The 55543-nt window shown below is 65.6% G+C and carries 58 protein-coding genes (1 of these 58 cut by a window edge); 30 read left to right on the forward strand and 28 right to left on the reverse strand.

What is annotated here, in order from left to right; translation table 11 throughout:
• Positions 1-189: 189 nt before the first annotated feature.
• Positions 190-741: an isochorismatase family protein gene (locus EN853_RS18625; RefSeq protein WP_127859648.1), complete on the reverse strand. Its 552-nt coding sequence runs from the start codon at positions 739-741 to the stop codon at positions 190-192.
• Between the two features lie 140 nt (positions 742-881).
• Between EN853_RS18625 and EN853_RS18630 the strand changes: the two genes are divergently transcribed.
• Positions 882-1292, forward strand: a complete 411-nt coding sequence (locus EN853_RS18630; RefSeq protein WP_127859649.1) for a hypothetical protein — start codon at positions 882-884, stop codon at positions 1290-1292.
• A 34-nt stretch (positions 1293-1326) separates the two neighbouring features.
• Here EN853_RS18630 and EN853_RS18635 read toward each other — a convergent pair whose 3' ends face one another.
• Entirely contained in the window at positions 1327-2235 is a 909-nt protein-coding gene (locus EN853_RS18635; RefSeq protein ID WP_127859650.1) for a LysR family transcriptional regulator, read from the reverse strand.
• 98 nt (positions 2236-2333) lie between these two features.
• On the opposite strand from EN853_RS18635, the gene EN853_RS18640 reads away from it, so the two are divergent.
• The gene (locus tag EN853_RS18640; RefSeq protein ID WP_127859651.1) at positions 2334-3539 is read left to right on the forward strand and encodes an MFS transporter; all 1206 of its coding nucleotides are present in this window, start codon (positions 2334-2336) and stop codon (positions 3537-3539) included.
• Between the two features lie 203 nt (positions 3540-3742).
• Here EN853_RS18640 and EN853_RS18645 read toward each other — a convergent pair whose 3' ends face one another.
• The 3 genes from EN853_RS18645 to EN853_RS18655 form a co-directional block, all read right to left on the reverse strand.
• Positions 3743-5761, reverse strand: a complete 2019-nt coding sequence (locus EN853_RS18645) for an amidase (RefSeq protein ID WP_127859652.1) — start codon at positions 5759-5761, stop codon at positions 3743-3745.
• A 134-nt stretch (positions 5762-5895) separates the two neighbouring features.
• Positions 5896-7386 carry an SEL1-like repeat protein gene (locus EN853_RS18650; protein WP_127859653.1) on the reverse strand — a complete coding sequence of 497 codons (1491 nt, stop codon included), beginning with the start codon at positions 7384-7386 and terminating at the stop codon, positions 5896-5898.
• Between the two features lie 82 nt (positions 7387-7468).
• Entirely contained in the window at positions 7469-9019 is a 1551-nt protein-coding gene (locus EN853_RS18655) for a WD40 repeat domain-containing protein (RefSeq protein ID WP_127859654.1), read from the reverse strand.
• Between the two features lie 296 nt (positions 9020-9315).
• Here EN853_RS18655 and EN853_RS35120 point away from each other — a divergent pair, with 296 nt between their 5' ends.
• The 4 genes from EN853_RS35120 (at position 9316) to EN853_RS18675 (ending at position 10048) form a co-directional block, all read left to right on the forward strand.
• Entirely contained in the window at positions 9316-9444 is a 129-nt protein-coding gene (locus tag EN853_RS35120; RefSeq protein ID WP_281061505.1) for a hypothetical protein, read from the forward strand.
• A gap of 74 nt (positions 9445-9518) precedes the next feature.
• Entirely contained in the window at positions 9519-9608 is a 90-nt protein-coding gene (locus EN853_RS18665) for a putative RiPP precursor (RefSeq protein ID WP_127859655.1), read from the forward strand.
• Positions 9609-9714: 106 nt separating this feature from the next.
• The gene (locus EN853_RS18670; RefSeq protein ID WP_127859656.1) at positions 9715-9822 is read left to right on the forward strand and encodes a putative RiPP precursor; all 108 of its coding nucleotides are present in this window, start codon (positions 9715-9717) and stop codon (positions 9820-9822) included.
• A gap of 133 nt (positions 9823-9955) precedes the next feature.
• Entirely contained in the window at positions 9956-10048 is a 93-nt protein-coding gene (locus tag EN853_RS18675) for a lasso RiPP family leader peptide-containing protein (RefSeq protein WP_127859657.1), read from the forward strand.
• Between the two features lie 79 nt (positions 10049-10127).
• On the opposite strand, the gene EN853_RS18680 is transcribed toward EN853_RS18675, so the two are convergent.
• From EN853_RS18680 to EN853_RS18700, 5 genes are all read right to left on the reverse strand, one after another.
• The gene (locus tag EN853_RS18680) at positions 10128-11309 is read right to left on the reverse strand and encodes a hypothetical protein (RefSeq protein WP_127859658.1); all 1182 of its coding nucleotides are present in this window, start codon (positions 11307-11309) and stop codon (positions 10128-10130) included.
• A gap of 209 nt (positions 11310-11518) precedes the next feature.
• Positions 11519-12292: an exodeoxyribonuclease III gene (locus EN853_RS18685; protein WP_127859786.1), complete on the reverse strand. Its 774-nt coding sequence runs from the start codon at positions 12290-12292 to the stop codon at positions 11519-11521.
• A 151-nt stretch (positions 12293-12443) separates the two neighbouring features.
• On the reverse strand, positions 12444-13646 hold the full coding sequence (zapE, locus tag EN853_RS18690; RefSeq protein WP_127859659.1) for a cell division protein ZapE: 1203 nt from the start codon (positions 13644-13646) through the stop codon (positions 12444-12446).
• Positions 13647-13747: 101 nt separating this feature from the next.
• A complete protein-coding gene (locus EN853_RS18695; protein ID WP_127859660.1) occupies positions 13748-14287 on the reverse strand; it encodes a protease inhibitor Inh/omp19 family protein in 540 nt (179 codons plus the stop codon).
• Between the two features lie 191 nt (positions 14288-14478).
• The gene (locus tag EN853_RS18700) at positions 14479-14892 is read right to left on the reverse strand and encodes a hypothetical protein (protein WP_127859661.1); all 414 of its coding nucleotides are present in this window, start codon (positions 14890-14892) and stop codon (positions 14479-14481) included.
• A gap of 163 nt (positions 14893-15055) precedes the next feature.
• Here EN853_RS18700 and EN853_RS18705 point away from each other — a divergent pair, with 163 nt between their 5' ends.
• The 8 genes from EN853_RS18705 to EN853_RS18740 all read left to right on the forward strand — a co-directional run bounded on the left by EN853_RS18705 (position 15056) and on the right by EN853_RS18740 (position 22354).
• Positions 15056-16081, forward strand: a complete 1026-nt coding sequence (locus EN853_RS18705) for an MBL fold metallo-hydrolase (RefSeq protein WP_127859662.1) — start codon at positions 15056-15058, stop codon at positions 16079-16081.
• A 59-nt stretch (positions 16082-16140) separates the two neighbouring features.
• The gene (locus EN853_RS18710; protein WP_082296467.1) at positions 16141-16302 is read left to right on the forward strand and encodes a DUF1328 domain-containing protein; all 162 of its coding nucleotides are present in this window, start codon (positions 16141-16143) and stop codon (positions 16300-16302) included.
• A 73-nt stretch (positions 16303-16375) separates the two neighbouring features.
• A complete protein-coding gene (dapF, locus tag EN853_RS18715) occupies positions 16376-17260 on the forward strand; it encodes a diaminopimelate epimerase (RefSeq protein ID WP_127859663.1) in 885 nt (294 codons plus the stop codon).
• Positions 17260-18573, forward strand: coding sequence for a tRNA (N(6)-L-threonylcarbamoyladenosine(37)-C(2))-methylthiotransferase MtaB (mtaB, locus tag EN853_RS18720; RefSeq protein ID WP_127859664.1), 1314 nt, complete (start codon positions 17260-17262; stop codon positions 18571-18573). The genes dapF and mtaB overlap by 1 nt, the downstream gene beginning before the upstream one ends.
• Positions 18574-18586: 13 nt before the next feature.
• The gene (ftsY, locus tag EN853_RS18725; protein WP_127859665.1) at positions 18587-20437 is read left to right on the forward strand and encodes a signal recognition particle-docking protein FtsY; all 1851 of its coding nucleotides are present in this window, start codon (positions 18587-18589) and stop codon (positions 20435-20437) included.
• 42 nt (positions 20438-20479) lie between these two features.
• On the forward strand, positions 20480-21145 hold the full coding sequence (locus tag EN853_RS18730) for a septation protein A (RefSeq protein ID WP_127859666.1): 666 nt from the start codon (positions 20480-20482) through the stop codon (positions 21143-21145).
• A gap of 15 nt (positions 21146-21160) precedes the next feature.
• Positions 21161-21781, forward strand: coding sequence for a pyridoxamine 5'-phosphate oxidase family protein (locus tag EN853_RS18735; RefSeq protein ID WP_127859667.1), 621 nt, complete (start codon positions 21161-21163; stop codon positions 21779-21781).
• Between the two features lie 33 nt (positions 21782-21814).
• Positions 21815-22354 carry an NADPH-dependent FMN reductase gene (locus tag EN853_RS18740; protein ID WP_127859668.1) on the forward strand — a complete coding sequence of 180 codons (540 nt, stop codon included), beginning with the start codon at positions 21815-21817 and terminating at the stop codon, positions 22352-22354.
• Between the two features lie 99 nt (positions 22355-22453).
• Here the strand turns inward: EN853_RS18740 and EN853_RS18745 are convergent, their stop codons facing one another.
• Positions 22454-23371: an SMP-30/gluconolactonase/LRE family protein gene (locus EN853_RS18745; RefSeq protein ID WP_127859669.1), complete on the reverse strand. Its 918-nt coding sequence runs from the start codon at positions 23369-23371 to the stop codon at positions 22454-22456.
• A 264-nt stretch (positions 23372-23635) separates the two neighbouring features.
• Between EN853_RS18745 and EN853_RS34000 the strand changes: the two genes are divergently transcribed.
• Positions 23636-23803, forward strand: a complete 168-nt coding sequence (locus EN853_RS34000; RefSeq protein ID WP_167524519.1) for a hypothetical protein — start codon at positions 23636-23638, stop codon at positions 23801-23803.
• Positions 23804-24030: 227 nt separating this feature from the next.
• Here EN853_RS34000 and EN853_RS18750 read toward each other — a convergent pair whose 3' ends face one another.
• From EN853_RS18750 to groL, 6 genes are all read right to left on the reverse strand, one after another.
• Positions 24031-24672, reverse strand: a complete 642-nt coding sequence (locus tag EN853_RS18750; protein WP_127859670.1) for an alpha/beta fold hydrolase — start codon at positions 24670-24672, stop codon at positions 24031-24033.
• A gap of 209 nt (positions 24673-24881) precedes the next feature.
• Complete coding sequence (locus EN853_RS18755) at positions 24882-26000, reverse strand: tetratricopeptide repeat protein (protein WP_245517102.1); 1119 nt, start codon at positions 25998-26000, stop codon at positions 24882-24884.
• Positions 25997-26908: a Ku protein gene (locus tag EN853_RS18760; protein ID WP_127859671.1), complete on the reverse strand. Its 912-nt coding sequence runs from the start codon at positions 26906-26908 to the stop codon at positions 25997-25999. The genes EN853_RS18755 and EN853_RS18760 overlap by 4 nt, the downstream gene beginning before the upstream one ends.
• 406 nt (positions 26909-27314) lie before the next feature.
• Positions 27315-29804, reverse strand: coding sequence for a DNA ligase D (gene ligD, locus EN853_RS18765; protein WP_127859672.1), 2490 nt, complete (start codon positions 29802-29804; stop codon positions 27315-27317).
• Between the two features lie 252 nt (positions 29805-30056).
• A complete protein-coding gene (locus EN853_RS18775; RefSeq protein ID WP_127859673.1) occupies positions 30057-30281 on the reverse strand; it encodes a hypothetical protein in 225 nt (74 codons plus the stop codon).
• A gap of 177 nt (positions 30282-30458) precedes the next feature.
• Entirely contained in the window at positions 30459-32087 is a 1629-nt protein-coding gene (gene groL / locus EN853_RS18780; RefSeq protein ID WP_127859674.1) for a chaperonin GroEL, read from the reverse strand.
• A 327-nt stretch (positions 32088-32414) separates the two neighbouring features.
• On the opposite strand from groL, the gene EN853_RS18785 reads away from it, so the two are divergent.
• The 3 genes from EN853_RS18785 (at position 32415) to EN853_RS18795 (ending at position 34478) form a co-directional block, all read left to right on the forward strand.
• Positions 32415-32912, forward strand: a complete 498-nt coding sequence (locus EN853_RS18785) for an N-acetyltransferase (RefSeq protein ID WP_127859675.1) — start codon at positions 32415-32417, stop codon at positions 32910-32912.
• A 107-nt stretch (positions 32913-33019) separates the two neighbouring features.
• The gene (locus EN853_RS34625) at positions 33020-33244 is read left to right on the forward strand and encodes a BA14K family protein (protein WP_348631586.1); all 225 of its coding nucleotides are present in this window, start codon (positions 33020-33022) and stop codon (positions 33242-33244) included.
• Positions 33245-33470: 226 nt separating this feature from the next.
• Positions 33471-34478, forward strand: a complete 1008-nt coding sequence (locus EN853_RS18795) for an aldo/keto reductase (protein WP_127859676.1) — start codon at positions 33471-33473, stop codon at positions 34476-34478.
• 107 nt (positions 34479-34585) lie between these two features.
• On the opposite strand, the gene EN853_RS18800 is transcribed toward EN853_RS18795, so the two are convergent.
• On the reverse strand, positions 34586-34810 hold the full coding sequence (locus EN853_RS18800) for a hypothetical protein (RefSeq protein ID WP_127859677.1): 225 nt from the start codon (positions 34808-34810) through the stop codon (positions 34586-34588).
• Positions 34811-34929: 119 nt separating this feature from the next.
• Positions 34930-35559 (reverse strand): glutathione S-transferase family protein, encoded by a 630-nt coding sequence (locus EN853_RS18805; protein ID WP_127859678.1) that lies wholly within the window; start codon positions 35557-35559, stop codon positions 34930-34932.
• A gap of 400 nt (positions 35560-35959) precedes the next feature.
• On the opposite strand from EN853_RS18805, the gene EN853_RS18810 reads away from it, so the two are divergent.
• Entirely contained in the window at positions 35960-36493 is a 534-nt protein-coding gene (locus EN853_RS18810; RefSeq protein ID WP_127859679.1) for an Hsp20/alpha crystallin family protein, read from the forward strand.
• Positions 36494-36535: 42 nt separating this feature from the next.
• Here the strand turns inward: EN853_RS18810 and EN853_RS18815 are convergent, their stop codons facing one another.
• Together EN853_RS18815 and EN853_RS18820 are read right to left on the reverse strand one after the other, a co-directional pair.
• Positions 36536-37636 (reverse strand): NAD(P)/FAD-dependent oxidoreductase, encoded by a 1101-nt coding sequence (locus EN853_RS18815; protein WP_127859680.1) that lies wholly within the window; start codon positions 37634-37636, stop codon positions 36536-36538.
• Positions 37637-37734: 98 nt separating this feature from the next.
• Complete coding sequence (locus EN853_RS18820) at positions 37735-37968, reverse strand: hypothetical protein (protein WP_127859681.1); 234 nt, start codon at positions 37966-37968, stop codon at positions 37735-37737.
• Between the two features lie 222 nt (positions 37969-38190).
• Between EN853_RS18820 and EN853_RS18825 the strand changes: the two genes are divergently transcribed.
• From EN853_RS18825 to EN853_RS18845, 5 genes are all read left to right on the forward strand, one after another.
• On the forward strand, positions 38191-38790 hold the full coding sequence (locus tag EN853_RS18825) for a DUF922 domain-containing protein (protein ID WP_127859682.1): 600 nt from the start codon (positions 38191-38193) through the stop codon (positions 38788-38790).
• Positions 38791-39248: 458 nt separating this feature from the next.
• Positions 39249-40325, forward strand: coding sequence for a sn-glycerol-3-phosphate ABC transporter ATP-binding protein UgpC (gene ugpC, locus EN853_RS18830; protein WP_127859683.1), 1077 nt, complete (start codon positions 39249-39251; stop codon positions 40323-40325).
• Positions 40326-40361: 36 nt separating this feature from the next.
• Positions 40362-41687 carry an ABC transporter substrate-binding protein gene (locus tag EN853_RS18835; RefSeq protein ID WP_127859684.1) on the forward strand — a complete coding sequence of 442 codons (1326 nt, stop codon included), beginning with the start codon at positions 40362-40364 and terminating at the stop codon, positions 41685-41687.
• Positions 41688-41789: 102 nt separating this feature from the next.
• Complete coding sequence (locus EN853_RS18840) at positions 41790-42728, forward strand: sugar ABC transporter permease (RefSeq protein WP_127859685.1); 939 nt, start codon at positions 41790-41792, stop codon at positions 42726-42728.
• A 1-nt stretch (position 42729) separates the two neighbouring features.
• Entirely contained in the window at positions 42730-43623 is an 894-nt protein-coding gene (locus EN853_RS18845; RefSeq protein WP_127859686.1) for a carbohydrate ABC transporter permease, read from the forward strand.
• A 48-nt stretch (positions 43624-43671) separates the two neighbouring features.
• Here EN853_RS18845 and EN853_RS18850 read toward each other — a convergent pair whose 3' ends face one another.
• The gene (locus EN853_RS18850; RefSeq protein ID WP_127859687.1) at positions 43672-45126 is read right to left on the reverse strand and encodes a LuxR C-terminal-related transcriptional regulator; all 1455 of its coding nucleotides are present in this window, start codon (positions 45124-45126) and stop codon (positions 43672-43674) included.
• Positions 45127-45286: 160 nt separating this feature from the next.
• On the opposite strand from EN853_RS18850, the gene EN853_RS18855 reads away from it, so the two are divergent.
• Together EN853_RS18855 and EN853_RS18860 are read left to right on the forward strand one after the other, a co-directional pair.
• Positions 45287-45541 carry a hypothetical protein gene (locus EN853_RS18855; protein ID WP_127859688.1) on the forward strand — a complete coding sequence of 85 codons (255 nt, stop codon included), beginning with the start codon at positions 45287-45289 and terminating at the stop codon, positions 45539-45541.
• Positions 45542-45955: 414 nt separating this feature from the next.
• Entirely contained in the window at positions 45956-47500 is a 1545-nt protein-coding gene (locus EN853_RS18860; protein ID WP_127859689.1) for a winged helix-turn-helix domain-containing protein, read from the forward strand.
• Here EN853_RS18860 and EN853_RS18865 read toward each other — a convergent pair.
• Positions 47497-47916, reverse strand: coding sequence for a VOC family protein (locus EN853_RS18865; RefSeq protein ID WP_127859690.1), 420 nt, complete (start codon positions 47914-47916; stop codon positions 47497-47499). The genes EN853_RS18860 and EN853_RS18865 overlap by 4 nt on opposite strands.
• A gap of 285 nt (positions 47917-48201) precedes the next feature.
• Between EN853_RS18865 and EN853_RS18870 the strand changes: the two genes are divergently transcribed.
• Complete coding sequence (locus EN853_RS18870) at positions 48202-49410, forward strand: MFS transporter (protein ID WP_127859691.1); 1209 nt, start codon at positions 48202-48204, stop codon at positions 49408-49410.
• A gap of 163 nt (positions 49411-49573) precedes the next feature.
• Positions 49574-50209 carry an ankyrin repeat domain-containing protein gene (locus EN853_RS18875; protein ID WP_127859692.1) on the forward strand — a complete coding sequence of 212 codons (636 nt, stop codon included), beginning with the start codon at positions 49574-49576 and terminating at the stop codon, positions 50207-50209.
• A 24-nt stretch (positions 50210-50233) separates the two neighbouring features.
• On the opposite strand, the gene EN853_RS18880 is transcribed toward EN853_RS18875, so the two are convergent.
• The 5 genes from EN853_RS18880 to EN853_RS18900 all read right to left on the reverse strand — a co-directional run bounded on the left by EN853_RS18880 (position 50234) and on the right by EN853_RS18900 (position 54822).
• On the reverse strand, positions 50234-50530 hold the full coding sequence (locus tag EN853_RS18880; protein ID WP_127859693.1) for a DUF1330 domain-containing protein: 297 nt from the start codon (positions 50528-50530) through the stop codon (positions 50234-50236).
• Between the two features lie 10 nt (positions 50531-50540).
• Positions 50541-51077 carry a GNAT family N-acetyltransferase gene (locus EN853_RS18885; RefSeq protein WP_127859694.1) on the reverse strand — a complete coding sequence of 179 codons (537 nt, stop codon included), beginning with the start codon at positions 51075-51077 and terminating at the stop codon, positions 50541-50543.
• Between the two features lie 101 nt (positions 51078-51178).
• On the reverse strand, positions 51179-51793 hold the full coding sequence (locus EN853_RS18890) for a LysE family translocator (protein ID WP_127859695.1): 615 nt from the start codon (positions 51791-51793) through the stop codon (positions 51179-51181).
• Between the two features lie 73 nt (positions 51794-51866).
• On the reverse strand, positions 51867-52433 hold the full coding sequence (locus EN853_RS18895; RefSeq protein ID WP_210235042.1) for a hypothetical protein: 567 nt from the start codon (positions 52431-52433) through the stop codon (positions 51867-51869).
• A 100-nt stretch (positions 52434-52533) separates the two neighbouring features.
• Positions 52534-54822: a cation:proton antiporter gene (locus EN853_RS18900; protein ID WP_245517103.1), complete on the reverse strand. Its 2289-nt coding sequence runs from the start codon at positions 54820-54822 to the stop codon at positions 52534-52536.
• 289 nt (positions 54823-55111) lie between these two features.
• On the opposite strand from EN853_RS18900, the gene EN853_RS18905 reads away from it, so the two are divergent.
• Positions 55112-55318 carry a hypothetical protein gene (locus EN853_RS18905; protein WP_127859698.1) on the forward strand — a complete coding sequence of 69 codons (207 nt, stop codon included), beginning with the start codon at positions 55112-55114 and terminating at the stop codon, positions 55316-55318.
• A gap of 108 nt (positions 55319-55426) precedes the next feature.
• Positions 55427-55543: the start of a DUF2270 domain-containing protein gene (locus tag EN853_RS18910; RefSeq protein ID WP_127859699.1), read on the forward strand. 615 nt of this gene lie beyond the right edge of the window; only the first 117 of its 732 coding nucleotides appear in the window; it begins with the start codon at positions 55427-55429; its stop codon lies off the right edge, out of view.

Raw genomic sequence — 55543 nt, forward strand, 5'->3', positions numbered from 1 at the left:
ACCGCATCGCCAAAAACATCCTTCAGGCCGCCGATGCTGACAAAGTCCCCATCAGCCACCGCATTAAGAAATGTGCCTGGAATGACGACTACCTCATCCAGGCGCTGACCCATATGCGATAGCCCTGCCCTCGTGGGGGAGATGTCCGGCAGGACAGAGGGGGGCGCGAAGGAATGCGGCGTTCGCGCCTCAGTCCTCAACCAACGCCGCCGTCGTCGTCATCCGTACGCCTTGCTCGGCGAAGGCCGCGTTGTAACGAGCGATGATGTCGGGTGCCTTTTCCTTGTCGCTATCCAGCGTCGAATGCGCGTCGGAAACCACGGTGACGCCGAGCCCTTCGGTAAAGGCGCCTTTGACCGTAGCGGCGACGCAGAAATCGGTCTGGGCGCCGATCAGCACGACGTCCTTGGCGCCCTGCCCCGCCACCCATTCGCCAAGGGCGGTGTTGGAAAAAGCGTTGCCGACGCTCTTGCCGAAGGTCGGCTCGCCGGCCGCCTGGCCGAGCTGCGGCCACACCGGCCAGCCGGAAGCACCCGGCGCCAGCGGATCGCCCGCCGGCCCGTCGTGGCGGATGAAGGCCACCTTGCGGCCGGTACGGCGCGCCCAGTCGATCAGTTTTCGAGCGCGCCCGGCGATTGTGTCGGCGTCATGGATCGGCGGATCGAAACGGCCGTCGAACATGCCGGTCTGCAGGTCGATGACGATGAGCGGAGCGGTGGCGGAGGGAGCGGTGTCTGGCATGGCGGCGAAGATAGCGGAGGCGGGGGACGGGTCAAGAACAAGACGCCGCCGGAAGCGCCATCCTCGAGTCAATAAACAATCCAGGGTTGAAATCTGGTGGCGTCGCAACTAATATCAACTGAGAGGTTGGGGCAACGACGATGAATGAACAATACACCGTATTCCTGATCGGAGGAGGCACGGGCGGAGATGAGCAAGCGACGTTTGAGCTTCGCGACGTAGGCGCAAGATGCGGGCTCACCTGCAAATACCGAGGAAAGGTCATCGAGGCTGAAGAGGACGACTACTTCGAAGCGCTGTTCCGGATTCGCCAGCAACTTGAAATCGATGGGTTGCTGCCCTTCTGCTACGGCGCTAGCGGCTATGTCTTTCCAGAGGGGACAGTGATCGAGATGAGTCGCGGACTGATTGCCTGCAAGGTGAAGATGGGGCAGCCACCGCAAAAGACCGATTTGGTCAATATTTTCGCCGACGGTCACGATGTGGCGCCCACCTTCCCTCGAATGCAGCAGAAATGTTGGGACGCGTGGCTCGCTTCGTTGCCGTCATGAGAGCAGTATCGTCAGGCGTCCCCCTGCCCCCGCCCTACGACATCAGCGGCATCGGTCCTTTCAGCGCCTCCGCCAACGCGTCGCGGAACACCGCGATCGGCCGCGCCAGCCTTCCGGCCGGCGGGCGGTGGAGCAGCCAGCAGCGCACCTGTGGCTTGAAGCCGGGGCAATCGACCACCTCGACCGCTTCGCGCCACGGGCTGCCTGACAGCGCGCCGGGGGTGACGACGCCGATGCCGTGGCCGCGCGCCACCAGCGACATGCGAAGATCGGCCCCCTGCGCCTCGACGCCGACGTGGAAAGGCAGCCGCGCCACCTCGAAGCGATGGCGGATGAAGGCGCGAAAGCCGCAGCCGGTCTCGTTGAGCACCCAGGAGTAGCGCGACAAATCCGTAAGCTCGGCCGGCTTCGGCACGCCGAGGCTTGGCGAGGCCACCAAAAGCACCGACTGCGCGCCGAGATCGTCACGGACGAGCTCCGGCGGCGGCGCGACACCGTCGGCGATGCAGACGGCGACCGCGTCGATCTCGCTGTGCAGCACCTGCTCCACCAGGCGCGGCGACAGGCTGGAGGTGATCTTCAGCGTCAGTTGCGGGAAGGCGGCGCGCAAGCTGTCGAGCGGATCCGACAGCGCGCTGGTCGAGAGGTAAGGCATGATGCCGAGGCGGAATTCCCCCTTCACCTCGCCGGCCGGCGAGACGCCGGCCTTCAGGTCTTCCAGCGAGCGCAGCACCCGGCGGCCGTGCTCATAGGCCTCCCTCCCGGAAGCGGTCGGCTTCAGCGGCTTCGACTGGTGGTCGAGCAAGGGCGTCGCCAGCCGCTCTTCCAGGTTCTGGATGCGGCGGGTGACGCCGGGCTGGGTGAGGTTCAGCCTTGCCGAGGCGCCAACGATGGAGCCGGTCTCGACGACGGCGACGAAGGCTTCGAGGTCGTGAATGTTCATGCGTAACTCGCATAATCATTATCAGATCAATTCAATTGTAGCATTATGATCGTTCGCAATAAAGTCCTCGCCGGATATGCGGACAGCGAGGATCATTCATGCACGGCAATGCGCAACTGGCCGACCGGCCAGCCGAAATCATCACCAGGCCGCAGACGCTGCTGTTCGCCGCCTCGGTCGGCATCATCGTCACCAACCTGTTCGCGCCGCAGACGCTGGTTGGGCTGATCGGTCCGTCGCTGGGCGCGGCGGCGTCCGAAAGTGGCCTCGTCTCGATGGCAACGCTGCTCGGCTATGCCGCCGGGCTGTTCTTCCTGGTGCCGCTGTCGGACCTCGTCGAGAACCGCGTGCTGGTGCTGCGCATGCTCGTCGCGGCGGCGCTCGCCGCCGCCGTGGCTGCCTTCGCGCCCTCCGCCGCCTCGTTGCTCGCCGTACTGTTCATGCTGGGGGCCGCCTGCTCCTGCATCCAGGTGCTGGTGCCGGTCGCGGCTTCCATGGCGCCGCCCGGACAGGACGGGCGCGTCATCGGCGACGTGATGAGCGGTCTGATGGCCGGCATCCTGCTTTCGCGGCCGCTCGCCAGCCTCGTCGCCGACGCCTTCGGCTGGCGGGCCTTCTACGCATTAAGCGCCGCGGCACTCGCGCTACTCGCCATCCTGCTCGGCCTCACGCTGCCGAGGCGGCGGCCGCTGGCGCATGCGAGCTACGCGGCGCTCATCGCCTCGTTGTTGGAGCTTTTGCGACAGGAGCCGGTTCTACGCCGCCGCGCCTTCACGGCAAGCCTGGCGATGGCCGCGTTCAGCGTGTTCTGGACGGCGGTCGCGCTCAGGCTCGCCGCGCCACCCTTCGAGCTTGGCCAGCCCGGCATCGCACTCTTCGCGCTGGTCGGCGCCGGGGGCGCCGCGGTGACGCCGCTGTTCGGCCGCGCCGGCGACCGTGGCTGGACACGGCCGGCGACGATGCTGTGCCATCTCGGCCTCATCGCGGCGCTCGGACTTGCCGCCTGGGCGGGCGGAGCGAATGCTGGCGACTCGTGGCTGCCGCTGGTGCTGATGGGCGCCAGCGCCGTGCTGCTCGACATCGGCGTCACCGGCGACCAGACGCTCGGCCGCCGCGCCGTCAACCTGCTGCAGCCGAAAGCGCGCGGCCGGATCAACGGGCTGTTCGTCGGGATCTTCTTCATCGGCGGGGCGGTTGGCTCGCTGCTGGCGGGGGTCGCGTGGGCGTGGGGCGGGTGGCCGACGGTATGCGCAGCGGGTGCGATGTTCGGGGTGATAGCGCTGGCGGCGGATTGGATGGGATAGCGCGACCTCCCCTTCTCCCCTTGCGGGAGAAGGTGGATCGGCGCGCAGCACCGAGACGGATGAGGGGTGCTGGAAGGAATGAGGCGCGAAAACACCGAGCGAAACTAAGCGCTTAGTTCTTTAAAACAGCGATCCGGCCAACCCCCCTCATCCGTCCGAGCTTCGCTCGGCCACCTTCTCCCACAAGGGGAGAAGGAGGGGCGCTACTCAATCCCGCCCGTCACAAGATACGCCCCGGCACAGCGCCCATCTGGCAGCCGCACGATGGCCGTGACGATCGAGCCATACGCACCGCGCCAGACGCTGTGGAAGCCTTGATGCGTCGAGGCCGGCACGACGACCCGCGCGGTGTGGCGATTGCCGTCCGCCAGCATGATGACCGGCTCGCCGTTGACGTGGACTTTGAGGATAGCCGCTTGTGGGTCGCCGCCCACCTCGAGCTCCAGCGCAATCGCGATCTCGTCGGTGTCGCCGGCGTGGATCGTCTCGGCGCTCAGCGTCAGCGCAAGCGGCGCATCGCCAGGCTTGCCCGGCCCCCTGCCCTCCGCAAACACATCGTCCGCCAGCGCCGGCGTGCGCGGCGGAACGGTGCGGCGCTTTGTGGTGCGCTCGTAGTCGCCGGCCATCGTCAGCAGTGCGACATCATCATAGGCCTTACCGGCGAAGGTGAGCCCCACCGGCATGCCGATATCGGCCATGGTGCCCATCGGCACGGTCACCGTCGGGATGCCGAGATGACGCCAGACGAGATTGCCATTGGCGACCCAGGTGCCGTTGCGCCAAGCGAGATCGGCGGAGGCTTCGTTGACGTCGGCATCGGCGGGGCCGACATCGGCCACCGCCGGCAGCACCACGGCGTCGAGCCCTCGGGCGTCCAGCCAATCCTCGAAATCCACGGGGCGCGTTGTCTCCAGCCCCTCGAGGCCGGCTTCCATCGTCGGGATGCGCTCGAATGGCGTCACGCCCTGCTTCGCCCGCTCGACATACTTCGCGAGATCAAAACCGTCGTCGCCATAGCGGTCGGGCAGCGCGCCCGGCGGTTGCGGGAAGATCTTTGGGCCGTCGACCGAGGCCAGATCGGGCAACGCCGGGTCGGCGTTGGCGCGCAAAAAATCGTCCCAGGACCAGATCGAAAGGTCCCAGATCTCTCGGCTTGCAAACTCCTGCGGCACCAGCCCGCGATCGACCATCGACAGAGCGCCCGGCCGGTCGCGCTCGTAGTTGGAGACGACGGGGAAATCGACCTCGACCACCTCGGCGCCGAGCGCTTCCAGGTCGCGCGCCGCCTGCCGCCAGAGATCGAGCACCGAGGCGCGGGTCTCGATCGGTCGATCGGCGCCTTCATCCTTGCCGATATACATCTTCGGCACGCCGAGCCGCTTGCCCCTAAGCGAACCCTCCAGCGCCAGCCCGGTGTAGCTCGGCGGCCTGAGCGCGGAAGCCTTCGGGATCGAAACCCATGGCTGCACGCGCCAGAAATCGCCGCGCGTCTCTTCATCGTCGGCGACGATCACGTCGAGCAGTTCCAGCATGTCGGGGATGGTGCGCGTGTGCGGCACCACCACATCCATGGTCGGCACCAGCGGCCAGTTGCCACGCACTGAGATCACACCGCGCGAGGGCGTGTAGGCGGCGAGCGCGTTGTTGGAAGCCGGCGCGCGGCCGGACGACCAGGTCTCCTCGCCGAGCCCGAAGGCGGCGAAGGAAGCGGCCGTCGCCGTGCCCGAGCCGTTCGACGAGCCGGAGCCGAAGGCGGCGGTGAGAAAGTCCTTGTTGTAAGGGCTCTCGGCGCGGCCATAGACGCCGCGCTGCATGCCGCCATTGGCCATGGGCGGCATGTTGGTGAGGCCGATCAGCACCGCGCCCGCGGCGCGCAGCCGGGCGATGGTGAAGGCGTCGTCGGTAGCGGTGAGACGCTCGAACGCGGGCGAGCCGGCGGCGACCGTCAGGCCTTTCACCTTGTAGCTGTCCTTGGCGGTGTAAGGGATGCCGTCGAGCGGCCCAAGCGCCTTGCCCTCGCGGCGGCGCCGGTCGGAGGTAGCCGCTTCCTCGAACATCCTGGGATTGAGGATGGGCACGGCGTTGAGCGCGACGCCGTGGCGGTCGTAATGGGCGATGCGCCGCAGATACGTGGCGGTAAGCTCGACGCTGGTGACGGTGCCGTCCTCAAGCGCGCTGCGCAGATCGGCGATCGAGGCTTCTACGAGGTGGAGGGTGGGCATGATTGGCCTTCGCATTGCTATGGCCGCGGCGATCGAAAGTCTCGCTCCGGCACCCCCCCTCTGCCCCACTGGGCATCTCGCCCGCAAGGGGGAGATTGGCTGGACGCCGCCTTTCGCCAATCACGGCGACAGGCTCACAGCGTCTTGCTGTCGAGCAGGCCGTTTTGTTTCATGAGCTCGATATAGGTCTTGGCTTGGGCGTTGCCGTGTTCCGCCGCCTTCAAGAACCATTTGGCCGCTTCCGGGTAATTCGGCGTGCCGTCAATTCCGAAATAGTAGAGCGTGCCAAGGCCGAACTCGGCATCGACGCTGCCAGTCTTGGCCGCCGCCAACCACCAGAACTCCGCGGCCTTGCCGTCCCTGGCTGTACCTCTGCCATTGGCGTAGGCATAGGCGGCGCCCAACTGACCTCGAACATCGCCCTGTCCAGCGGCCTTTTTCCACCATAGCAGCGCGTCTGCGTCACTTTTAGCTAGGCCGATACCTTTTGAATAAGCAACGCCAAGATTCGACTGCGCGCGGGCATCGCCCTGATTGGCAGCCTTCAGCCACCACTGCGCTGCAGTGGCATCATTTTTGGTCACGCCAAGGCCTTGCGAATAGACGTTGCCGAGGTTTGACTGAGCGCCGGCGTCGCCCTGATTGGCTGCCTTGAGCCACCAGGATGCCGCTTCTTCGTCGTTCCTGGCCACACCTTTGCCCGTCGCATAAGCATAGGCCACCGCCGATTGCGCCTGGGAAACACCGCTGGTCGCCGACTTTGTCCACCATTGAACCGCCAGCCGCTCGTCCTGCGCCAGCCCGTCACCCTCATGGTAGAGATTGCCGAGCATATATTGGCCGTTCGCATTCCCCTGATCCGAGGCCTTGCGAGCCCATACCGCGGCGAGTTGGCTGTCCTTCTCGAGACCCAAACCGAACTTGTAGGCCTTGCTGAGAACATAGGCGGCTTCCGGATGCCCCTTGTCAGCCGCCCTGCGGGTCCACATCACCCCCATCTTGTCGTCTTTTTTGACACCCAGGCCGTTAAAGTAAACCTGACCGAGGCTGTACGCGGCCTCCACGCTTCCCGCGTCGAGCGCCTTGCGCCACCAATAGAGTGCCTGCTCATCGCTCTTGGTCAGTCCCTGACCCAGCGAATAGAAGACGCCAAGCTGATACTCGCCATTTGCATTGTTCTTATCAGCCGCCTTGCGCGCCAGGCTGACGGCGAGATCATTGTCCTTTTTAACGCCCCTGCCCAGCGAATAGGCTTGGCTGAGCGCGGCTTCGGCCTCCGCATTGCCGCCGTCGGCGGACTTGCGCCACCAATGGACCGCCTGCTCGTCGTTTTGTGCCGTTCCTTCGCCGCGCCAGTACATCCCGCCGAGATAACCTTGTGCGTCCAGGTTGCCCATGTTCGCCAGCACTGTCAGCTGACGAAACTCCCCGGCGTAATCCTTGGCGAGATACGCCGCCTGTATTTTCTTCGATAGCGACCACTGCTGGTAGTAATTCAGGACCGGCCCAAACAGCAGGAAACCGGCCAGCACCACCAAGGCAAGGCACAGGGCTGGCCCGGGACGCGGCTTGCGCGGACTATAGGTTGCCGTTTGTGACTTAGGCGGCCATTCGAAATCGCTCAAGATTACCAACCCACTTGAAAATCAACAGCAATCAATAACGCAAGACTGTCTGTTCTATAATATCCGCGGCGCGGATGTCACGCTATTCCGGCGCGCCCGCGAACAGCACCACCCCATCCCCTCCACCCGCCGGCCAGTCGCGGATGGTGCGGTCGATGCCGCCGGTGAGCAGCGTGCCGTCGGCGGCAAACGCCACCGAGTAGATCGGGCCGGTGCCGGGGTCGAACTCGGCGATCTCGGCGCCGGTGTTCATGTTCCAGATCCGCGCGGTGCCGTCGAGCGAGACGGAGCCCAGCCGCTTGCCGTCGGAAGACAGCGCCAAAGCGTAGACGGTGTCAGAGTGGCCGTCGAAGCGGCGCACCTCCGTGAAGCTGTCGAGGTCCCAGAGCTTGATCGTGTAGTCGCCGCTGCCGGTCACCGCGTGGCGGCCATCGGCGGTGAAGAGCGCGCCATAGGCGCCGCGGTCGTGGCCGTGCCAGCTGCGCAGCAGCTTGCCCGAAACGATGTCCCAGAGCTTCAGTTCGCCGTCGATGCTGCCTGAGATGGCGCGCGTGCCGTCGGGCGAGACGGCGACGGCGCTGACCGGCCAGCCGTACCCGGTCGACACATGCAGCGCGGCGCCTCTCTCGATATTCCAGACGATGACCTTGCCGGTACTGTCATGCGCGCTGACGGCGCGCTTGCCGTCAGGGGAGATCGCCAGCTTGTTGACGCCGCCGTTCAGAGCCGACGAAAAGACGTGCAGCACCGCGCCGTCGGACAATTGGCGCAAGACGATCTCGCCGTCGTCGCCGGCAGTCAGGGCGGTCTTGCCGTCCGGCATGAAGAGCGCGGTGCGCGCCATGTCCTTGTGGACGCCGAGGTCGCGGATCAGCCTTTGGCCGTCAAGGTCCCAGAGCTTGATGACGCGGTCGGTGCTGGCGCTAATAATCTCGCGGCCGTCGGCCGATACCGCCAGCCAGACGACGGCGTCGCGGTGGCCTTCAGGCGCGGTCGGCAGCGCCGGGGGTGCGAGCTGTGGCGGTGCAACCGTCTCGGGCGGCGTGTCTGGCGCCAAGGCGGTCTGCTCGGCTGGCGGCGCCGAAGGCTGCGCCGGAGCGGCAGGCTCAGCCGGCTCCACCGGCTGCGAGGGTTGTGCGGGCGCGGCCACGAGCTCGGCGGGCGGCTTCGCCGCTATTTCCTGCGCCGGCGAGACCGGCTTGGCCGCCTCGGGCGCGGGAGCCATTGGGTCCGGCGCCGGGACGGACGGTTCGGCTGGAGCGGCGGCGACATCCCTGGCCGCCGGCTCGCGTGCCGGCCCATGCCGCGGACCGAACTGGTCGGCGACGATCGCGAGCAGGGCGAGCAGCGGCACGGCAAGCGCGATGCGGCGGAGCCTGGGACGTCCGGCCGGCACGACCCTGGCGTCGCGGCCGAACAGCGGGACCGCCGGGTCATGCCTGGCCGCCGCCGGCAGCAGGCCTGTGAGGAACAAAAGCCCGGCGAGAATCGATAGCATGCCTGCGGCGCCGAAGATCCCGGCGCCCGTCGTGGCGGCGGGCTTGCCGCCCAGCGCCAGATAGAGCTTGGCGAAGCAGGCCACGCCGACGACGAGCATCGCCAGCGCCAGCAGCCTGTCGGTCGATCTGTTCATCTAGCCCCCGTCCCTTTCCGCCCGGCGGCGGAAGGCGCATCGGCCCATCCTAGCCGAGCTTCCTTGCCAGGCTAAGTGCAAGACATCACACGAGGAAAGATAAAATCTGCATGCCTGCTTCAATCCGGCTGGCGGCCGGATTTCGACTTTATTCAGCCAGCGGACCAATATCCCCTTGCCCAAGCCCGCGGCGTCGATGTCTTTCGCGCCATAAGTGCCGGCCGCGTGAGCAGAAAGCCACACTCCCCAAGAATAAAAAGCTCAACCACCCGCGTTAGTTGACAGGAAACGCCCTTATGACATTATCCGGCGGGGATTTTCAGGAGAGCATTGGCGTGAAGAAGATTTACGAGAAGCCGGTCCTTGTCCGCAAAGGCAAGCTTTCGACGGTCACGGCGGTTGCTTCAACGCCTATCCCGGGTTGATCCCAAAGCTGATCCACTGGGCCCTGTCGCCTGGCGTCAGTGGACAGATTGACCTTTCAAAGGGGAATCCATTCATGAAAAAAATTTACGAAAAACCGACTTTCGTTCGTAAAGGGAAGCTCTCGACCATCGTGGCGACCGCTTCGACTCCGCTGCCGCAGTGATCGAGCAGCCGGATCGGCTCGATCCGGTTTTGACTTTTGTTGTGAGGCCGACAACACGGTTGCTTATCGTGATATCGGCCTGAAAGGCTGAAGGGGGAATTCAGTCATGAAGAAGACCTATGAGAAGCCGGCCTTGGTCAAGAAGGACAGGCTGTCGGCGGTGACGGCTGTCACCAATGGCGGTTCCGTTATCATCCTCCCGCCACCGAGCTGATCGGGACAGTTAGAACCGTCTGGCGGCAGTGCCGGTCAAGACTGGTCTATGGTTTTTGAGAACTGGTGAAACGGCCTATATCGTCAGGCTGGTCGGCAGTTCGTCTCGATTTCACGAATACGGGGAACGTGCCATGAAGAAAACCTATGAGAAGCCGACCCTGGTCAAGACGGGTAGGCTTTCGGCGGTCACGGCCAACGGCGGCGGCTCCCTCGTCACGATCTGAGCGCGCAGGCGCGTGGCATTCAGGCAAGGCGCTTTAGGCTTTGCTTGACACATGTGGTTCCCAAAGCCGTCGACATCCATCAAGGCGCCAGCACCAGATCGTCGAGCACCATCTGCCAATGGTGTTTCGTCGACAGGCGCACACGCGTCACCGCCTTCAGCATCGGGGCGTAGTGAACCGGCGCCAGCGCCGACAACGTGATCTCGTCGCGCGCGACCAGTTCGTCGCCCAGCCAGCTTTCGACCAGCGCGGTCTCCCCCTCTGAACCCCGCCAGGCGGCGGTCAGCATCACCGAATGGAAGCCGAAGGGCTTGGCACGGCCGAACTCGGCCTGATGGCCGCTGCTGGTATAGGCGATGTAGGCGCCCGAGACGTTGCCGTTGACATAGCCCTCGCTGTTCTTGGTGTGGTCGCGCGACATGGCGTTGAGATTGTACCAGTCGAGCCCGGCATGGCCCGACGGGATCTTGCACAGGCCGCGCGTGGTGACATCGTCGAAGCCGATGGTGACGAGCACCGCATCGGGCTCAAGCGCCCCCTGCGCAAGCAGGCCGAGCTCGGCCGGATAGGCCGTGAGCGCGAGGCGGCGGTCAAGCCCGCCGCCGGCAACGACGACCTCGTCGGCTTCCTCGGCCAGAGGAAAGCGGAAGGCCGCGCCGAGCGCGTGACTTTCGAGCACCTGCCCCTTGCCCATGACCGACAGCCTTGCCGCGGCCGCGGCCGGCACCCTGCCGCTCACCATGCGTCGAGGCGTGAGGCCGACCGGCCTTGGCAGGCCCTCCCCGGCCAGGCCCACGAGCGAGCCCGACGCCTCCACAATGCGCACAAGCTGGTTCTCGTTGGCGCCGCTGGCGCGCCAGCCGGGCGGCACGGAAACCGAAAACCTGTAGGTTCCGGGCGCGCGGATCGCCGCCCGCCGACGCCTCAACGCCATTGTGAAATTGGCAAAGCCGGCAGGATTGGTCCGCGCCGAGGCGAGGAAGCGGCCATACTCGTCGAACAGCCGCACCGCGATGCCGGCCATCGCGCGATCGGTCAGACCATAGGTTCCGTCGCCGTCGACATCCATGAAGACGAAGGACGAGAAATTGAGCTTGCCGGATGTCGGACCCCAAGCGGTGCGGGGCGCATAGTCGCCGGCCGGATCGGCGCTGCCGCGCGCCCGGCGGCGCTTGCGCCGCCGGCGCAGCGCGAGTGCGATGAGGGCAACGGCGCCGGCCACGACGAGGGCGGAGATGAACAGGACGAGGGCGTCAGCCATGGCGATTGCAAGATGGCTGGACAAAAATGTGCAAGATGAAATGCATGAAGTCTGTAATCCCCCTTCAAAGTCCTGCAAAAGCTAATGTGAGAGGTCGTTGCTGCACAGCCACTACTTGCCAGATGCTGGCATCGAACGTGGAGACGCCGGCAGGACAAAGGGGGGCGCGAAGGATCGCCAAGTTCGGAATTTCTTCGAGCACGCCCCCCTTACCCTACCTCCACCCACACCGGCGCGTGGTCGCTGGGATTGTCCCCTCCCCGCACATCGCGGTCGATGCCCGCCCCTTTCAACTTCCGCGCCAGCTTCTTCGACAACAGGATATGGTCGAGCCTGAGACCCGCGTCGCGCGGCCAGCGGTTCCGGCGGTAGTCCCAGAAGGTGTAGAGCTTCTCCTCCTTCGGAAAGACTTTTCGCAGCACATCGGTCCAGCCCTGCTCGATCAGCGCCGCAAAGGCGGCGCGGCTCTCAGGCTGCACCAGCGCGTTGTCGTCATAGGAGCGGGTTCGGTAGATGTCGCGCGGCTCGGGCACGATGTTGTAATCGCCGGCCAGCACCACCGGCAGGCCGGTGTCGAGAAGCGCGCCGGCATGTGCCGCAAAACGCTCGTGCCAGGCGAGCTTGTAGTCGAATTTCGGCCCCGGCTGCGGATTGCCGTTCGGCGCATAGAGGCAGGCAATGACGACGCCGTCGACCGCCGCCTCGATGTAGCGCGCCTGGCGGTCGGCGTCGTCGCCGGGCAGCGCCTCGCGGGTGAGCACAGGCTCGGCGCCGCGCGCGAGTATGGCGACGCCGTTCCAGGTCGGCTCGCCCTTCCACACCGCGCCATAGCCGACCTTGGCGAGCCTGGTCAGCGGAAACTGCGTGTCGCGCGCCTTCAGCTCCTGCAGGCAGACGACATCGGGCTTTGCGCGCGCCAGCCAGGCGAGCAGGTTTTCCAGCCGGCTGTTGATGTTGTTGATGTTGAAGGTGGCGATCTTCATGCGGGAGTAGCCGGCACGCCCTTTGCTTCGACCCTGGAGCATGTCTCCCGAAAGCGGTTCGGCACAAAGACATGCGCAAAATCAAAACCTAAAGCGCATGGAGCGAATCCGAAAGATCGCGACGCGCTTCACGATGACGAAGGTGGGGACGCTATCCCTGCGCCTGCCGCGCCTCCACCGGCGCCGCCTCGACTTTTCGCCGTTCCGCCCAGGCTTCCAGCCAGTCGTGACTCTGCATTTCGACCAGCCGCGAGGCGGTGCGCTCGAACTCGAACACTTCCGTACCGCGCTTGGCGGTATAGAGCCCTTCAGGCTGCGCCGCGGCGCTCATCACCAGCCGCATGCGGTGGTCGTAGAGCGTGTCGATCAGAAGGATGAAGCGCTTGGCCTCGTTGCGCCTGCCTTCGCCGAGCACCGGCACATGGTCGATGAAGATGGTCGAGAAGCGGTTGGCGAGCGCCAGGTAATCGCGCGCGCCGAGCGGCTTTTCGCAGAGATCGGCGAACGAGAAACGCGCCGCATCGCCGGCCGCGCGCGGCACGACGAGCTGGCGCCCTTTCAGCGTCAAGACCGCCGCCTCGGTCGGCCTGCCATCGGCAATCGCCTCCCAGGCTTCGTCGAGCGCGCGGTCGGCCGCCGTGTCGGCCGGCGTGACATAGACCGGCAGGCGGTTGAGCTTTTCCTGCCGGTAGTCCTTCTCGGCGTCGAGCGTCATCACGTGGGCATTGCGTTCGAGCAGGCCGATGAAAGGCAGGAAGAGCTGCCGGTTCAGTCCGTCGCGATAAAGCTCTTGCGGGGCGACGTTGGATGTGGCGACCAGGACGACGCCGTTGGCAAACAGCGCCGAGAACAGCCGCGACAGGATCATCGCATCGGCAATGTCGGTGACCGAAAACTCGTCGAAGCACAGCACCCAGGCTTCGTCAGCAAGAGCCCGCGCCACGGGCGGAATCGGATCGTCGTCCTTGACTTCGCCGTTCTTGCGCGCCGCCCGGTGCTTCTGGATCCGGTCCTGCACGTCGGCCATGAAATCGTTGAAATGGACGCGGCGCTTGCGCCTGACCGGCAAGAGCTCGAAGAACATGTCCATCAGCATGGTCTTGCCGCGCCCGACGCCGCCATGGACGTAGAGGCCCTTGACCGCCTCGCGCGGCTTTTTGCTGCGCGCGAACAGCCAGCCCAGCGCGCTGGATTTCTGCGCCAGCCTTTTTGCCGAGATCTCGTCGGTCAGGCGGTCGAGTGCGGCGACGACGCGCTCCTGCGCCGGGTCGCGCTCGACCCCGCCGGTTTCCACCAGATGGTCGTAGCGCTGCCTGACGGTCGCATGGGTCTGGAGGCCGTCACGCAGATGCATAGGTCACGTCGTTTGCTTTGAGCAGGATGCTCTAAGGAGGGCCCAGGGTGCGCTGAGATTCAGGTCAGGCTGGCATCACCTGAATATCAGCATACCCAGCCTTACCTTGTAAGCGAGATCGGCTGGCCGTTGGAAGTCTGGCCGTCGAACTTTTCGCCGCCCGACGAATAGAGCTTGGCCAACGCACCGCCGTTCTCGTCGTAGAGGGTGAGCTGCTTGCCGGCGACGTTCCACGATTTGATGCCGTCGATCGGGGTCGGGCAGTGCAGCGGACCGGCGCGATAGCCGGCGCCGAACTTGGTCTGCGGCGTCGCCACCTTGCAGCTCTGGCCGGAAACGTTGACGTTCCAGACACCGGCGACGCTGGCCGCGGTCAGGTCGGCGGCGCCGGCCGGCGCCGAGCCGTCCGGCGGCAGCGAGGCAACCTGCGCGTTCTTCGGCGCGTTCGGGAATTGCGATGGGTCGGTGGAGCCCGGAGCGGCCGGCGGCGGCAGCTGATTCTGCGTCACCGTGCCGGAAGGCGCCGGCGTGAGCGGTGCCGGCTGCTGGTCGTCCATCGACGAGAAGCGCGAGGTCGAGCAGCCGCTCGCAACGAGCGCGGCCAGCGATACGGCCAAAAGGCCAGTCTTCGAAAAAGTCATTCCAACCTCCGTCGGATCCGGTGGGGGCGCCGTCCGCGTAAAAACACCTGCTTCACCAAGATGGCGAAGGTGGCAGAATTTCAACCCGATATGGTTAAAATAGGGTTTTCGGAGCCGGTGTTGCAAATTTATCGCAAACCGTCTCTGCAGCCGGGCCGGGTCGGGAAGCTGGACCGTAACCCCTTGAAATCTCAGGCTTGCAGCCGCGCGCTGGGCACGAAGACATAACCGTCCGGACCGACAATGTAGCATTCGCGCAGGCCATGCGGCTTGTCGATCGAGCCGGCAAGCACAATGTGGCCCAAAGCCGCCGCCCTTTTTTCCACCGCATCGGGATCGGCGCCATAAAGGCGCAGTTCGATGCCCGCCCCGCGCGTTTCGGCGCCTGCGATGACGCCGCTCATCGCGTTGTCGAGATAGGAATGGTCGGCATGCAGCATGAAGATCGAGCCCAGCAGCTCGATTGCCGCGAAATCCTCGTCCGCGTAGATGATCTGGGCATCAAGCACGTCGCGGCAGAACGCCACCATCCCCGCCATGTCTGTCACAAGCAGGTTGACGCCCAGCCCGTGCGGCAGGGAGCGGCCGAAATCCTCGGCCTTCATCCATGGTGTCCCGGTTCGTTTTTTCAATCGACCACCCTCACTGCACCGACAGGCGATCCTAACCGAAGCGATCCCGTGCCCCTTGGCATTCGCCAGCAAAATGCTTGCGCCAAGCGGCTGCGTCCTTATCTCAGGAGAAGCGATCGAGCGGGCAGGAGTAACGATGGCCGCAAGAAAGAAGCCAGCCAACCGCTATTACAGCGGCCCGCCCAGCGACCATTTCGACGGCACCCTCTTTTTCAATCCCGACGGCAAGCCGCCGGGGCGCTTCGCCGATCTTCTTAGATGGCAATTGGGCGGCGGGCGCTCGAAATGGCCGGCGGCCTGGCCAAGTCCCTATCCGCAAGCGAAGCCGGAGCAGCGGATCGAAGGCACAGCACTTCGGCTGACCATGGTCGGCCATGCCTCGCTGCTCATCCAGACCGCCGCGCTGAACATCCTGACCGATCCGGTCTGGTCGGAACGCGCCTCGCCCCTCGCCTTCGCCGGGCCGAAGCGGATCAATCCGCCTGGCATTGCCTTCCGCGACCTGCCGGCGATCGACCTGGTTCTGCTCAGCCACAACCACTACGACCATCTCGACCTCATCACGCTCAAGCGGTTGAAGGATAGCCACGACCCGCTGGTGCTCACGCCGCTCGGCAACGACGCCATCATCGGCGCCGCGGTACCCGGCATGCGAATGTCGGCACATGACTGGGGCGACAGGATCGAAGTCGGCAACGGCGCGGTCATTCATGTCGAGCCGACGCATCACTGGTCGGCGCGCGCCGCGCGCGACCGCCGCATGGCGCTGTGGGCAGGCTTCGTGATCGAGGCGCCCGGCGGCAAGGTCTATTTCGCCGGCGACACAGGCTTCCACGGCGGCGCAAACTACCGGCTGATGGCGCAAAAGCACGGCGGCTTCCGGCTGGCCATCCTGCCGATCGGCGCCTACGAGCCGCGCTGGTTCATGGCGCCGCAGCACCAGAACCCCGAAGAGGCGGTGCAAGGCATGACACTGTGCAACGCCGCCCATGCAGCCGGCTGCCATTGGGGCACATTTCAGCTTACCGACGAGCCGATCGAGGAGCCGGCCCAGAGGCTGGCCGAAGCGTTGGAGACACAAGGCGTCCCGGAGGCGCGGTTCCGCGCCATGCGTCCCGGCGAGGTCTGGGACCTTCCAGAATCCGGCGCCGAATCCGGCTAAGGAACCCAGCCTCCCGAATTGCGTTGGTTCCACAACGCAATTCGGCCAGGAGCCTTCTCATGATCAAGTGGATCATCATCCTTCTGATCGTCGCCGCGGCCGCAAGCCTGCTCGGCATGCCGGCGCTGGCCGGCGCCGCCGCCCTGGGCGCGCGCATCCTGATCGGCATCGTGCTCATCATCTTCCTGCTGATCGTGCTCGGCGTCTTCGCGGTAACGTAGAACCCTCGCCACACTGGTAATTCCCGCCCGTTTCCGCCATATAGCGCCAAACGGAACTGGAACGACCGGTTAGATGGCAGGCACTGCCCCCTTCGCCAAGATGAACGGCATCGGCAACGAGATCATCGTTGCCGACATGCGCGGCCGTGCCGACAAGGTGACGCCGGAGGCGGCGATCGCCCTCAACGCCGATGCCGCGACCAAGTTCGACCAGATCATGGCGATCCATGATGCGCGCACATCAGGCACCGCCTATTACGTCGACATATTGAATTCCGACGGCACCGGCGCGCAGGCCTGCGGCAACGGCATGCGCTGCGTCGTGCAGGCCCTGGCCGCCGAGACCGGGCAAAAGATCTTCACCTTCGAAACCCGCGCCGGCATCCTCAACGCAAAGGAGCATGCCGACGGCACGATCTCGGTCGACATGGGCAAGCCGCGCTTCGGCTGGCAGGAGATCCCGCTTGCCGAGGAGTTCCGCGACACCCGCATGATCGAACTGCAGATCGGCCCGATCGACGCGCCGGTACTGCATTCGCCTTCGGTCGTCTCGATGGGCAACCCGCACGCCATCTTCTGGGTCGATCGCGACGTCTGGTCCTACGAGCTCGACCGCTTCGGCCCGCTGCTCGAGAACCATCCGATCTTCCCCGAGCGCGCCAACATCACCATCGCCCAGGTGACGTCGCCGCAGACGATGATCATCCGCACTTGGGAGCGCGGCGCCGGCCTCACCAAGGCCTGCGGCTCGGCCGCATGCGCTGCCGTGGTGGCCGCCGCCCGCACCAAGCGCACCGGCCGCAGCGTCTCGCTGCTCACGCCGGGCGGCGGCGAGCTCAATGTCGAGTGGCGCGACGACGATCACGTCATCCTGACGGGTGCCGCCGAATGGGAATTTTCCGGCAGCTTCGATCCCTCGACCGGCGCCTGGGCCCGCGACACCGAAAGCGCCGCCTGATGTCCGCCGTTCAAAAAGGCCCCGTTTCCACGGGCATCGACGTCGTCACGTTCGGCTGCCGCCTCAACACCTATGAATCGGAAGTGATGCGCCGCGAGGCCGAGAGCGCCGGGCTCGGCGCGCTGAAGGGCGGCGCCGTCATCTTCAACACCTGCGCCGTCACCGCCGAAGCGGTGCGCCAGGCCAAGCAGGCGATCCGCAAGGCGCGCCGCGAGAATCCTGAAGCGCGCATCATCGTCACCGGCTGCGCCGCGCAGACCGAGCCGCAGAAGTTCGCAGCCATGGACGAGGTCGACCTCGTGCTCGGCAACGAGGAGAAGCTGAAGGCGAACTCCTATCGCGCGCTGCCCGATTTCGGCGTCAACGACACCGAGAAGGCGCGCGTCAACGACATCTTCTCGGTGCGCGAGACCGCGAGCCACATGGTCGACGCCATCGAAGGCCGGGCGCGCGCCTTCGTGCAGGTGCAGAACGGTTGTGACCATCGCTGCACCTTCTGCATCATCCCCTTTGGCCGCGGCAATTCGCGCTCGGTGCCGATGGGCGCCGTGGTCGAGCAGATCAAGCGCCTCGCCGGCAACGGCTATGCCGAGATCGTGCTCTCCGGCGTCGACATGACCAGTTTCGGCGCCGACCTGCCGGGCAGCCCGAGGCTGGGCAAGCTGGTGAAGACCATCCTGCGCCAGGTGCCCGACGTGAAGCGGCTCAGGCTTTCCTCGATCGATTCCATCGAGGCCGACGACGACTTGCTCGAGGCCATCGCCACCGAAGCCAGGCTGATGCCGCATCTGCATCTGTCGCTGCAGTCCGGCGACGACATGATCCTGAAGCGCATGAAGCGCCGGCATCTGCGCGACCAGTCGATCCGCTTCTGCGAGGACGTGCGCAAGCTGCGTCCTGCAATCGTCTTCGGCGCCGACATCATCGCCGGCTTCCCGACCGAGACCGAGGCGATGTTCGAGAATTCGGAAAGGATCGTCGAGGAATGCGGCCTGACGCATCTGCACGTCTTTCCGTTCAGCCCGCGCGAAGGCACGCCCGCCGCGCGCATGCCGCAGGTGCGCCGCGAGGTGGTCAAGCAGCGCGCCGCCAGGCTGCGCGCCGCCGGCGAGGCCGCCTATCGCCGTCATCTGGCGTCCCTTGCCGGCACGCCGCAATCGATCCTTATCGAGCGCGACGGGCTCGGCCGCACCGAAGGTTTCACGCTGGCCGCGATTGCCGCCGGCCGGCCGGGCGAGATCGTCGAGGCCGTCATCACCGGCCATGACAGCGCCCGCCTGATCGCGGCACCGCTCGCCGCCCAAGCCGCCTGAGACTGCGAGACGCATGGCTGGTTTCTTCAAGAAGATATTTTCGTTCGGCAAGAAAGAGGTCGTCGAGGAGCGCGTCGACGAGACAGCACCGCTGCCGCCGATCAAATGGGATGCGCTGGAGGCGCTGAAGCCGGAAGCCGAGCAGGCTCCCCACCCTCCCCTCGATGGGGAGGGTCGCCACGAAGTGGCGGGGCGGGGTGACAGCGCCGACGCTGGCGCCAGTCACCCTCACCCCCGAGCTGAACTCGGGACCTCCCCCATCGAGGGGGAGGTACAAGTCGCACCCACGCCCGAGGAGCCGAAGCCCGAGCCTGCTCCGGCCATTCCGCCGGCGCCGGAGCCGGTCGTTCCGGCCGAACCGGAACCGTTGCCGGAGCCTGAACCGGAAGAAGAACCTCAGCCCGCGCCGGAGACGCCAGAGCCGCCGGCGCCGGAGGTGGTGCCGATACCGCCTGTCCAGCCGGGGCCAGAGCCGGCGCCTGAGCCGGAACCGCAGGAAGTGCCGCCACCGGCACCGGCAGAACCGGAGATCGAGCCGTCGCGTCCCGAGCGACAACCGGAACCGGCGCCGGTCGAGGTGCCGATGCCGCCCAGCGAGGTTCCGGCCGAGAAGCCGCTGCCCGAAATCCCGCCTGCCGAAGCTTTGCCCCCCATTCGCCAGCCTGCGCCCATCGAGCCGCAGCCTCTACGCGCCGAGATCGCGCCGGAAGTCGAAGCCGCGCCAATGCCCCACCCTCCCCTCGATGGGGAGGGTCGACGCGAAGCGGCGGGGCGGGGTGGCAGCGCCGGCGCCAGTCACCCCCGAGCCGCGCTCGGGACCTCCCCCATCGAGGGGGAGGTAGAGGCGCCATCTCAACCAAAGCCCGCACCGTCAGCCGGCAAGGTGACGGTCGCCAAAAAGGTCGAGCAGAAGGCCGAGCCGCAAAAAGCGGCGGAGCCGGCGCCGCGGCGCTCCTGGTTCCAGCGCATGCGCGACGGGCTTGCCCGATCCTCGCGCGAGCTCACCGGCAACATCGCCGGCGTCTTCACCAAGCGCAAGCTGGACGAGGACACGCTGCAGGACCTGGAGGACGTGCTGATCCGCGCCGACCTCGGCCTGGAGACGGCGTTGCGCGTCACCGACGCACTGGCCTCCAGCCGCTACGGCAAGGACGTTTCGGACACGGAAGTCCGCGCCGTCATGGCGGCGGAAGTCGAGAAGGTGCTGACCCCGGTAGCCCTGCCGCTGGAGCTCGACCTCAGCCACAAGCCGCATGTCATCCTGGTCGTCGGCGTCAACGGCACGGGCAAGACCACTACCATCGGCAAGCTGGCGGCCAAGCTGACCGAAGGCGGCCTCTCGGTGATGCTGGCGGCTGGTGACACGTTCCGCGCCGCCGCGATCGAGCAGCTCAAGATCTGGGGCGAGCGCACCAAGTCGCCGGTCATCGCCTCGAAGCTCGGCGCCGATGCCGCCGGTCTTGCCTATGACGCCTTCGAGAAGGCGAAGGAGGCCGGCTCCGACGTGCTGATCATCGACACCGCCGGCCGGCTGCAGAACAAGGCCGAGCTGATGGCGGAGCTGGAAAAGATCGTGCGCGTGCTCGGCAAGCTCGACCCGGAAGCCCCGCACACCGTGCTGCAGACCGTCGACGCCACCACCGGCCAGAATGCGCTGAGCCAGGTCGAGATCTTCCGCAACGTCGCCGGCGTCAACGGCCTGGTGATGACCAAGCTGGACGGCACGGCGCGCGGCGGTATTCTGGTGGCGATCGCGGCCAAGCACCGGTTGCCGGTCTATTTCATCGGCGTCGGCGAGCAGGTCGACGACCTCGAACCCTTCTCGGCCAGCGAATTCGCCAGGGCGATCGCCGGCGTGGCTTGAACGATCCCAAAAGCGCCGACTTTCGGGACAACAAGGAAATTCATGAACATCCTCGAACGCGACCCGTCCGACCCGCAGAAACAGAAGAAGGAAGGCGTCAACCCGCTGCTCAAGCTGCTGCTGGAGCTCGGACCGCTGCTGGTCTTCTTCTTCGCCAATGCGCGCAGCGAGTGGCTGGTGCAGAAATTTCCGGCGCTTGGCGAGCTCGGCGGCCCGATCTTCGTCGCAACCGGCCTGTTCATGGCTGCCACGGCGATCGCGCTCATCGCCTCCTGGCTGCTCACCCGCACCCTGCCGATCATGCCGCTGGTGTCGGGCGTCGTCGTCTTTATCTTCGGCGCGCTGACGCTCTATCTGCAGGACGACATCTTCATCAAGATGAAGCCGACCATCGTCAACACGCTGTTCGGCGGCATCTTGCTCGGCGGCCTGTTCTTCGGCAGGTCGCTGCTCGGCTATGTCTTCGATTCCGCCTTCAGCCTCGACGCCGAAGGCTGGCGCAAGCTCACCTTCCGCTGGGGCGTGTTCTTCCTGTTCCTGGCCCTCGTCAACGAGGTGGTCTGGCGGAATTTTTCGACCGATGCCTGGGTTACCTTCAAGGTCTGGGGCATCATGCCGATCACGCTGCTCTTCACCTTCAGCCAGATGCCGCTGATCATGCGCCACTCGCTGGAGGAAAAGGCCAAGGAAGAGAACGCGGGTAAATAACACGGAGACGGGGGCATGGAATTCCTCACCACGCGCGCCGAGCTGAGGACGATCTACAAGACGCCCCGCCCCACCGACGGCTCGATCCGCAAGGAGCTGAAGGCGCTCGACGGCCACTGCCGCTCCTTCATCGGCAAGAGCCCCTTCGTGCTGATCGGCTCCTCCGACGGCGCCGGCAATGCCGATGTGACGCCGAAGGGCGACAAGCCCGGCTTCACCGCCATCCTCGACAACAGCACAATCGCCATCCCCGACCGTCCCGGCAACAACCGTCTGGACACGCTGGAGAACATCGTCCGCAATCCATCGGTGGGGCTGCTCTTCATCATTCCCGGCATGAACGAGACGCTGCGCGTCAATGGTGACGCCCGCATCACCATCGATCCAGGTCTGCGCGAGCGCCTGGCCGTCGACGGCAAGGAGCCGCAAAGCGTCATCGTGGTGACGGTGAAGGCCGCCTACATGCATTGCGCCAAGGCCTTCATGCGTTCCGATCTGTGGAAGCCCGAGACCTGGTACGACCGCGCGAGCCTGCCGACGCTCGGCCAGATCATCCGCGACCAGTTGGCGCTCTCGGAGAGCGCCGGCGAGATCGACCGCGAGCTGGACGACGATTACCGGCAGACCATGTGGTAGATTTCCCGGGCACGATTCGCCGAGCTGCCGTCCTTGCTGAACCTCCTCGCCATCTCCGGCAGCCTGCGCGCCGCCTCGACCAATTCGGCCCTTGTCACGGCTTTAGCCGCCAACGCGCCCGCGGACTGCCGCGTCACCGTCTATGACGGGCTTGGCCGGCTGCCGATCTTCAACCCGGACGACGAGGGCGAGGCAACGCCGCCGGAAGCGGCGCGCCTGATCGACGTCGTCACCCGCGCCGACGGCGTCATCGTCTCCTGTCCCGAATATGCGCATGGCGTGCCCGGCGGGCTGAAGAACGCGCTCGACTGGCTGGTGTCGCGCGACGCCGCCGTCGGCAAGCCGGCGATGCAGGTGCACGCCTCTGCGCGCTCGCTCTATGCGCGCGCGGCACTTGCCGAGATCATGCGCACCATGTCGTTCGCGTTCTACGAAGAGGCCGCGCTTGAGATCGCGCTGCTCGGCAAGAAGCCGCCGGAGATCGAGGCGATCCTGGCGAAGGCCGAGAACCGGCTGGCGATGCGCGAGGCGGTGCAGAGCTTCGCCGGCTTCATCCGGGCTCACGATGAGTAGCAGCGAACCACATCTTCGTCATTCCAGGTAATTGTGGAGACTTCGACTAACCTCGCAAGATGTCGAAACTGTCTCAGTTCTTCGACAGCGCTAACAGCCTCAATAGGTCTTCGCCCCATTCACCATCAGCCGCACCATGTAGAGCGAGGTGGTGCCGGCGATATAGAGGCAGTTGCGCTTGATGCCGCCGAACACGCAATTGGCGGTCACCTCCGGCACCTTGACCTTGCCGATCAGCGTGCCGTCCGGATCGTAGCAGTGGATGCCGTCGGCCGCGCTTGTCCAGATGCGCCCTGCATCGTCGAGCCGGAAGCCGTCGAACAGGCCGGCAGTGCAGTCGGCGAAGACCTTGCCGCCCGAGACCTTCTTGCCGCCCTTGCCGACATTGAACACGCGTATATGCGCAGGGTTCTGGGCGCCGTGCGTGCGGCCGGTATCGGCGACATAGAGAAGGCTTTCGTCGGGCGAGAAGGCAAGCCCGTTCGGCCTGACCATGTCGGTGATGACGGCCTCGATATCGCCTGTGCCCGGGTCGACGCGATATACGTAGCAGGCGCCGATTTCGCTCTCGGCCTTGTCGCCCTCATAGTCGCTGTCGATGCCGTAGGCCGGATCGGTGAACCAGATCGAGCCGTCGGAACGGACCACGACGTCGTTGGGCGAGTTGAGCCGCTTGCCGCGCCATTTGTCGGCGATGGTGGTGACCGAGCCATCATGCTCGGTGCGGCTGACGCGGCGGCCCGAATGCTCGCAGGTGACCAGCCGGCCCTGCCGGTCGACAGTGTTTCCGTTGGAATTGCCCGACGGCTGGCGGAAGACGCTGACGCTGCCGTCGGTCTCGTCATAGCGCAACATGCGGTTGTTGGGGATGTCCGACCACACGACATAGCGGCCGGCGGCGAACCAGGCCGGACCTTCCGCCCACCGGCATCCGGTGAAAAGCTTGTCCACCTGCGCGTTGCCGACGAACAGGCGCGCGAAGCGCGGATCGAGAACTTCGTAGTCGGCGGCCGCCATGCTTTTCCTCCCGGCACGATGTGACGCGCGGATCAAGCCAGCCGATGGCAAAGAAGGCAAGGCCAATGATGGAAGCTTCACCGCATCTTGAGGCTCTGGGGCAGCCGTGGCGATCCTGCTTGGACTGGGCGGGCGGGTAACGGCAGGTTAACCGGCTATGCGCTGGCTGCAATGGTGCATTGCAACATCTTCCTTTTGCGACGCACCATTCCTATGTCATGCTCACAATCGATGAGGGAGGAACAGTTAAGAAGGAACCTCGTCATGATCTTCGACAACATCGTCTCCCGCGCTCGCACCAACATCGCCAAGCGCCGCCAGTACAACCGGCTCGTCGCCGAAGTCGAGAACCTGTCGAGCCGCGATCTCGCCGATCTGCGCGCCGACCGCTCGGAAATGCTCTACCAGATCCACAGGCAGATCTACGGCTAAGCTGCGCCGCGTTCGCCCTCGGGCTTGACCCTAAAGCGCGTCGCGCTGAACAGAGACGCGCTTCAAGTCTTTGCTTCGATGCATGCCGCGCTCCCAAAACCGCCGAGCAGTTTTGGACGACATGCATCAAAGCGCGTCGCGATCGTTCAGATTCGCGCTGCGCTTAGGTCTTTGATCTTACGCATGTCTTTGTCCCGAAACCGGTTCCCGCTTTCGGGAGACATGCTTTAGGATGACGAAGCCAGCCTGGCTTTTATCGTCTCCGCCACCGTCTGCAGGTGATCGGCCGTCGAAAAGCCCGACACCGCCTTGCGCGGCTTCAGATCGTGGTCGCCGTCCTCCAGCCAGACCACGTCTATTGCCGCGGACAGGCCGTAGGTCGCGACCTCGTCCCTGGTGCCGAACTCGTCGCGCGTGCCCTGGAAGATCAGCGTCGGCGTCTTGAGGCCGGCGAGATGCTTCGTCCTCAATTGCTCCGGCTTTCCCGGCGGATGGAACGGATAGCCCAGGCAGACCAGCCCGGCGATCTCGCCTTTTTCAAACATCTCGTCCGCGACCATGGAGGCGACGCGTCCGCCCATCGACTTGCCGCCGATGATCAGCTTGCCGGTCACGCCCTTGGCGCGAAGATCGGCGATCGCCTTGATGTATTCCGGGTTCACCGTCTCGGCGCGCGGCGGCGGCTTGCGGTGGCCGTAGCGGCGCGCCGCCATGTAGTGGAACTCGAAGCGCGCGACCTGGAAGCCGGCCGCGGCGAGAGCCTTGGCGGTGGCGGTCATCGAGGGCGAGTCCATCGCGGCCCCGGCGCCATGGGCGAGCAGGATGGTGACGGGAGCGGTGTCGAAGCCGTCGAAGAGGAAGTGGGTCATGGGTGCTCCAATCTCCCCTTCTCCCCTTGTGGGAGAAGGTGGCCGAGCGAAGCTCGGTCGGATGAGGGGTGTTCCAGCTTGGCGGCCACGTTCATCGATATCCTGGCAAGCGACAAGATTACCGGCGTCTCATTCCTTCCAACACCCCTCATCCGTCTCGGCGCTGCGCGCCGATCCACCTTCTCCCGCAAGGGGAGAAGGAGAGGCGCTCACCCCGCCGTGCGCGCCATATGCAGATCCACGAACTGGATCCCCTTCTGCGCCAACCTTGCCCATTCGGACTCCGCGTCGAGCTCAAGATACCGCGCCCAGAGCCCACGCGCCTCGGCAAGATTGCCGGCATCGAATTCCAGCCGGGCGAGGTTGAACACCGGGTCGGCATAGGCCTTGTCGAGCGCGATTGCCTTCTGCAGGTGCCTTCGCGCCGAGGCAACCTTGCCTTCGTCGCTCATCAGGCCGGCGAGGTTGAACCAGGCTTCGACAAAGCCCGGATCGAGTTTTATCGCGCGGGCATAGTCGTGCGCCGCTTCCGCCACACGGCCGGCACCGCGCAGGCAGTTGGCGCGGTTGAAGGCGGCTATGGCGTCGCCCGGGTCGATCGCCAGGCAGCGCTGGTAAAGCGCTGCCGCATCGTCGTGGCGCCCCTCCTCTTCCGCGGCTTCGGCCTCGGCGAACAATTCCTCCAGCGTGTCGTCTTCCGATGATCCGAGATCGAACAGCAATTGGCCATCGAGCTCGCTCGTGCCGTCGTCGAGATAGATCGCGTCCGGGCGGCCGTGCTGGGAGCCGAGGTTGAGCGACTTGGCGGTGAGCGAGGCGACCGGGCCGGAGCGGTGCACCGAGCGCGCGATCGCGCCCCAGCTGGCGCCGCTGGCGATCAGGCCGGCATATTTCCTGGCCAGGATCAGGTCGCGGAAGGAATAGGGCTCAGCGTCATGCTCGAAGGCGTCGAACAGCGACAGCAGGTCGAGATCGTCGCCGGCCAGGCGCGACTGGTCGATGAGCGACTGCCGGGAGAGCGACGATGCCTCCGGCGCCTTCATCAGGCCGAGCAGGCGCAAGAAGCCGTTCTCGCTGGTGAGCGTGCGCCCGGCCTCGCGCTCGGCTTTCACGCGGCGCTCGATCTCGGCATCGCCGGTCCGGCTGGTCGCGGCTTTCGCCAGCAAGGCGCGGCCGAACACGACATGGGTAGTGCGCCGCGTGACGCCGCGCCTCAGCTCGGCATGGCGGCGCTCGACCTCGCGCGCCGCGAGCCTGAGCGGAAAGGCGGCCAGCGCGCCGACGACGCCGAGGACGGCGCCGGGAACGATCACCGGCCCTCCGGTCACTTCTTGCTCTTGCCGACGGCCTTCAGCAGGTTCGCCTTCAGCGGGTTCTCAGGCGCGCCGCCGCCGGCGGCCGCCTTCTTGGCGGGTTTTGCCGGCGCTTCCTCGGCCTTGCTCTTCGACTTGGCGGGCGGCTTGGCTTGCTGCGACAGGCTCGCCTTCAGCGCATCCATCAGGTTGATGACGTTGCCGCGCTCGGGTGCGGCCGCGATGATCGGCTTGTGGCCTTTCAGCTTCTCGCGGATCATCGCCATCAGCGCCACTTCGTAGCGATCCTCATAATTCTTCGGATCGAAGTGGGTTTCCTTCTGCTTGATCAGCGCCTGGGCAAGCTCCAGCATTTCCGGGTCCGGCTTGCCGGCCGGGATGTTGCCGAAATATTCAGCCGTGCCACGCACTTCGTTGGGATTCCTCAACGTGCAGACGAACATGCCGTTCTCGCGCGCGCCGATTGTCACCACGCGCTCGCGGCTGGAAAGCACCAGGCGCGCGATAGCGAGCTTGCCGGATTTGCGCATGGCCTCGCGCAGCACCGCGAAGGTCTCCTCCGCCATGGCGCCGTCGGGGGCAAGGTAATAGGGCGAATCCTGGTAGATGACATCGACCTCGCCCTCGTCGACGAAGGCCTCGATGTTCATCGTGTGGTTGGATTCGATCCTCACCGCGTCGAGGTCGGCGTCATCGATGATGATGTACTGCTTGTCCTCGTATTCGTAGCCGCGCACCAGATCCGAACGCTCGACCAACCCGAGCTCGGGATCGACCGGCTTCATGTTGATGCGGTTGTGGGTCTTCTTGTGCAGCTGGTTGAACGAGATGCGCTCGCTCGCGCTGGTGGCCGGATAGAGCCGGACCGGACAGCTGACGAGGCTGAGCTTGAGGTAACCTTTCCAACTTGCCCTGGGCGCCATGATGAACTCCTACGCGGCCATGCACTGACACTATGTTGGAGCATGGTCTTGTCCAAAACCCGGTTCCCGCTTCTTGGGACCATGCTCTTTGCAGCGCTTTTCGTCCGGAGGACGATTGGCGCCGTGGAAATCCTACACCGACCCTTCACCTTACAGCCGAATTCCTAGCGAAGTGTTCTTGGGCCGGGTTGGCGCGGAGGATAGTTCAAATTGTAGGAAGCGTCGATGGCCGCCGCCCCTCCTCGCCTCCGCGAGAGCGGGGGAGAGGTGGCTCGGCGAAGTCGAGACGGAGAGGGGGAATGGCGCGAGCCTTGATGCTTCGTGGCGCCCTGACCACACTCGCTGGCACTGCCCCCGCTCCGGCCGCTGCGCGGCCACCTCTCCCCCACTTCGTGGGGGCGAGGAACTAGCGCTCCACCACCGGCAGATCCCTGGCAAACTCATCGATCTCCGCCCAGGGATCGCCCGACGTCTCCAGCAGGCCCGGCAGCGAGGCGTAGTTCAAATCCTCCGGCGCGTCGATCGTCTCGAGATCGGTCCAGCTTACTGGCGTCGAGGCCGGCAAATTGGTGCGGGCGCGCAGCGAATAGGGTGCGGCGGAGGTGTGGCCGCGGGCGTTGCGGTGGAAGTCGATGAAGATGCGCTTCTTGCGGTTTTCCTTGCCCATGGTGGTGACAAACGTGTCCGGCGCGCTTGCCGCAAGCAAAGTCGAAATGGCGCTCGAGGCCTGGTGCAGTTTCTTCCAGTTCTGCTTCTGCGTCACCGGTACCGTGATGTGGATGCCCTTGCCGCCGGAGGTCTTGGCGAAAGGCACCAGGCCGAGGCTCTCCAGCCCGCCCTTGATATGGACGGCCGCCTCCACCACTTCGCGCCAGGAAATCCCCTCGCCCGGGTCGAGGTCGAAGACGATCTGGTCGGGCTTGTCGAGTTTCGTGCGATGCGTGCCCCAGGTGTGGAACTCCACCACGCCGAACTGCGCTAGCGCCAGATAGCCCTTGGCGTCCTCGACCGAGAGATAGGTCTTGGTCTCTCCTTCCGAATTGGTCGATTCGAACACCGCTACCGAAGGGGGCATGCCGGTGAAGGCGTGGCGCTGGAAAAAGCAATCCTGCGGCTTGCCGGTCGGGCAGCGCACCAGCGACACCGGACGGCCGATGATATGCGGCAGCATGAAATCGCCGACCAGCGCGTAATAGACGGCGATGTCGAGTTTTGTCGGCCCGGTCTTGCCGAACAGGCGGCGCTCCGGATTGGTCACCCAGATGGTGGCGAGGTCGGACTCCGCGATCAGCCGCTTGCGCTTGACCGGCACCGGCGTGGTCAGGCCGCCGACATCGCGCAGGCCCCGGAAGACGCCGTGGCGCAGCGCATTGTCGGCGGTGCGGTTGGAATAGTGGATGCGGGCCGACAGCAGCGGCTTCACCCAATGCATCTCGCGCATGATCTCGCGCGGCACGCCTTCCGGCGGCGTGGCGCCCGCCGTCAGCCGCTCCAGCCGGGCGAGCAGGTCCCGCGCCATGTCGCTGTCGAAGCCGGTGCCGACCTTGCCGCGGTAGTGCAATTCGCCGTCCTCGAACTCGGCCATGCCGAGTGCCGCCAGCCCCTCGGCCCGGTCGGAGATCGTGTAGCCGGCGATGATGAAATCGTCCTTCTGCAGCGCCTTGACCTTGGTCCAGCTCTTGGTGCGGCCGCTCTGGTAGATGGCGTCGGCGCGCTTGGAGACGACGCCTTCCAGCCCGAGTTCCGTCGCCTGCTCGTAAAGCCCGCGCCCGTCGCCCTCGACATGGTCGCTGAACTGGATGGCGGAGTTGGCGGCCTGGCCGGCGAGCAGTTCGGCAAGCAACGCCTTACGCTTCTGCAAGGGCGCCTTGCGCAGGTCCCAGCCGTCGAGATGGAGAAGATCGAAGGCGTAGAAATGCAGCTTCGAGCCGGCACCGGAAGACAGCGCGTCCTGCAGCAGCGCGAAGCGGGAGATGCCCTTGTCGTCGAGCACCATGATCTCGCCGTCGATGATCGCCCGGCTGACCGGCAGGCGCGAAAAAGCTTGAGGGAGGTCGCCGTAGCGCTTCGTCCAGTCGATGCCGCCGCGGGTGATCAGGCGCACCTCGCCGTCGACGACATGCGCCATGGTGCGGTAGCCGTCGAATTTTATCTCGTGCAGCCAGAGCTCGCCGGTGCGCTCCGCCGGATCATCGCCACCCGGCGGCTTCGGCACCTGGGTGGCAAGCTGCGGCTCGATGCGGCTCGGCGGCTCGCCCCTCACGGCGCCGGGCAACGCGCCCGGCTTTAGCGAGCCGGGCTTGGGCGGCAGGCGCGGCGGCTTCTTTTCGGCGACCAGTTCCTCGATGCGGCGGCCTGACTTCACGCTTTCCGGCCGCGCCTCGAGGATGTTGAGCGTGGTGTCGGCGGCAAGGTCGCGCTCCTTGAACAAGAGCCAGTTCTTCTTGTTCTCGTCCTCGCCGGGTTTCGGCTTCAGCCTGGTCAGCATCCAGCCGCCGTTCAGTTTTTGCCCGGCCAGCCGGAACTTGAAGGCGCCGGTGCGCAGGCTTTTCTCGACATCCTCCATCGGCGCCCAGGTGCCGGCGTCCCAGACGATCATCGGCCCGCCGCCATATTCGCCCTCGGGGATGACGCCCTCGAAGTCGATATATTCGATCGGATGGTCCTCGGTCTCGACGGCAAGACGCTTGTCGGCCGGGTTGAGCGAGGGCCCGCGCGGCACCGCCCAGCTCTTCAGCACGCCGCCGACTTCGAGGCGCAGGTCGTAGTGGTCGGCGGTGGCGTGGTGCTTGTGGACGACGAAGCGGTTGCCGCCGCCGACCGCTGGCCCGCCGGCGGGCTCAGGGGTCCTGCTGAATTCGCGCTTGGCCCGGTAGGATTTGAGCTTGGAGGGCATGGGTTAGGCGTCGAAGCGCAGAACGGACAATGGCAAAGGCCGCGTTCCTTCACGCCCCCCTCTGTCCTGCCGGACATCTCCCCCTCTAGGGGGGAGATTGGCAGTTCGAGCGCTGTCGCTGCGCTTAAAACGTCGGCGATTGGCGAAGGCAGTGGCGAGATCTGATCTCCCCCCTTGAGGGGGAGATGTCCGGCAGGACAGAGGGGGGCGCTGTCCCGCCGGCCTTGCCGTCGTCATCCCAGCAAAAGCCCTTCAATCGTCGGCAGCCGGCGTCAGTTCCAGCTCGGCCGGCGAAAGCCCTTGCCTCAGTTGCGAGAGCCGGAACTCGTCGACCCAATAGGCCTCGCCGTCGACCAGTACGCGCGCGCTATAGGCGCCGCCGGAAAAGCTCTGCGCGGTGACATAGACCTTGTGGCGGTCGAGCGCCTTCTTCACCGCCGCGCGGCGGGAATTTTCTCTGGCGACGGGACTGGCCATGGCCTCACTCGAAACACGCTGCCGCTGCAACAGCGGCTGCCTTAAGGATGGCGGAGAGCGGCGGGCGAGTCAATTTCGGCGCTGCGGCGGCGCTCACCCCGTCAGAGTCGACACGTTCTAACGCCGCTGAACTTCGCCATCGACGGCCTTGACCCGAAGATGGCGAAGCGGGCCGCCTCAATAATTCATTCCGGCTCCGGGAGGCATCGCCGAAGCGGCCTCGTTCTTCCGCTTTTCCGCCACCATCGCTTCGGTGGTGACCAGCAGCCCCGCGATGGAGGCGGCATCCTGCAGCGCGGTGCGCACCACCTTGGCGGGATCGATGACGCCTTGGCTGTAGAGATCGCCATAGACGCCGGTCTGCGCATTCCAGCCGAAAGAGAACTGCCCGTTCTCGCGCAGCCTGCCGACGATGATCGAGCCTTCGGCGCCCGCGTTCTCGGCGATCTGGCGCACCGGCGTTTCCAGCGCGCGGCGCACGATCTCGATGCCTGTCCTCTGGTCCGGGTTGTCGACAGCGGCAGCGTCGAGCGCCTTTGCGGCTCTCAGCAATGCCACGCCGCCGCCCGGCAGGATGCCTTCCTCAACCGCGGCGCGGGTGGCGTGCAGCGCGTCGTCGACGCGATCCTTGCGCTCCCGGACCTCGATCTCGGTCGAGCCGCCGACGCGGATCACCGCGACGCCGCCCGCGAGCTTGGCCAGACGCTCCTGCAGCTTCTCCTTGTCGTAGTCCGAGGTGGTCTCCTCGATCTGCTGCCTGATCTGGGCGACGCGGCCCTGGATCTCCTCCTTCCCCCCAGCGCCGTCGACGATGGTGGTGGCCTCTTTCTCGACCATCACCCTCCTGGCGCGCCCCAGCATCTCGAGCCTGACACTCTCCAGCTTGATGCCGAGATCTTCCGAGATGACCTGCCCGCCGGTGAGGATGGCGATGTCTTCCAGCATGGCCTTGCGGCGGTCACCGAAGCCCGGAGCCTTGACGGCGGCGATCTTCAGGCCGCCGCGCAACTTGTTGACGACAAGCGTTGCCAGGGCCTCGCCCTCGACGTCCTCGGCGATGATGAGCAGCGGCTTGGTGGACTGCACCACCGCCTCCAGGATCGGCAGCAGCGCCTGCAGGTTCGACAGCTTCTTCTCATGGATCAGAAGATAGGCGTCCTCCAGTTCGGCGCGCATCTTGTCCTGGTTGGTGATGAAGTAGGGCGAGAGATAGCCGCGGTCGAACTGCATGCCTTCGACGACTTCCAGTTCGGTGTTGGCGGTCTTGGCCTCCTCGACGGTGATGACGCCTTCATTGCCGACCTTCTGCATCGCCTCGGCCAGGAAGCGGCCGATCTCGGCATCGCCATTGGCCGAGATGGTGCCGACCTGGGCGATCTCGTCGTTTCGGGTCACCTTGCGGGCATTGGCCCTGATCTCGGCGACAACCGCCTCGACGGCCCGGTCGATGCCGCGTTTCAGGTCCATCGGGTTCATGCCGGCGGCCACGGCCTTCGCCCCTTCCCGCACAATGGTCTGCGCGAGCACGGTGGCGGTGGTGGTTCCGTCACCGGCGATGTCGCTGGTCCTCGAGGCCACCTCGCGCACCATCTGCGCGCCCATGTTCTCGAACTTGTCCACCAGCTCGATTTCCTTCGCCACCGTCACACCGTCCTTGGTGATGCGCGGGGCGCCGAACGACTTGTCGATGACGACGTTGCGGCCTTTCGGGCCGAGCGTCACCTTTACCGCGTCGGCCAGGATATCGACGCCGCGCAGCATCCTGTCGCGGGCCTCGGTGTGGAATTTCACTTCCTTGGCAGCCATGGATCCCTCCCTCCGCGAGGCTTTGCAACCGGACCCCGCGCGCTTATCGCAACTAGTCTGACGCGAAGGGGTTTCAAGAGCGGCGGCCGGAAATTTTCGGTTTCCGGCCTACTTCAACGCGCTGTAATCATGAGGTTATTCGGGATAGCAGAAGCGGAGGCAGCGGCTTTCTTCGCGCTGCCGGGCCCTGTGCGGCGCAGCATCGGAACACTTCGCCCCCGTCAGTCCGTTCAAAGGGACCCCGGCCGGCGGCCTTGCCAGACCCTCTGACAGGCTGCAGAAGTGGCCGTGCCGCCGCTTTGTGCCGGCGGAGCAAAGGAGGCGGCAATGGTTCACATCCGGGCGATGGCAAAGAACGACATCGCGGCCGTCTCGCGGCTGCTCGGCCAGTCCTGGCGGCGGACCTATTCGCCGATCATGGGCGAGGACACCGTTGCCCGGCTCTCCGACGAGAAGCATGCGCCGGAGAAGCTCGCGGCCGAACTTGCCGACGACGACAAGATGTCGTTCGTGGCCGAGCGGACGGACGGCTCGATCGCCGGCTATGCCATGGCGGCGATGGACGGGAATGGCGACGTCACGCTCAACCGGCTGCATGTCGAGCCGGCAGAATTCGGCATGGGTCTGGCGGTCGATCTCCTGCACGCGGTGCTTGCCGCCCATGCCGGCATTCCCTCGATCGCGCTGGAGGTGATCGAGGGCAACGACCGGGCCATCGCCTTCTATCGCAAGCACGGATTCGAGGTGGTCGAGCGCCGCCCGGCTGCGCATGGCGTCGGCGGTCACGCCTCGCTGATCATGCGCCGGTTGCTGCCGATGGCGTAGATGGCCGGTCAGGCGGCGGTCCGCGGCCGCAGCGCCTGCATCACACCTTCCTAGAAGGCGCCGCCGGCGGCGTCTATTGCTACAACGGCTATCGAGGCTATTGGCGCGTGCGGCCCGGCTACCATTACTACAACGGCTACTGGTTCCCGGCCGCCGCCTTCGTGGCCGGCGTCGCGGCGGCCACGGTCGCGCCGCCGCCCCGCCCGGCGGCGCGCCTGGCCGCCACGCATGTGCGCTGGTGCTCGGAGCGCTACGTCTCCTACCGCGCGTGGGACAGCAGCTACCAGCCCTATGACGGGCCCCGGCAGCAATGCTGGTCGCCTTATAGCTGAGTTGAGCGGCTGTTCGCCGAGAGCGGCGATCCGGGTGGTTCCGTCAGGGTCCCGAGGGAGTGGATCGGCCGGAACCACCCGCCCGCCTTGTGTCCTTCCCAAGACGATCGCACCATACTCCCTTGCCTTCTGCCTCCCTTGATCTTGATCAAGCCGACGCGGCTGGACGTGTTCCGTTCCGGCCCTATAATTTCGCGGGCGCTAATTCTTCACCGGAGACAGACAGATGAGCCTGGGCAAGCAGAAACTCGGCAGCCAGGGGCTCGTCGTCTCCTCGATCGGCCTCGGCTGCATGGGCATGAGCCAGTCCTACGGCCCGGCCGACGAAGCGGAATCGATCGCGACGATCCACCGGGCGATCGAGCTCGGCTGCACCTTCCTCGACACGGCCGAGGTCTATGGGCCTTTCATCAACGAGGAGCTGCTCGGCCGCGCGCTGAAGGGCCGGCGCGACCAGGTGACGATCGCGACAAAATTCGGCTTCCGCATCGTCGACGGCAAGCAGGACGGCACCGGCCGCGACAGCCGCCCCGAGCATATCCGCGAGGCAGTGGACGGCTCGCTGCAGCGGCTCGCCACCGACCACATCGACCTCATCTACCAGCACCGCGTCGACCCGGACGTTCCGATGGAGGATGTCGCCGGCACGGTCGGCGAGCTGGTGGCGGAAGGCAAGGTGCGCTTCTTTGGCCTGTCGGAGGCGGGCATCGCCAACATCCGCCGCGCGCATCAAGTGCATCCGGTCTCGGCGCTGCAGAGCGAATATTCGCTGTGGGAGCGCAACCTGGAACCCGAGATCATCCCGGCGCTTGCCGAGCTCGGCATCGGCCTGGTGCCGTTCGCGCCGCTCGGCCGCGGTTTCCTCGCCGGCGACGTCAAACGTGCCGAGGATTATCCGGAAGGCGATTTCAGGCGCGGCGACCCGCGCTACCAGGGCGAGAATTTCGACTTGAATGTCGCGGCGGCCGCCACGGTGCGCGACATCGCCGCGGCAAAAGGCGTCAAGCCCGGCCAGGTGGCGATTGCCTGGCTGCTCGCCAAGGGGCCGGAATTCGGCATCGACATCGTGCCGATCCCCGGCACCAAGCGGCGGACCTATCTTGAAGAAAATGTCGCGGCGGCCGACATCGAGCTCGACGCCACCGAGATGCTCGGGCTCGACATGGCGCTCTCGCCCGACAAGGTGTCGGGGCCGAGGTACAACGAGCGGACCATGTCGATGGTGGACCGGTAGGGCGGCATTCCTGGTGGATCACCTCTGACGCTGGCGGGGCGTCCCCTTCCGTCCTGTCGGACAGAGGGCGAAGGAATGCTACCTGGCAGTCTTTGCCGTTGAGCGCATCACTTCTTGCAATCCACCATCGCTTCCATCGCCTTCCTGGCCTCGCCCTCGCTGGCATATTTCTTCTTGCCGAGATCGATAACCAAGGTCCCGTCAGGTTTCTTCGGCACGATCTCGCACTGCTTCGAGACGGCATCCCTGGCGACCCAATATTCCTCGGCCGCCATGGCGGGCAGGCCGGCAATGCCAGCGGCGAGGATTGCGATGACGATGGGGCGAACCATGCTGGCCTCCATTGCGCGCGTTGCGGGCGGCGCTTCGGGCTGACAGCGCCGGCGCGCTGCTTTTCGGAAACGCCCCGCCGCGACTTCCGTTCCGGCAACTTCGTGGAAGCGCGCTTCGCTCAACCGCCCGAATGCGGATCGATGCTGTAGGGATGCACCGGATAGCCCGGGCCGATCGTCTCGCTCACCCGATCGATCCAGGCGCTGACCGCGGGATAATCGGCAAGCGAAAAGCCGCAATCCTCGGCGCGGTGGCTGTAGGCATAGACGGCGATGTCGGCGATGGTGAGCGAGCCACCGACGAGGAACGGCGTGACCTGCAGGCTGCGCTCGAGAGCGCCGAGCGCGCGGGTACCCGCCTCGCGCTTACCGGGAACAAGCGCCTGGTTGCGTTCCAGCCGTCCGGTCAGCGTCCAGAAGCGCAGCGAGCCAATGACCGGCTCGACATAATACTGCTCGAAGAACAGCCACTGCATGACCTTGGCGCGCGCAAGGCGGTCCGCCGGCAGGTAGGGCGTGCCCTCCGCGACGCAGGTGAGGATCGCGTTGGACTCGGCGATCGCCTGGCCATTTTCCACCGCGAGCACGGGAACGGCACCGGCTGGATTGAGCTTGAGGAAGGCCTCCGTGCGGCTTTCGCCCTCGAAGATCGACACCATACGTGTCTCGTAACCGATGCCGAGCAGCCCGAGCAGGACGCGGACCTTCCAGGCGTTTTGCGACGGCAGGTAGTCGTAGAGCGTGAGCATGGCTGGATCCCTCCCTTGGCAACGATTGGCTTCGCATGCCGCGATCACGAGCGCCACCCGATTTATGCGGCGATCCGCTGGCGTGGAGGCTCCAGGATCTCGACCAGCCTCGCCCCTATGCTCCCGGCAAGCGGCCGGCATCCGAGCTCCATGATCAAATCTGCCGGCAGACGGAATACGGGTCTTGACTTCGGTCGGACAGCTTCCAGATCGACACTTGCCGGTTGCCTGAGGGGACCGGCGACGCCGCCGGTTTGCCGGCCGCGGCTTGTTGGCCACGATTTGCGGGCCATGTGGGTAACGGACCCGATGCGACGGCGCGGTTCGACTTGAGAGTCTCACGATCCCAGGCCAGGACATTCGACGACATCCTGACGCGACCAGATGAGGAGGAAATGCAATGGCAATCCGTGATCTCATTCCCTGGGGCCGGGAGAGCAGCCAGCTCTCCGACATGTATCGCGATCTCCAACGTGGGGGCGACCCCTTCATGACGTTGCATCGCGAAATGAACCGCCTGTTCGACGACGCCATGCGCGGCTTCGAAACGCGCATGCCGTCGTTTGGCGCAGCCTTTGCCGGGCAAGCCTGGCCAAGTGTGGAAATCTCCGACAGCGAGACGGAGATCCACGTGACCGCAGAGATTCCCGGCATGGATGAAAAAGATATCGAGGTGCTGCTCGACGACGGCGTGTTGACGCTGCGCGGCGAGAAGCGCGCCGAAACCGAGGACAAGGGCAAGCAATTCTCCGAACGCTTCTACGGCCGTTTCGAGCGGCGCATCCCGATCGGCACCGAAGTCGAGGAAGACAAGGTCCACGCCAGCTTCCGCAACGGCGTGCTCACCGTGGCGCTGCCCAAGACCAAGCGCGCCCAGACCAAAGCCAGGCGCATCGCCGTCAACGAAGGCAAGGCTAGCAGCGCGAAGCATTGAGGGCCTGGCGCCCCTCTCCCTTGTCGGGGACGGGGCGCACTTTCACCCCCGCTTCTTGATATCGGCGGCCACCGCCTGCGCCTCGATGCCGATCTCGCGCAACAGGCCGGTGACCGGATTGTGGAAGCCGATGAGATAGACGCCGAGGTCGGCTGCTCGTTGATTGACGCCGCTCTTTGCCGGCCGCAGCTCCGCAGGCAGGAAGCCGTCATAGCCCGGCCGGTAGCCGGTGGCGAAGATCACCGCGTCGAATTTCAGCTCGCGCCCGTCGGCGAATTTCGCGCCGTCCTCGGTGAAGCGGACGATGTCGGGAACAATGCCGATCCTGCCCGCCTTGATCGCCGCCACGGTGCCGACATCGATGACCGGAATGCGGCCGGCGTCGATCTGCGCAAGAATGCCGGTCTTCGGCCGCACGATGCCGTATTTCTCCAGCCTGCCCAGCGCTAGGTCGAGGATCTTTGGGAACATCCAGTCGTTCAACGCCTGCGGCATCGGCCGGCTGGCGATGCCGACCATCTGGATCGGCACGCCGAAGAGCTGGCGCGGCACGATGTGGACGCCCTTGCGCACCGAGATCGCCGGACGGGCGCCGGACTCGGCAAGATCGAGCGCGATCTCGGCGCCGGTGTTGCCCATGCCGATGACCAGCACATTCCTGCCGACATAGGGAGCGGCCTCGGTGTAGGCGGCGCTGTGCAGCACTTCGCCCTTGAACGCCTCGATGCCGGCGAAGCCCGGCACGATCGGCTCGGCATTGTTGCCGGTGGCGACGACGATCTTCCTGGCGCCGATGTCGCCCGCGTCGGTCTCGACCAGGAATTTCCCGCCCGCGCGGCGGATCGATTTCACCGTCACGCCGAAGCGCGGCTTCAGGCCGAAGCGCTGGGCATAGGCATCGAGATAGGCGACCACCTTTTCGCGCGGGACATAGCGGGGGTGGCTTTTGGGGAACGGCACGAAGGGCAGCGAGGAGAAGGATTTCACCGTGTGCAGATGCAGCCGCCGGTAATGCCGCCGCCAGGCCGGCGCCACCTCGCCGGCCTTTTCGAGGATGGTGAAATCCATGCCCGCCTGTTTCAGGCAGGCGGCGACGGCCAGCCCCGCCGGCCCCGCGCCGACAATGACAACGTTGGTGTCCATGCTCCCCTCCTCCCGAAAGGCGATGTCAGGCTATGCCGGGAAATGTCGCAGGGGCAAGTAGGGAGAAGCACCTACCAGGAGGAAGAGAAGGAGAGGCCCTACTCCATCCCACCCGGCACCTGCGGAACGTCTTCGGGCGGCTCGAGGATATCGATCAGCTTCGTCACCCTGGCGCTGGGCATCGCACGGCCCTCGTTGATCAGCGCCTCGTCGGCGCCGATCCAGGCGAAAGCCTCGCGCAGCTCCTCGAGGCTGGCGCCGGTGAGCGCGATGTCGGCGATCACAGCCTCGTCGACCGGGCCAAGCACGGAAATGATCTCGTTGCGGGTCATGGCAGCCTCCCCATGGTCGAGACGATGGCATAGAAACGACCGGCGGGCGCGGGGGTTCCGCCGTCATCAATGCCGGCGCCGGCCGCCAAAGTTTCCGCCTGGCAAATCCCCTCTCCTGCGATTTCCAACACTTGGCTATCGCTAGGAAGTTGAAATCGCTTTCTCCCCCATAAGGAGGAAGCTAGAACCGCGCTTCTCATCCGCAATCTACCCGAGAGTCCCATGAAGCTCGTCCTCCTCCTTGCCGCACTGCTCCTTCCCTCGCCAGCGCTTGCCGACTGGAAGCCGGTCGAGAAGGTCGCGCCCTATGCCATCTCGGGCCAGACGGTGGAGGAGCTCTATGTCTCGATCGGCGAGAAGGGGCCGGTCATCGGCAAGGACCCGGCGGGCAATGAGCGGCGGGCGATCGCGCACACTTTCTTCAAGCTGACCTGGCAGCGGGACTACAGGCCGGAGAACGGCGCCTGCGTGCTGAAGACGGCGCGGCCGAAGCTTATCATCACCTACACGCTGCCGAAGCCCGCCGGGAAACTTGCCCCGGCCGTCAAGGCGCGCTGGGATTCCTTCGCCGCCGGGCTCGCCGCGCATGAGAAGGTGCACGGCGCCGGCATCGTCGAGATGGTGGACAAGATCGTCGCCTTCAGCGTCGGCCTCACCGTCGCCGACGACCCCGGCTGCACGAAGATCAGGGCGGAGCTGACGCAATATCTCGACCAGCTCTCCAGGGCGCAGCGCCAGGCCAGCCGCGATTTCGACAAGGTCGAGTTCGGACCGGGCGGGAACCTGCAGAAGCTGATCGCGGGGTTTTTGATTGGCGATTGAAAAGGGCTGAGCGGCACCTGTCGGTTTCCTCGCCCGACACGGCGAGCAGAGCCGCAATGGAAGCAACCAGCAGCGCTCGAACTTGGACAGTCCGCAACCGACCCCCATTCCGCGAATGGTCACCGGTCAGATTCTCTCGGCCAGGTCGAGGCTTATGTATTAGTAATTACTAATGTATATTTACCGTCATTCTACGAATTGTCGGCGGCGCGGCGCGGCTTGACTTGGCCTCGCAGCCGGCATCGCTCATTTTTCCCCAGCGACAAAAGTATAAGCGTGCGCGCCGCCGCTTTACAGGCGGATTTGGTAGCGCTACCGTTTCACAGTCGCGTGACCCGGGGGGAGCTGGGGCAGACGTCGCCGACTCCAGTGGTGGATGCTTGTCGGCATCCGTTTCAGCCACACCTGATACAAACGGCTCCCCGCGAGACTTCGCAGGGACCATCGGGAGGAATGCGATGGCGTCTGTCGCGATTGGCGATGTCTACAAATCGTTCGGGGCTACGCAGATCCTGCATGGCGTCAGCGTCGACATAGACGACGGCGAGTTCGTCACGCTGGTCGGACCCTCGGGCTGCGGAAAATCGACGCTTCTCAGGATGATCGCAGGGCTGGAAAAAATCTCGCGCGGCCATATCTCGATCGGCAGCCGCATCGTCAACGACGTTGCGCCGAAGGAGCGCGACGTGGCCATGGTCTTCCAGAACTACGCGCTCTATCCGCACATGACCGTTGCCGAGAACATGGCGTTCTCGCTCATGCTCAAGGGCGTCCCGAAGGCGGAAAGCGATACGGGCGTGAAGCGGGCGGCCGAAATCCTCGGGCTGGTGCCGCTTTTGTCGCGCTATCCGCGCCAGCTTTCGGGCGGCCAGCGGCAGCGCGTCGCCATGGGCCGCGCCATCGTGCGCAACCCGCAGGTGTTCCTCTTCGACGAGCCGCTCAGCAATCTCGACGCCAAGCTGCGCGTGCAGATGCGCGCCGAGATCAAGGAACTGCACCAGCGGCTGAAGACGACGACCATCTACGTCACCCACGACCAGATCGAGGCCATGACCATGGCCGACAAGATCGTGGTCATGCATGACGGCATCGTCGAGCAAATCGGACCGCCGCTGGAGCTCTACGACCGGCCGAATAACCTCTTCGTCGCGAGCTTCATCGGCTCGCCCGCCATGAACCTGCTCAAGGGCACATTCGCCAACGATGGCGCGCCGTCCTTCCGGGGCGCGGGAGGCGTTTCAGTGCCCTTGCCGAAACCAGCCTCTATCAGCAGCGGCGAAGCCATCGTCCTGGGCGTTCGGCCCGAGCATCTGCGGCTGGCCGACGATGGCATCCCGGTCACCGTGGTGGTGATCGAGCCGACGGGCTCGGAAGTGCAGATCATCGGCCGGACCGCCGGCGGCGAGGATATCGTCGCCAATTTCCGGGAGCGCCATTCCTTCGCGCCGGGAGACACCATCCGACTATCGGTCGAGCCCGGGCCCATCCATCTGTTCCACGGCAAGACCGGCCAGCGGATCGAAGCGGCGCGATAAGCCACCCAGCGAGGAAACACACAGGAGGAGACGAGCATGAAGTTCACCAGACGCGACGTGATCCGCACGACCGCCGGCGCGGCCGCCGGAGCCTTGGGCAGCCGCTTCGTCGGCTCGACCGCCTTTGCCCAGGACACCCTGACCTACAAGCCCGAGGACGGTGCGAAGCTCAGGCTGCTGCGCTGGTCGCCTTTCGTGCAGGGCGACGAGGACCAGTGGCTGAAGAACACGAAGCGGTTCACCGAGGCGACCGGCGTGGAGGTTCGTGTCGACAAGGAAAGCTGGGAAGACATCCGGCCCAAGGCGGCGGTCGCCGCCAATGTCGGTTCCGGCCCGGACCTGATGCTCGTCTGGTTCGACGATCCGCATCAGTATCCCGACAAGCTGCTCGACGTGACCGAACTCGGCGACCATCTCGGCAAGAAGTATGGCGGCTGGCACGACGGCCCGAAACAGTATGCGACGCGCGAGGGCAAGTTCCTCGGCCTGCCGTTGGCCACCATCGGCAATGCCATCGTCTATCGCGAAAGCTGGGTGAAGGAAGCCGGTTTCTCGGAATTTCCGAAGGACACGGCCGGCTTCCTCGAGCTTTGCAAGGCATTGCAGGCGAAGGGACATCCGGCCGGTTTCACGCATGGCCATGGCGTCGGCGATGGCAACAACTATGCTCATTGGCTGCTCTGGAGCCATGGCGGCCAGATGGTCGACGAGAAGGGCAAGGTCACCATCAACAGCCCCGAGACGCTGAAGGCGATCGAATACGCGCAGCAGCTCTACAAGACCTTCATTCCCGGAACTGAAAGCTGGCTCGACGTGAACAACAACCGTGCCTTCCTGGCCGGCGAAGTGAGCGTCATCGCCAACGGCATTTCCGTCTACAACACGGCCAAGGTCAACAAGGACAAGGATCCGAAACTGACCGAAATCGCCAAGGACATGCGCACGACCAACCTGCCGATCGGCCCGGTCGGGAAATCGGTCGAGCTGTTCCAGGTGACGACGGCCGTCATCTTCAACTACACGCCCTACCCCAACGCGGCCAAAGCCTATCTGCAGTTCATGTTCGAGGACCCGCAGATGTCGGACTGGATCACGTCGTCGGCCGGCTATTGCTGCCAGACGCTGAAGGCCTTCGACAGCAACCCGGTATGGAAGGCCGATCCGAACAACGCGGCTTACGCGAAAGCCTCGGCGACGCTGCGTCCCAACGGCTATGCCGGGCCGCTCGGCTATGCCTCGGCCGCGACTATGGCCGACTATGTGCTGGTCGACATGTTCGCCAAGGCGGTGACGGGCCAGGCCACGCCGCAGGAGGCAATGGAAGAGGCCGAGAAGCGCGCCAACCGCTACTATCGCGTCTGATCCTGTTCGACCTCAGCCGGGGTGGCACGTCTTTCGGAGGCGTGCGGAAGAAGGGCTGCCGCCCCGGCCGTTCCACCAGACCTCGCACAGGGAGCCCGCGCCATGGCCGTGCCATCCGTTGCCATTCAGCAACGTCCGTCGATGCTTTCGCGGCTGGCCGAGAGCCGCAACACCCTGGGCCTCGGCTTCATGCTGCCGGCGGCGGCGTTGCTCCTGGTCTTTCTCACCTATCCGCTGGGGCTCGGCATTTGGCTCGGCTTCACCGACACCCGCATCGGCCGGCCAGGCATCTTCATAGGCATCGAGAACTATCAATATCTGTGGAGCGACGGCGTCTTCTGGCTCTCCGTCTTCAACACCTTGCTTTACACGATAAGCGCTTCGATCCTGAAGTTCGTGCTCGGCCTCTGGCTGGCGCTCATCCTCAACGAGAAATTGCCGTTCAAATCCTTCTTCCGCGCGATCGTCCTGCTGCCCTGGGTGGTGCCGACGGTGCTGTCGGCCATCGCCTTCTGGTGGATTTACGATTCGCAGTTTTCGATCCTGTCCTGGGCGCTGCAGCAGATGGGATTGATCGACCACCGGATCAATTTCCTCGGCGACCCGACCAATGCGCGCGCCTCGGTCATCGCTGCCAATGTCTGGCGCGGCATTCCATTCGTCGCCATCACGCTGCTCGCCGGTCTGCAGACGATCCCGCAATCGCTCTATGAAGCTGCCACGCTCGACGGCGCCAGCCGCTGGCAACTGTTCCGCCATGTGACGCTGCCGCTGTTGACGCCGATCATCGCCATCACCATGACGTTTTCGGTGCTGTTTACCTTCACCGACTTCCAGCTCATCTACGTGCTGACCCGCGGCGGGCCGGTGAACGCCACCCATCTGATGGCGACATTGTCGTTCCAGCGCGGCATCTCAGGGGGCCAGCTCGGCGAAGGCGCGGCAATCGCCGTCGCCATGATCCCCTTCCTGCTGGCGGCGATCCTGTTCAGCTATTTCGGCCTGCAACGGCGCAGGTGGCAGCAAGGCGGCGGAGACTGACATGGCCGCGATCAAGGAAGTCGAGCGCATGGATACCGACGAAGGCGGCATGGGCTACCTGCAAAGCCTGCCGCGCCGGGTGGTGACGGTCTATCTGCCGCTGCTGGTGTTTATGATCGTGCTGTTGTTTCCGTTCTACTGGATGACGATCACGGCGGTTAAACCCAATGTCGAGATGACCGACTATGTGAACTACAACCCGTTCTGGGTGGTGCATCCGACGCTGGAGCACATACGCTACCTGCTCCTCGAGACCTCCTATCCCGGCTGGCTGCTCAACACGGTGATCATCTCGACCGCCGCCACCTTCCTGTCGCTGGCGGCCGCGGTGCTTGCCGCCTACGCGATCGAAAGGCTGCGGTTCTCGGGCGCGCGCCAGGTCGGCCTTGGCATCTTCCTCGCCTATCTGGTGCCGCCCTCGATCCTGTTCATCCCGCTGTCGGTCATGGTGTTCAACCTCGGCCTCTACGACACCCCGTTCGCGCTGATCCTCACCTACCCGACCTTCCTGATCCCGTTCTGCACCTGGCTCTTGATGGGCTATTTCCGCTCGATCCCGTTCGAGCTGGAGGAATGCGCGCTCATTGACGGCGCAACCCGCTGGCAGATCCTCACCAAGATCGTGCTGCCGCTGTCGGTGCCTGGCCTGATCTCGGCCGGCATCTTCGCCTTCACGCTCTCCTGGAACGAATTCATCTATGCGCTGACCTTCATCCAGTCATCCGAGAAGAAGACGGTGCCGGTCGGCGTGCTCACCGAGCTCGTCCGCTCCGACGTCTATGAATGGGGAGCGCTGATGGCAGGCGCGCTGATCGGCTCGCTGCCGGTGGTGGTGCTCTATTCCTTCTTCGTCGAGCACTATGTGTCCTCGATGACCGGCGCGGTAAAGGAATAGCGTCGCCTCGCGTCGGCACCGGCACGGGATCATGCCTGTTGACCGGAACTAGCCAGGCGGCACGAGCTTTGCCGCCTCGCGGATGGCGCGCACGGCACCCTGATTGGTGACGGGATAGCCCGATATGAAACCCTCCACCGAGAAGCCGGGAAATTCGGCTCGCAGCCTGGCCGCGATGGCAGCTGCCTCGGGCCCCTCGCCCAGAGTGGCATGGGCGAGCATCAGAAAAATCAATACGTGCGGAGAATCCGGCGTGCTCCGCCGCAGCGCGGCAATGGCTTCGCGGTACCTGCCGGCCGTGAACAGGACGCGGCCCTGCATGCCGAAATACCAGGGCGGAGCAAGCGGGTTGAGGCGCATGGCGCGCTCGATGAGCGGGAGGGCTTCCGCCGGATCGCCGGCAACCAGCGCCTTGCTGCCGGCGAGCAGCACCAGCGTGTCGGCATGGTTGGCGCCGAATTCGAAGGCGCGCCGGTGGGCGCTTTCGGCCGCCTCCAGATCGCCGAGGCAACCCATGAGATCGCCGTAGCAGGTGTGTGCGGCGCTGTCAGTCGGGTCGAGCCGCAGCGCGTTTTCGACCGCCCAGCGCCATTTCCCAATCGAGGCGTTGAGATTCTCGCCAAAACCGTTGCACGCCTCGATCGAATAGGCGTAGGCGAGTTCGGTCCAGGCCCTGACCAAGGTCGGGTCGAGCTCGAGCGCGCGTGAAAACAGCCTGATGGCTTCCCTGTTGCCGCTGCGGCTGAACGTGTTGTGCTGCTCGACACCGAGCAGATAGCAGTCGTAGGCGCGCAGGCTGGCCGGCGGCTTGCGGCGGATCGCATTGCGGCCGACCGTGGCGATCGCCCCGAAACAGCCGGCGAGCGCGTTGATGACGCTTTCGGTCAGGCTGTCCTGCAGCGCGAAGACGTCCTCCACGGGTCGGTCGAAGCGTTCGCTCCACAGGCTGACGCCGGTCCGCGCATCGGCCAATTCCATCGTCAGCCGCACCCGCCGGGCGTCGGCGCGCAGCTGGCCGGACAGAACATAGGCGGCGCCCAAGGCCTTGCCGTCGGCGGCGAAATCGGCCGGCTTGCTGCCCAGTGCCTTCATGGTGTGGAAGGCGACGACCGGCAGGTCCGCGTAGCGCGCAAGGTCGACGGTAATGTCCGACGACAGGCCGTCGGCAAAGCGGCGCCAGTGCTCGTCGGCGCTCAGGCATTCGATGGGAAATATCGCAAGCAGCGGCGAAGCGTCCGGACCGGCCGACGGCCCGGCCGGCGCGCTGCCGATGGCGTTGATATGCATGGCCAGCGCGACCTTGCTGCGCACGCCGAGCTTTTCGTAGATCGCGGCGAGATGGGTACGCACCGTCGACGGCGCGATGAACAGCGCCTCGCCGATCTCGCGGTAAGTCAGGCCAGCCGCGAACCTCTCCGCCACCGCGCGCTCGCGCTCGGACAAGGCCGGGAGGGGCTGGCCCGGCGAAATCAGTGCCGAAGCGGCTGTCGCGTTGTGGTTCATTCCGATCCGCCTGCGCGCGAACGGGACCAACGCCCGCCACCACAAAATACTACAAATGCAGGACCCAAAACACTGCATGCGGCCGATGGCGCTGCAGAGCCCTGCGGTTCAGGCTCCTCGCATACCCTCGATGAGGGCCATTCATTCCGAGGAGCCGATGATGAAACCGACATTGAACACGATTTCCGATTTTTACGGCGCCGTGCGGCTCGATGTCCGCGAACTGGCGGCCGGAGAAAGCCTCTTTCCGCGCCGGCCCGGCCTGTTCGGGCTTTTCGCCGTGTGGCGCGAGCGCGCCTGCTTCCGCGAGGAGCTGGCGGCCAAGGCGCGCGACACGCCATATCTGATCGGCGATATCGGTCTGACCATGGACGACGTGCGGGAGGAACTCGCCAAGCCGTTCTGGCGGCGGTAGCCAGGACAATTCAGCAAAAAATCAGCGTCCGTTCAGGACGAGAGGCGCCGCTCGGAGAGATGCTTCCGACAACCGACGAGCGGTCGGGGCGCTGCTGCCCCCGCCAAACCAAGGAGGGCAATCATGCTTGTGAGGGCTGACGCGCAGTTTGCGCCCGCGCAGCTGGCACGAGAGGAAATGCTTCGTTTCCTTTCGACCGGATTTGGCGGTCCATGTTGTGGCGAGAGCAACGAGATGCTGAGCTACCTCGAGGGGCTGGCGTCCAGCGAGAAGGCCGCGGACACCGAGCCGCCCAGGCCAAGGTCTCGCCTGCGCGGCCTCTTTTCGGGCTTGCACTTGTTTCCAGCTTGACCTTGCCGGCAGATGCGGGTCCGATGATCCTCGCGCAATCAGGCGCGTCGATGGGACAAGGGCTTGGCGCTACGGATCGGCGGCGCGGTGCTCGATCTCGACCGGGGTACGCTCCGGCGTGACGGCGAGATCGTGCCGGTCCGGCCGAAAACCCTGGAGCTGCTGGCCTATCTGACACGCAATCCCGGCCGGGTGCTGAGCAAGGATGAATTGCTGCAAGCGGTCTGGCCGGGAATCATCGTCTCGGAAGACTCGCTCACCCAATCGATCCACGACGCGCGCAAATCGATCGGCGACGAGGCCCAGGCGCTGATCCGCACCGTGCCGCGCCGAGGCTACCTGTTCCAGTCGCCAGAGATCGAGGCCGCGCCACCGCCCTCCGGCGCCATGGCTGCCGCTCGGGCGGAGCCGATGGTGGCCGTCCTGCCCTTCCATGTCGACCCGGCCGACGACGCCGCCAGGGCGCTGTTCGACGGCGCGGTCGAGGAGATCATCAACGCGCTCTCCCACTTCAAGACCATCGCCGTGCTGGCACGTCATTCGGCCTTCGCTCTTGCCGAGCATTCGCGCCAGGACATCCGCGCGACCGCCGAGCGCCTCGGAGCTGACTACGTCGCCGAAGGCAGTGTCGAGACGGCCGGAGCGGAATACAGCGCGCGCGTGGCGCTTACCGAGACGGCGTCCGGCCAGCGCGTCTGGGCCCAGACCTTCACTTTCGCCAAAGGCGAGATTTTTTCATTCCAGACGATGGTCGCGCAGCGGATCGTGACGACCCTGGTCGCCAACATCGAAAGCGCGGTGATGCGGCGCGGTCAGCCGGCGCCAACGGCCAATGTCGAGGCCTATCTGCATTTCCTGCGCGGGAAGGAGCTGCTGCGCAGCTATGGCGAGGGAGTGAACCAGGAGGCGCGCGCGCATTTCCTGAAGGCGATCGAGCGAGATCCGGGCTACGGGCTGGCGCACGCCTATCTTGCGCTCGCCGAGGTGATCATCGGCGGCTACGCCGATGCGCCGCGCGCCGTGCTCGACCAGGCGCGCGACCGGGCGCTGCATGCGATCGCGCTCAGCCCCGACGAGGCACGATGCCACCGTAACCTGGCATTGACCCTGCTCTATCGGGGCCATGAGGAATACGATGCCGCCGAAAAGCATTTCGCCCGCGCGCTCGATCTCAACCCTTATGACGCCGACACGCTTGCCCAAACCGGCTATTTCCGCGCCTTACGCGGCGACGGTGAGGCCGGGCTCGCCCTGCTCGACAAGGCCATCCAGCTCAACCCCATGCATCCGAACTGGTATTATTACGACCGCGGCGAAACCCTGCTGACGCTCGACCGGTATCGGGAAGCGGCGGCCTCCTTCTCGTGCCTGCCGCGCAAGGGCGCCTGGCAATGGGCGCGGCTGGCTGTCTGCCATGCGCTCGCCGGCGACGCCGAAAAGGCGCTGGCCTGCGCCAGGGAGGGTCGCGCGCTGAAGCCCGACCTAACCGTCGCGCAGATCGTCGGGGAGACGCGCCTGGAACGCGCGCAGGACCGCGAACGGGTCCGGCGCGGGCTCGAGCTTGCCGGCTGGGACACCGCCGGCTGTACCGGCCCGGACGCTCCCTAGAAGCTGATCTCCACGGCTGCGGCGCTCCGCCTGGCCTCGCCATGGAACACCGCCTCGATGTTGTTGCCGTCGGGGTCGAGCAGAAAGGCGGCATAATAGCCGGGGTGGTAGGGGCGCGCGCCCGGTGCGCCGTTGTCCCTGCCGCCGGCGGCAAGCCCCGCCTGGTAGAAGGCGTCGACCATGGCGCGGTCCTTGGCCTGGAAAGCGAGATGGTGGCGGCCGGTGAGCACGCCTTGCGCCGCCCGGCTGTCGGCGCTGGAGACGAACAGCTCGTCGGCCCAAAAGTAATCGTCGGCCTCGCCGCCGACCGGAATGCCCAGCACCTCCAACGCCGCGCCGTAGAAGCGCCGGCTGGCTTTCAGGTCGCGCACCACAAGCTGGATGTGGTCGATAAGCCGGCCGCGATAAAGTTCCATGGGTAGCGCCTCCTGGTTGAGGGGGTCAATCTAGAGGTGGCTGGCGTGCGGTCAATGCGGGGCATGGCGGTCTGCTGACACTGAGACGGCAGGACAGAGGGGGGCGCGAAGGAACTCAGCCTTGCAGGCGACAGCCCAGTATTCCACCTCCAAAAATCCGGATAAAAAATGCAACCAGATTGTAGGATCGATGTCGACTGCGGCGTCCTTCGGACGCAAGCGGCACGATGAGCCTGGAAAACCCGTGCCGCATCAAACAGGATGCCCTACGGCATGGAGAAAACCATGAACCATTCCTATCGTTGGGTCATTGTCGCGGCTGGCGCGCTGATGACCTGTGTGGCGCTCGGCGCGATGTTCTCGCTGGCGATCTTCCTCGAGCCGATGTCGCTCGACACCAACTGGTCGCGCGCCGGCATTTCCAGCGCCATGACCTTGAACTTCCTGGTGATGGGGCTCGGCGGCTTCGCCTGGGGCACGATCTATGACCGCGTCGGGGCGCGGCCGGTCGTGCTTGCCGGCGCGGTGCTGCTCGGGCTGGCATTGGTGGTGGCGAGCCGCGCCAATTCCCTGCTGATCTTCCAGCTCAGCTACGGCGTAATCGTGGGGCTGGCGGCCAGCGCCTTCTTCGCGCCGATGATCGCGCTCACCACCGCCTGGTTCGACACCAACCGCAGCCTCGCAGTGTCGCTGGTCTCTGCCGGCATGGGCGTGGCGCCAATGACGATCTCACCCTTCGCGCGCTGGCTGATCTCGGCCTATGACTGGCGCACCGCCATGTTCGACATCGGCGTCATGGCCTGGGTGCTGCTGCTCCCCGCTGTCCTGCTCGTACGCCAGCCGCCCGTCGCCCTCGCCTCGGCTGACGGCGCGCCGCAGTCCGCCGCCGACGACCCCGGCATGAGCGTCGGCCAGGCGCTGCGCTCGCCGCAATTCCTGATCCTCGGCCTCACCTTCTTTGCCTGCTGCGCGGCGCATTCCGGCCCGATCTTCCACATGGTGAGCTACGCGATGGCGTGCGGCGTGGCGCCGATGGCGGCCGTCTCGATCTACAGCGTCGAGGGCCTGGCGGGCCTCGGCGGGCGCCTGCTCTACGGCGTGCTTGCCGACAGGCTGGGCGTCAAGCCGGTGCTGGTCACCGGGCTCGCCATCCAGGGCCTGGTGATCGCCGCCTATCTCGGCGCTGGCCGCCTGGAACATTTCTACATCCTGGCCGTCATCTTCGGCGCCACCTATGGCGGCGTGATGCCGCTCTACGCGGTCTTGGCGCGCGAATATTTCGGCGGACTCATCATCGGCACCGTGCTCGGCGCCGCCACCATGCTCTCCAGCCTCGGCATGTCGTTCGGCCCGCTGGCCGGCGGCATGATCTACGACGCCTATGCGAGCTATTCCTGGCTGTTCATCGGCTCGGCGCTGGTGGGGCTCGGTGCGGCCGGCATCGCCATCGCCTTCCCGCCGCAGCCCAGCCGGCAGCGGCTGCAGATGGCGTAGGCCTCGCAACGGCATCCGGCAGTTCCGATCTTCACGGAGCCGCCGGCTCGCTTCGGCGAGAAATCCATTTGCCCGGCGACGGCGAGTGTGAAACTCTCTCTGCGAAGACGCTGCATCTGAAATGCCGGCGAGGCAGGCGCGATCCGGCGCAGGGGATACTGCAGTGGCCGCAAGCTTGGAATCCGCAGAAACCAGGAATTGGGCCCGCCTGCTGATCGCGGCGGAGAGTGGCGATGCCGAGGCGCTTGGCTCGGAACTGGCGGCGGGCGCGGACGTCAACCAGACCGACGAAGGCGGCTGGACGGCGTTGCACCTTGCCGCCCACAATGGCCACATCGCCGCGCTCGAAGCCCTGATCGGCCACCCGGCGATCGACGTGAACTCGCGAAACAGATGGAAGAGCACGCCCTTGAGCCTGGCCGCGGCCAAGGGTCATCTCGCCTGTATCCAGGCGCTGGTGAAGCATCCGCAGATCGATATCGATGCCCGCGCCGACTATTACGGCAGGACGCCACTGATCGAAGCCGCAAGGAACGGGCATCTGGACATCGTCAAGCTGCTGGTCGAGCACGGCGCCGACGTCAATGCGGCCGACAAGACGGGGCGCAACAGCGCGCTCATCGAGGCCATCAAGGGACGCCACTTCGAGGTCGCGCAATATCTGCTGGGCACCCGGAAGGTGAACTTCCTCAACAAGGACATGCGGCTCAATGCGCTGATCTGGGCCGGCAGCACGCGCAACGCCGAGCTCATCGGGAAGCTGGACACAGCGATCCACAGCTTTTTCGAAGGCAAGTGAGCGGCAGCCGGCGGCGCTGAACCGTCAGGCCGGCGGCACACCCTCGAGGGCTATGATGCGCGTGCGAGCGCTGCGGAAGCGGATTTCCTTCAACCGCGCATATTCCGGCGAGTCGTACCAGGCGGTGAGCGAAGCCATGTCGGGAAATTCGATGATGACCAGGCGGTGAGGTTCCCAGTCGCCCTCGAACACCCTGGTCGCGCCGCCGCGCGCAAGATAGTGCCCACCAAAGCGCGCCTCCGTCGCCGGGACCTCGCGCCTGTACTCGTCAAAAACGGCCATGTCGGTGATTTCGACATCGGCAATCAGATAGGCGACCATCGCAGCCCTCCTAGATCATCTTCCACATCAACAGGATCGGCACCGGCGCGCCGCCGGTATCGTCGAAGATCCTCCTCCTGGGCTGGTAGCCGCAGGCGCGGTAGAGCGGCTCTCCGGCCATGGTCGCGCCGAGTTCGACGCGGCGGAAGCCTTCCTTCCTCGCGGCGTTTCCGCAGACGGAAAGGATGAGGCGGCCAACACCGCGCCGCACGAAATCGGGATGCGTGTACATCGCCCTGACGCGCGCCGCGTCCCTGGCGGGGTCGAGCAATGCGGCGCTGCGCCCGGGCGTCTTGTCGCCGCCATACATGGTGGCGCGCCGGCTCCAGCCGCCGCAGCCGGCAAGCGCTTGTCCGCAAGTCACCACAAAATAGGTTCCGTCATCGATGAGCTGCGTGTCGAGGCCCATGATGGCGCGGCTGGATTCGATCTGGGCGTCGTCGAGGAAGGGTTTTTGCAGCTCGGCGATCGCCAGCGCCATCAGCGCCGAAATCCCCTCGATGTCGTCGCGGGTCGCAATCCGGTACTGCAACTCCTGGCCGGCCATTTGAAGAACGCCAAGGTTATATTAGCAATCTCTCATATTATAGTCGAAATGCTGCTGTCGCGAAAGCGCTTGATCCCGTCCAGAGCGGCGGTCTGCCGAGTTCAATTGCGCAGCGCGATCGTCGCCGCGGCGCCGCCCATGCACACGGCGGCGCCGCGGTTGAACAGGCGCGTGGCGCGCGGCGACTGCAGCGTGCGGCGCGTGCCGGCGCCGGCGACGGCGAAGGGGAACTGCACGGCGGCGAGGATGATGGCGGTGATGGCCAGCAGGGCCGGCACGTCGAGGGCGGACAGCGCGCCGATATCGACCACCGTCGGCAGGATGGAGATGTAGAACAGCACCGATTTCGGGTTGCCGAGCGTAACCAGCACGCCGGAGAGGAAAGCGTTGCCGCCGCTCTTCGCCGCGCCGCCTTCGGAAGCCTCGAAACTCCCTCCCGCCTTCCAGAACTGGACGGCAAGGAAGCAGAGATAGACGACACCGGCCCATTTTATGGCGATCAGGAGGAAGCTGAAGGTCTCGGCGATGAAGGCGAGACCGGCCAGCACCGCGGCAAGATAGAGCACATCGCCCAGCACCATGCCGGCCGTCATCCAGGCCGCCTGGCGGTAGCCGCTGCTCAGCGCCTGCGCCACGATGGCGACGATCTGCGGCCCCGGGATGATGGCGGCGATCGCCAGCGCGCCGGAATAGGCGGCAAAGCCCGACAATGTCATTGTTGCAGTGTCCTTCGAGGCGAGATGGAGGGGAGCAAAATCGGCGGGTGGAGCGATGGTGTCAACCGGCAGTTCAAAGGAGGAGCCCCGCCACCTTCTTGTCGACGACCCAGCGGTGCTTGCCGATCCGGCGGTTGCGGTTGAAACCCTGCGCTTCGAACATCGCCAGCGTGCCGTTGTGCAGGAAGGCGCCGGCGACCTTCCGGCCTTCGGCATCTTCCGGATAGCTTTCCACCATGCCGCCGCCGAGACGGCCGATCTCGGTCAGCGCGCCGGCAAGTGCTGCCGCCGCCACGCCCTTGCCGCGAAACGCCTTGTCGGAGAAGAAGCAGGTGATGCGCCAGTCGGGCAGCGCCGCCAGCCCTTCCTCGTAGGCGCGCCGGTGTTTTATGCGCGGCAATTCCCCGGTCGGTCCGAACTGGCACCAGCCGACACAGGCCGGACCGTCGAACACCAGAGCGGCATGCGCCCGGCCTTGGCGCACCAGGGCCTCCTTCGCCGCGCGGTTGCCGACGGCGCCAGCGCCCTTGGCGTGAAAGGCCATGCACCAGCAACCGCCCCACACGCCATTGTGCCGCTCGACCAGCGCGGCGAAATGCGGCCAGGTGGTCATGTCGAGCGGTTTTGTGCTGAGGTTCATCATCGCCTCCTCGGGCGGCGAGGATAGCCGATCCGGTTGGGTTTTGAAGCGCTGCGCCGGAGCTGCCGATCTCCCCCTCGTGGGGAGACTAGCCAATCCCCTACCCTGTCCCTGACCTCAGCGCCTCCCTGCCCTCGTTGTCGCGGCGCAGGCGCGCGTCGGAGATCAGCACCACGGGGCACGGGCAGCGCTGCAGCACGCCGCTCGTCGTTTCACCGAAGATGAGCTCGTCGCCCGGCCGCCGCGCCACGCCCATGACGATCAGCGCCACGTTCCTGCCGGCCTGGCGGGCGATGGCGTCGGCGGCGGCGGCCCGCGAGCGGATGGCGGTCTCGATCTCGACGCCATAGCGGTCGGCGAGCGCGACAATGTCCTTCAGCACGGCCTCCCTGCGGCGATGCGAGACGGTGTCGCGCGGTTCATCGCGGGCGGCCCGCGCAACATAGAGCATCTTGACCGGCGCGCCGGTGACGGCGGCGATGGAAAGCGCCAGCTCGGCGCCGCGGCGGGCGACCGACGTGCCGTTGACCGGCACCAGGATCCGGCCCGACTGCTGGCCGAGCCTCGGCATATGCCGGCCGGCGCCCGTCGGCTTCAGCACCAAGCAGAGCGGGCCGTCGAAAGCGCCGGCGATCTCGCTCAGGCGATGCGAGAAGCTGCCTTTCGATGTCACGGCGCGGCCGAGGCCGATCAACAGCATGCCGTAGCCCTTGCGCGCTTCCCTGGCGACCGCCTCGGCCGAGAGCGGGGCATCGTGCCGGCGGCGCATGAGCGGTATCTCATGCGCCGGTTCCTCGTCGGCTTGCCTCGCCGCTTCGCGGCCCTCCTCGGCGCCCTTCTCGATCTCGTGGAGATGCGCTGCCTCGCCGGGCTCGGCTTCGCTTTCGCCGCTGGCATGCAGCGCCGTCATCGGCTTGCCGGCGCCGATCACGCCGGCAAGGTAGGCGGCAAAACGGCCAACCACGCCTTCGTCGACCACCACCAGGATCCGCTCCAGGTTGGCGATGAAGCCGCGCTGGTCGACCTCCTCGCGCTCCAGCCTCTTCTTCTCCGCCTCGCCGATCGACAACCGGCCGAGCGCCCAGCGGAGCGTCGGCGGCATGGCCAGAGTGGTGATGACGGCCATGGTGAGGATCATGGTGAAGAGGTTGTGCGAGAGCACGCCCATCGACAGGCCGATCGAGGCGACGATGACCTCGGTCGAGCCGCGCGCATTCATGCCGCAGCCGACGGCGATCCCCTCGGCGCGGCTCATGCCGGAAAATTCGGCGCCAATGAAAGCGCCGCCGAACTTGCCGATGCTGGCGATCACCACCAATGCCACGGTGAGCAGCATAAGCTCCGGGTCGGCAAGCACGGTGAGGTCGGCCGACAGACCGGCGACGCCGAAGAACACCGGCATGAACAGCGCCGTGATCACCCCTCGCAATTGCCCCTCGATGTGGCGGGACAGGATCGGCGACTCGCCGACCAGTATGCCGGCGACGAAGGCGCCGAGCACGGTGTGGACGCCGATCAGGTCGGTGATCAGCGCCATGGCGCCCATGATGGCGAGGATGACGGTGACCACCGCATATTCCGAGCGGAAGGTGTCGTTGGTCCAGCGGATGGCGTCGAAGACGATGCGGCGGCCGAGCGTGAAGGAAAAAGCCATGAAGGCGGCGACGCCCAGGATCGTGAAGGCGAGGTTGCCGAGCTCGATGCGGCCCCGCGTGGCGATGCCGATGGTGATGGCGATGATCACCCAGCCGATCGTGTCCTCGATGATGGCGGAGGAGACGATGATCTGGCCGAGGTCGCGGCGCATGAAGTTCATCTCGCGCACCACCATGGCGACGATCTTGACCGAGGAGATGGAGAGCGCGGTGCCGAGGAAGAGGCCGGCGACGACGCGCTCGCTGCCTGCGGCAAGCAGCGAGGCCGGCATGAACTGCGCCGCCACGAAGCCGAGCACGAAAGGCACCGCGACGCCGGCGGCGGAAATCGAAAAGCAGGCGCGGCCGACGCGCCGCACCAGCCTCAGATCCGTCTCCATGCCGGTGAGCAGGAGGAGCATCAGGACGCCAAGCTGGGCGATGGCATTGATCATCGACTTCTGCGTGGCATCGCCGGCAAAGACCAGCCGCTCGGCCGCCGGCCACAGCCAGCCGAGCAGCGACGGCCCGAGCAGGATGCCGCCGATCAGCTGCCCCATCACCGCCGGCTGGCCGAGCCGCTCCAGCAACTCGCCGATGCCGCGGCCGACGACGAGCAGCAGGACGACTTCGAGAACGAAGATGCCTTCGCTGGACATGCCGCTCTTTTCGGCCGCGAAGGCGACGGCTGGCGTCAAAAGGAGCGATGAGGCGCCAAGCGCAATCGTCCAGCGCCGATTGAGTAAAAAGGACAATTCCTGCACCCCTCGATTATGCTTCGCGATAACGGTTTCGTATATCCATCGGTTGCACGGCTTTTCCTCGCCCCCACGATAGTGGGGAGAGGTGGCTCGGCAAGCCGAGACGGAGAGGGGGAGCGCCCTACGAAGGCCCCTCTCCGTCCGCTTCGCGGACACCTCCCCCATCTTCGGCGGGGCGAGGAAGGGTTCCCGACAATTCGATTCAAATGCGGCTGTGGATGTTTGCAGTTGGGTAAAGCGACTCGCGCATGGTCGAGACAAGGCGGGCAATAAGGAGAAGCTAATGAAAAGCGACTTTGCCGCCGCGCACCTGCACCTCGACAGGGCCTGCCACTATCTTCGCGGCGACGATGAAACCAGCCGCACGGCGCTCGCCGCGCTCGACCTCGTGATCGAGGCGGTCGCCACCGCCCAGTATGCCCGGCCCGAGGCCGAAGTGGTTCCGTTTCCGGCGACGTCGAAGCGGGCGCTGCCTCCCATCGCATCCTGACTTATCCGCCTGAAAGGCGGGAAACATTTCTGCCGGCCGCACATTGTGCTATATGGGGTGTGGCCGGCTCGTTCGGCCGGCCACGGCGGGAGGCACGTGGCAAGGGGAATGTCACAGGTCCAGACCATAAAGCCAGCCGAGGCGGCCGCCGCGCCGCGAGGGTCCGACGCGTCCGCGCTGAAGCTGACCTCTTCCGAATTCGCAACCACCATGTCGCATTTCCAT

Origin of the sequence: Mesorhizobium sp. M1C.F.Ca.ET.210.01.1.1, from assembly GCF_004791585.1 — a bacterium.
In the GTDB taxonomy this organism is placed as follows: domain Bacteria; phylum Pseudomonadota; class Alphaproteobacteria; order Rhizobiales; family Rhizobiaceae; genus Mesorhizobium.

Coding starts and splice junctions, on each gene's coding strand:
- EN853_RS18625 (WP_127859648.1), bottom strand. CDS start 741: ATGCCAGACACCGCTCCCTCCGCCACCGCTCCGCTCATCGTCATCGAC.
- EN853_RS18630 (WP_127859649.1), top strand. CDS start 882: ATGAATGAACAATACACCGTATTCCTGATCGGAGGAGGCACGGGCGGA.
- EN853_RS18635 (WP_127859650.1), bottom strand. CDS start 2,235: ATGAACATTCACGACCTCGAAGCCTTCGTCGCCGTCGTCGAGACCGGC.
- EN853_RS18640 (WP_127859651.1), top strand. CDS start 2,334: ATGCACGGCAATGCGCAACTGGCCGACCGGCCAGCCGAAATCATCACC.
- EN853_RS18645 (WP_127859652.1), bottom strand. CDS start 5,761: ATGCCCACCCTCCACCTCGTAGAAGCCTCGATCGCCGATCTGCGCAGC.
- EN853_RS18655 (WP_127859654.1), bottom strand. CDS start 9,019: ATGAACAGATCGACCGACAGGCTGCTGGCGCTGGCGATGCTCGTCGTC.
- EN853_RS35120 (WP_281061505.1), top strand. CDS start 9,316: ATGACATTATCCGGCGGGGATTTTCAGGAGAGCATTGGCGTGAAGAAG.
- EN853_RS18665 (WP_127859655.1), top strand. CDS start 9,519: ATGAAAAAAATTTACGAAAAACCGACTTTCGTTCGTAAAGGGAAGCTC.
- EN853_RS18670 (WP_127859656.1), top strand. CDS start 9,715: ATGAAGAAGACCTATGAGAAGCCGGCCTTGGTCAAGAAGGACAGGCTG.
- EN853_RS18675 (WP_127859657.1), top strand. CDS start 9,956: ATGAAGAAAACCTATGAGAAGCCGACCCTGGTCAAGACGGGTAGGCTT.
- EN853_RS18680 (WP_127859658.1), bottom strand. CDS start 11,309: ATGGCTGACGCCCTCGTCCTGTTCATCTCCGCCCTCGTCGTGGCCGGC.
- EN853_RS18685 (WP_127859786.1), bottom strand. CDS start 12,292: ATGAAGATCGCCACCTTCAACATCAACAACATCAACAGCCGGCTGGAA.
- zapE (WP_127859659.1), bottom strand. CDS start 13,646: ATGCATCTGCGTGACGGCCTCCAGACCCATGCGACCGTCAGGCAGCGC.
- EN853_RS18695 (WP_127859660.1), bottom strand. CDS start 14,287: ATGACTTTTTCGAAGACTGGCCTTTTGGCCGTATCGCTGGCCGCGCTC.
- EN853_RS18700 (WP_127859661.1), bottom strand. CDS start 14,892: ATGAAGGCCGAGGATTTCGGCCGCTCCCTGCCGCACGGGCTGGGCGTC.
- EN853_RS18705 (WP_127859662.1), top strand. CDS start 15,056: ATGGCCGCAAGAAAGAAGCCAGCCAACCGCTATTACAGCGGCCCGCCC.
- EN853_RS18710 (WP_082296467.1), top strand. CDS start 16,141: ATGATCAAGTGGATCATCATCCTTCTGATCGTCGCCGCGGCCGCAAGC.
- dapF (WP_127859663.1), top strand. CDS start 16,376: ATGGCAGGCACTGCCCCCTTCGCCAAGATGAACGGCATCGGCAACGAG.
- mtaB (WP_127859664.1), top strand. CDS start 17,260: ATGTCCGCCGTTCAAAAAGGCCCCGTTTCCACGGGCATCGACGTCGTC.
- ftsY (WP_127859665.1), top strand. CDS start 18,587: ATGGCTGGTTTCTTCAAGAAGATATTTTCGTTCGGCAAGAAAGAGGTC.
- EN853_RS18730 (WP_127859666.1), top strand. CDS start 20,480: ATGAACATCCTCGAACGCGACCCGTCCGACCCGCAGAAACAGAAGAAG.
- EN853_RS18735 (WP_127859667.1), top strand. CDS start 21,161: ATGGAATTCCTCACCACGCGCGCCGAGCTGAGGACGATCTACAAGACG.
- EN853_RS18745 (WP_127859669.1), bottom strand. CDS start 23,371: ATGGCGGCCGCCGACTACGAAGTTCTCGATCCGCGCTTCGCGCGCCTG.
- EN853_RS34000 (WP_167524519.1), top strand. CDS start 23,636: ATGATCTTCGACAACATCGTCTCCCGCGCTCGCACCAACATCGCCAAG.
- EN853_RS18750 (WP_127859670.1), bottom strand. CDS start 24,672: ATGACCCACTTCCTCTTCGACGGCTTCGACACCGCTCCCGTCACCATC.
- EN853_RS18760 (WP_127859671.1), bottom strand. CDS start 26,908: ATGGCGCCCAGGGCAAGTTGGAAAGGTTACCTCAAGCTCAGCCTCGTC.
- ligD (WP_127859672.1), bottom strand. CDS start 29,804: ATGCCCTCCAAGCTCAAATCCTACCGGGCCAAGCGCGAATTCAGCAGG.
- EN853_RS18775 (WP_127859673.1), bottom strand. CDS start 30,281: ATGGCCAGTCCCGTCGCCAGAGAAAATTCCCGCCGCGCGGCGGTGAAG.
- groL (WP_127859674.1), bottom strand. CDS start 32,087: ATGGCTGCCAAGGAAGTGAAATTCCACACCGAGGCCCGCGACAGGATG.
- EN853_RS18785 (WP_127859675.1), top strand. CDS start 32,415: ATGGTTCACATCCGGGCGATGGCAAAGAACGACATCGCGGCCGTCTCG.
- EN853_RS18795 (WP_127859676.1), top strand. CDS start 33,471: ATGAGCCTGGGCAAGCAGAAACTCGGCAGCCAGGGGCTCGTCGTCTCC.
- EN853_RS18800 (WP_127859677.1), bottom strand. CDS start 34,810: ATGGTTCGCCCCATCGTCATCGCAATCCTCGCCGCTGGCATTGCCGGC.
- EN853_RS18805 (WP_127859678.1), bottom strand. CDS start 35,559: ATGCTCACGCTCTACGACTACCTGCCGTCGCAAAACGCCTGGAAGGTC.
- EN853_RS18810 (WP_127859679.1), top strand. CDS start 35,960: ATGGCAATCCGTGATCTCATTCCCTGGGGCCGGGAGAGCAGCCAGCTC.
- EN853_RS18815 (WP_127859680.1), bottom strand. CDS start 37,636: ATGGACACCAACGTTGTCATTGTCGGCGCGGGGCCGGCGGGGCTGGCC.
- EN853_RS18820 (WP_127859681.1), bottom strand. CDS start 37,968: ATGACCCGCAACGAGATCATTTCCGTGCTTGGCCCGGTCGACGAGGCT.
- EN853_RS18825 (WP_127859682.1), top strand. CDS start 38,191: ATGAAGCTCGTCCTCCTCCTTGCCGCACTGCTCCTTCCCTCGCCAGCG.
- ugpC (WP_127859683.1), top strand. CDS start 39,249: ATGGCGTCTGTCGCGATTGGCGATGTCTACAAATCGTTCGGGGCTACG.
- EN853_RS18835 (WP_127859684.1), top strand. CDS start 40,362: ATGAAGTTCACCAGACGCGACGTGATCCGCACGACCGCCGGCGCGGCC.
- EN853_RS18840 (WP_127859685.1), top strand. CDS start 41,790: ATGGCCGTGCCATCCGTTGCCATTCAGCAACGTCCGTCGATGCTTTCG.
- EN853_RS18845 (WP_127859686.1), top strand. CDS start 42,730: ATGGCCGCGATCAAGGAAGTCGAGCGCATGGATACCGACGAAGGCGGC.
- EN853_RS18850 (WP_127859687.1), bottom strand. CDS start 45,126: ATGAACCACAACGCGACAGCCGCTTCGGCACTGATTTCGCCGGGCCAG.
- EN853_RS18855 (WP_127859688.1), top strand. CDS start 45,287: ATGAAACCGACATTGAACACGATTTCCGATTTTTACGGCGCCGTGCGG.
- EN853_RS18865 (WP_127859690.1), bottom strand. CDS start 47,916: ATGGAACTTTATCGCGGCCGGCTTATCGACCACATCCAGCTTGTGGTG.
- EN853_RS18870 (WP_127859691.1), top strand. CDS start 48,202: ATGAACCATTCCTATCGTTGGGTCATTGTCGCGGCTGGCGCGCTGATG.
- EN853_RS18880 (WP_127859693.1), bottom strand. CDS start 50,530: ATGGTCGCCTATCTGATTGCCGATGTCGAAATCACCGACATGGCCGTT.
- EN853_RS18885 (WP_127859694.1), bottom strand. CDS start 51,077: ATGGCCGGCCAGGAGTTGCAGTACCGGATTGCGACCCGCGACGACATC.
- EN853_RS18890 (WP_127859695.1), bottom strand. CDS start 51,793: ATGACATTGTCGGGCTTTGCCGCCTATTCCGGCGCGCTGGCGATCGCC.
- EN853_RS18895 (WP_210235042.1), bottom strand. CDS start 52,433: ATGAACCTCAGCACAAAACCGCTCGACATGACCACCTGGCCGCATTTC.
- EN853_RS18905 (WP_127859698.1), top strand. CDS start 55,112: ATGAAAAGCGACTTTGCCGCCGCGCACCTGCACCTCGACAGGGCCTGC.